Source organism: Saccharospirillum salsuginis (assembly GCF_014651855.1).
Lineage (GTDB): Bacteria > Pseudomonadota > Gammaproteobacteria > Pseudomonadales > Natronospirillaceae > Saccharospirillum > Saccharospirillum salsuginis.
Genome location: NZ_BMXR01000018.1, coordinates 1 through 57,162 on the forward strand (window position 1 = coordinate 1; position 57,162 = coordinate 57,162).

General features: G+C 58.9%; 54 protein-coding genes, 2 tRNA genes and 1 pseudogene (1 of these 57 only partly in view). 14 read left to right on the forward strand and 43 right to left on the reverse strand.

Annotated features, from left to right (window positions below):
• Window positions 1-134: 134 nt before the first annotated feature.
• The 5 genes from IE111_RS23070 to IE111_RS23090 all read right to left on the reverse strand — a co-directional run bounded on the left by IE111_RS23070 (window position 135) and on the right by IE111_RS23090 (window position 3,991).
• Window positions 135-1,067 (reverse strand): chemotaxis protein, encoded by a 933-nt coding sequence (locus tag IE111_RS23070; RefSeq protein WP_189613376.1) that lies wholly within the window; start codon window positions 1,065-1,067, stop codon window positions 135-137.
• A 41-nt stretch (window positions 1,068-1,108) separates the two neighbouring features.
• The gene (locus tag IE111_RS23075; protein ID WP_189613377.1) at window positions 1,109-1,690 is read right to left on the reverse strand and encodes a DUF6436 domain-containing protein; all 582 of its coding nucleotides are present in this window, start codon (window positions 1,688-1,690) and stop codon (window positions 1,109-1,111) included.
• Between the two features lie 13 nt (window positions 1,691-1,703).
• The gene (locus tag IE111_RS23080) at window positions 1,704-2,408 is read right to left on the reverse strand and encodes a hypothetical protein (RefSeq protein ID WP_189613380.1); all 705 of its coding nucleotides are present in this window, start codon (window positions 2,406-2,408) and stop codon (window positions 1,704-1,706) included.
• A 144-nt stretch (window positions 2,409-2,552) separates the two neighbouring features.
• A complete protein-coding gene (locus IE111_RS23085) occupies window positions 2,553-2,813 on the reverse strand; it encodes a glutaredoxin family protein (protein ID WP_229805494.1) in 261 nt (86 codons plus the stop codon).
• 131 nt (window positions 2,814-2,944) lie between these two features.
• Window positions 2,945-3,991, reverse strand: a complete 1,047-nt coding sequence (locus IE111_RS23090; protein ID WP_189613384.1) for a DUF5610 domain-containing protein — start codon at window positions 3,989-3,991, stop codon at window positions 2,945-2,947.
• Between the two features lie 426 nt (window positions 3,992-4,417).
• Between IE111_RS23090 and IE111_RS23095 the strand changes: the two genes are divergently transcribed.
• Window positions 4,418-5,326: a LysR family transcriptional regulator gene (locus IE111_RS23095; RefSeq protein ID WP_189613385.1), complete on the forward strand. Its 909-nt coding sequence runs from the start codon at window positions 4,418-4,420 to the stop codon at window positions 5,324-5,326.
• 49 nt (window positions 5,327-5,375) lie between these two features.
• Here IE111_RS23095 and IE111_RS23100 read toward each other — a convergent pair whose 3' ends face one another.
• Window positions 5,376-5,954, reverse strand: a complete 579-nt coding sequence (locus tag IE111_RS23100; RefSeq protein ID WP_189613387.1) for a YajG family lipoprotein — start codon at window positions 5,952-5,954, stop codon at window positions 5,376-5,378.
• A gap of 28 nt (window positions 5,955-5,982) precedes the next feature.
• A complete protein-coding gene (gene yaaA / locus IE111_RS23105; protein WP_229805495.1) occupies window positions 5,983-6,786 on the reverse strand; it encodes a peroxide stress protein YaaA in 804 nt (267 codons plus the stop codon).
• Between the two features lie 96 nt (window positions 6,787-6,882).
• On the opposite strand from yaaA, the gene IE111_RS23110 reads away from it, so the two are divergent.
• Complete coding sequence (locus tag IE111_RS23110) at window positions 6,883-7,656, forward strand: hydroxyacylglutathione hydrolase family protein (RefSeq protein ID WP_189613390.1); 774 nt, start codon at window positions 6,883-6,885, stop codon at window positions 7,654-7,656.
• Window positions 7,656-7,934: a PilZ domain-containing protein gene (locus tag IE111_RS23115; protein ID WP_189613393.1), complete on the forward strand. Its 279-nt coding sequence runs from the start codon at window positions 7,656-7,658 to the stop codon at window positions 7,932-7,934. The genes IE111_RS23110 and IE111_RS23115 overlap by 1 nt, the downstream gene beginning before the upstream one ends.
• A 95-nt stretch (window positions 7,935-8,029) precedes the next feature.
• On the opposite strand, the gene IE111_RS23120 is transcribed toward IE111_RS23115, so the two are convergent.
• Window positions 8,030-9,067, reverse strand: a complete 1,038-nt coding sequence (locus tag IE111_RS23120; protein ID WP_189613395.1) for an NADP(H)-dependent aldo-keto reductase — start codon at window positions 9,065-9,067, stop codon at window positions 8,030-8,032.
• A gap of 82 nt (window positions 9,068-9,149) precedes the next feature.
• On the opposite strand from IE111_RS23120, the gene IE111_RS23125 reads away from it, so the two are divergent.
• The 4 genes from IE111_RS23125 (at window position 9,150) to IE111_RS23140 (ending at window position 12,304) form a co-directional block, all read left to right on the forward strand.
• Window positions 9,150-9,485, forward strand: a complete 336-nt coding sequence (locus tag IE111_RS23125) for a hypothetical protein (protein WP_189613397.1) — start codon at window positions 9,150-9,152, stop codon at window positions 9,483-9,485.
• A 2-nt stretch (window positions 9,486-9,487) separates the two neighbouring features.
• On the forward strand, window positions 9,488-10,048 hold the full coding sequence (locus tag IE111_RS23130; RefSeq protein WP_189613398.1) for a hypothetical protein: 561 nt from the start codon (window positions 9,488-9,490) through the stop codon (window positions 10,046-10,048).
• The gene (locus IE111_RS23135; protein ID WP_189613400.1) at window positions 10,045-10,785 is read left to right on the forward strand and encodes a heparan-alpha-glucosaminide N-acetyltransferase; all 741 of its coding nucleotides are present in this window, start codon (window positions 10,045-10,047) and stop codon (window positions 10,783-10,785) included. Before IE111_RS23130 ends, IE111_RS23135 begins: the two co-directional genes overlap by 4 nt.
• Window positions 10,786-10,921: 136 nt before the next feature.
• Window positions 10,922-12,304: an MFS transporter gene (locus IE111_RS23140; RefSeq protein ID WP_189613401.1), complete on the forward strand. Its 1,383-nt coding sequence runs from the start codon at window positions 10,922-10,924 to the stop codon at window positions 12,302-12,304.
• On the opposite strand, the gene IE111_RS23145 is transcribed toward IE111_RS23140, so the two are convergent.
• Both IE111_RS23145 and IE111_RS23150 read right to left on the reverse strand, forming a co-directional pair.
• Window positions 12,301-12,582, reverse strand: coding sequence for a hypothetical protein (locus tag IE111_RS23145; RefSeq protein ID WP_189613403.1), 282 nt, complete (start codon window positions 12,580-12,582; stop codon window positions 12,301-12,303). The genes IE111_RS23140 and IE111_RS23145 overlap by 4 nt on opposite strands.
• A gap of 172 nt (window positions 12,583-12,754) precedes the next feature.
• The gene (locus IE111_RS23150) at window positions 12,755-14,404 is read right to left on the reverse strand and encodes an AMP-binding protein (RefSeq protein WP_189613405.1); all 1,650 of its coding nucleotides are present in this window, start codon (window positions 14,402-14,404) and stop codon (window positions 12,755-12,757) included.
• Between the two features lie 233 nt (window positions 14,405-14,637).
• On the opposite strand from IE111_RS23150, the gene IE111_RS23155 reads away from it, so the two are divergent.
• Window positions 14,638-15,696, forward strand: coding sequence for an OmpA family protein (locus tag IE111_RS23155; protein ID WP_189613408.1), 1,059 nt, complete (start codon window positions 14,638-14,640; stop codon window positions 15,694-15,696).
• 74 nt (window positions 15,697-15,770) lie between these two features.
• Here IE111_RS23155 and IE111_RS23160 read toward each other — a convergent pair.
• The 5 genes from IE111_RS23160 to IE111_RS23180 all read right to left on the reverse strand — a co-directional run bounded on the left by IE111_RS23160 (window position 15,771) and on the right by IE111_RS23180 (window position 21,218).
• Window positions 15,771-15,846 (reverse strand) — tRNA-Ala (locus IE111_RS23160).
• 154 nt (window positions 15,847-16,000) lie between these two features.
• Window positions 16,001-18,634 (reverse strand): aminopeptidase N, encoded by a 2,634-nt coding sequence (gene pepN / locus IE111_RS23165; protein WP_189613410.1) that lies wholly within the window; start codon window positions 18,632-18,634, stop codon window positions 16,001-16,003.
• Between the two features lie 100 nt (window positions 18,635-18,734).
• Window positions 18,735-19,589: a DUF2797 domain-containing protein gene (locus IE111_RS23170; protein WP_189613412.1), complete on the reverse strand. Its 855-nt coding sequence runs from the start codon at window positions 19,587-19,589 to the stop codon at window positions 18,735-18,737.
• Window positions 19,586-19,855, reverse strand: coding sequence for a YeaC family protein (locus IE111_RS23175; RefSeq protein WP_189613414.1), 270 nt, complete (start codon window positions 19,853-19,855; stop codon window positions 19,586-19,588). The genes IE111_RS23170 and IE111_RS23175 overlap by 4 nt, the downstream gene beginning before the upstream one ends.
• Before the next feature lie 460 nt (window positions 19,856-20,315).
• Window positions 20,316-21,218 carry an NAD(+) kinase gene (locus IE111_RS23180; RefSeq protein WP_189613416.1) on the reverse strand — a complete coding sequence of 301 codons (903 nt, stop codon included), beginning with the start codon at window positions 21,216-21,218 and terminating at the stop codon, window positions 20,316-20,318.
• A 69-nt stretch (window positions 21,219-21,287) separates the two neighbouring features.
• Between IE111_RS23180 and IE111_RS23185 the strand changes: the two genes are divergently transcribed.
• The 3 genes from IE111_RS23185 to IE111_RS23195 are packed head-to-tail and all read left to right on the forward strand — an operon-like array spanning window position 21,288 to window position 23,597.
• Entirely contained in the window at window positions 21,288-22,148 is an 861-nt protein-coding gene (locus IE111_RS23185; RefSeq protein ID WP_189613418.1) for a DUF1853 family protein, read from the forward strand.
• The gene (locus tag IE111_RS23190; protein WP_189613420.1) at window positions 22,141-23,013 is read left to right on the forward strand and encodes a D-hexose-6-phosphate mutarotase; all 873 of its coding nucleotides are present in this window, start codon (window positions 22,141-22,143) and stop codon (window positions 23,011-23,013) included. Before IE111_RS23185 ends, IE111_RS23190 begins: the two co-directional genes overlap by 8 nt.
• Window positions 23,010-23,597, forward strand: coding sequence for a DNA-J related domain-containing protein (locus IE111_RS23195; RefSeq protein WP_189613421.1), 588 nt, complete (start codon window positions 23,010-23,012; stop codon window positions 23,595-23,597). Before IE111_RS23190 ends, IE111_RS23195 begins: the two co-directional genes overlap by 4 nt.
• 46 nt (window positions 23,598-23,643) lie before the next feature.
• Here the strand turns inward: IE111_RS23195 and nfuA are convergent, their stop codons facing one another.
• A complete protein-coding gene (gene nfuA, locus IE111_RS23200) occupies window positions 23,644-24,237 on the reverse strand; it encodes a Fe-S biogenesis protein NfuA (RefSeq protein ID WP_189613423.1) in 594 nt (197 codons plus the stop codon).
• A gap of 285 nt (window positions 24,238-24,522) precedes the next feature.
• Here nfuA and metH point away from each other — a divergent pair.
• Window positions 24,523-28,249: pseudogene (metH, locus tag IE111_RS23210) on the forward strand (methionine synthase).
• Window positions 28,250-28,312: 63 nt separating this feature from the next.
• Window positions 28,313-29,635 carry a YihY/virulence factor BrkB family protein gene (locus tag IE111_RS23215; protein ID WP_189613430.1) on the forward strand — a complete coding sequence of 441 codons (1,323 nt, stop codon included), beginning with the start codon at window positions 28,313-28,315 and terminating at the stop codon, window positions 29,633-29,635.
• Here the strand turns inward: IE111_RS23215 and IE111_RS23220 are convergent.
• The 9 genes from IE111_RS23220 to IE111_RS23260 form a co-directional block, all read right to left on the reverse strand.
• Window positions 29,632-30,780 carry a trans-sulfuration enzyme family protein gene (locus tag IE111_RS23220; RefSeq protein WP_189613432.1) on the reverse strand — a complete coding sequence of 383 codons (1,149 nt, stop codon included), beginning with the start codon at window positions 30,778-30,780 and terminating at the stop codon, window positions 29,632-29,634. The genes IE111_RS23215 and IE111_RS23220 overlap by 4 nt on opposite strands.
• 63 nt (window positions 30,781-30,843) lie before the next feature.
• Window positions 30,844-31,107: a hypothetical protein gene (locus IE111_RS23225; RefSeq protein WP_189613434.1), complete on the reverse strand. Its 264-nt coding sequence runs from the start codon at window positions 31,105-31,107 to the stop codon at window positions 30,844-30,846.
• Window positions 31,104-31,451, reverse strand: coding sequence for a DUF2953 domain-containing protein (locus IE111_RS23230; protein ID WP_189613436.1), 348 nt, complete (start codon window positions 31,449-31,451; stop codon window positions 31,104-31,106). The genes IE111_RS23225 and IE111_RS23230 overlap by 4 nt, the downstream gene beginning before the upstream one ends.
• 249 nt (window positions 31,452-31,700) lie before the next feature.
• Window positions 31,701-32,063: a GerW family sporulation protein gene (locus tag IE111_RS23235; RefSeq protein WP_189613439.1), complete on the reverse strand. Its 363-nt coding sequence runs from the start codon at window positions 32,061-32,063 to the stop codon at window positions 31,701-31,703.
• 231 nt (window positions 32,064-32,294) lie between these two features.
• The gene (locus IE111_RS23240; RefSeq protein WP_189613441.1) at window positions 32,295-32,738 is read right to left on the reverse strand and encodes an FAD-binding oxidoreductase; all 444 of its coding nucleotides are present in this window, start codon (window positions 32,736-32,738) and stop codon (window positions 32,295-32,297) included.
• Window positions 32,739-32,783: 45 nt separating this feature from the next.
• Entirely contained in the window at window positions 32,784-33,806 is a 1,023-nt protein-coding gene (locus tag IE111_RS23245) for a GGDEF domain-containing protein (protein ID WP_373300970.1), read from the reverse strand.
• A 91-nt stretch (window positions 33,807-33,897) separates the two neighbouring features.
• Window positions 33,898-34,509, reverse strand: coding sequence for a hypothetical protein (locus IE111_RS23250; RefSeq protein WP_189613445.1), 612 nt, complete (start codon window positions 34,507-34,509; stop codon window positions 33,898-33,900).
• Window positions 34,510-34,797: 288 nt separating this feature from the next.
• Window positions 34,798-35,202, reverse strand: coding sequence for a hypothetical protein (locus tag IE111_RS23255; RefSeq protein WP_189613447.1), 405 nt, complete (start codon window positions 35,200-35,202; stop codon window positions 34,798-34,800).
• Window positions 35,203-35,323: 121 nt separating this feature from the next.
• Entirely contained in the window at window positions 35,324-36,352 is a 1,029-nt protein-coding gene (locus IE111_RS23260) for a GlxA family transcriptional regulator (protein ID WP_189613449.1), read from the reverse strand.
• A gap of 163 nt (window positions 36,353-36,515) precedes the next feature.
• On the opposite strand from IE111_RS23260, the gene IE111_RS23265 reads away from it, so the two are divergent.
• Window positions 36,516-37,082: an OsmC family protein gene (locus tag IE111_RS23265; protein ID WP_189613451.1), complete on the forward strand. Its 567-nt coding sequence runs from the start codon at window positions 36,516-36,518 to the stop codon at window positions 37,080-37,082.
• Window positions 37,083-37,100: 18 nt separating this feature from the next.
• On the opposite strand, the gene IE111_RS23270 is transcribed toward IE111_RS23265, so the two are convergent.
• The 18 genes from IE111_RS23270 to IE111_RS23355 all read right to left on the reverse strand — a co-directional run.
• Window positions 37,101-37,655: a GFA family protein gene (locus IE111_RS23270; protein WP_189613453.1), complete on the reverse strand. Its 555-nt coding sequence runs from the start codon at window positions 37,653-37,655 to the stop codon at window positions 37,101-37,103.
• A gap of 157 nt (window positions 37,656-37,812) precedes the next feature.
• Window positions 37,813-38,394, reverse strand: coding sequence for a class I SAM-dependent methyltransferase (locus tag IE111_RS23275; protein ID WP_189613455.1), 582 nt, complete (start codon window positions 38,392-38,394; stop codon window positions 37,813-37,815).
• A gap of 162 nt (window positions 38,395-38,556) precedes the next feature.
• Complete coding sequence (locus IE111_RS23280; protein ID WP_189613458.1) at window positions 38,557-39,006, reverse strand: protein tyrosine phosphatase family protein; 450 nt, start codon at window positions 39,004-39,006, stop codon at window positions 38,557-38,559.
• A 214-nt stretch (window positions 39,007-39,220) separates the two neighbouring features.
• A complete protein-coding gene (locus IE111_RS23285) occupies window positions 39,221-39,748 on the reverse strand; it encodes a hypothetical protein (RefSeq protein WP_189613460.1) in 528 nt (175 codons plus the stop codon).
• A 267-nt stretch (window positions 39,749-40,015) separates the two neighbouring features.
• Window positions 40,016-40,091 (reverse strand) — tRNA-Ala (locus IE111_RS23290).
• A gap of 128 nt (window positions 40,092-40,219) precedes the next feature.
• Window positions 40,220-41,713, reverse strand: coding sequence for a glutamate--tRNA ligase (gene gltX, locus IE111_RS23295; RefSeq protein WP_189613462.1), 1,494 nt, complete (start codon window positions 41,711-41,713; stop codon window positions 40,220-40,222).
• A gap of 148 nt (window positions 41,714-41,861) precedes the next feature.
• A complete protein-coding gene (locus IE111_RS23300) occupies window positions 41,862-42,620 on the reverse strand; it encodes an SDR family oxidoreductase (RefSeq protein ID WP_189613464.1) in 759 nt (252 codons plus the stop codon).
• 186 nt (window positions 42,621-42,806) lie between these two features.
• Window positions 42,807-43,535 carry an HAD family hydrolase gene (locus IE111_RS23305; RefSeq protein WP_189613465.1) on the reverse strand — a complete coding sequence of 243 codons (729 nt, stop codon included), beginning with the start codon at window positions 43,533-43,535 and terminating at the stop codon, window positions 42,807-42,809.
• A gap of 189 nt (window positions 43,536-43,724) precedes the next feature.
• A complete protein-coding gene (locus tag IE111_RS23310) occupies window positions 43,725-45,185 on the reverse strand; it encodes a glyceraldehyde-3-phosphate dehydrogenase (RefSeq protein ID WP_189613467.1) in 1,461 nt (486 codons plus the stop codon).
• A 337-nt stretch (window positions 45,186-45,522) separates the two neighbouring features.
• Window positions 45,523-46,962, reverse strand: coding sequence for a glycoside hydrolase family 13 protein (locus IE111_RS23315; protein WP_189613469.1), 1,440 nt, complete (start codon window positions 46,960-46,962; stop codon window positions 45,523-45,525).
• 77 nt (window positions 46,963-47,039) lie between these two features.
• Window positions 47,040-48,656 carry a GGDEF domain-containing response regulator gene (locus tag IE111_RS23320; RefSeq protein ID WP_189613483.1) on the reverse strand — a complete coding sequence of 539 codons (1,617 nt, stop codon included), beginning with the start codon at window positions 48,654-48,656 and terminating at the stop codon, window positions 47,040-47,042.
• A gap of 80 nt (window positions 48,657-48,736) precedes the next feature.
• The gene (locus IE111_RS23325) at window positions 48,737-50,728 is read right to left on the reverse strand and encodes a transglutaminase TgpA family protein (protein ID WP_189613485.1); all 1,992 of its coding nucleotides are present in this window, start codon (window positions 50,726-50,728) and stop codon (window positions 48,737-48,739) included.
• Window positions 50,725-51,681 (reverse strand): DUF58 domain-containing protein, encoded by a 957-nt coding sequence (locus tag IE111_RS23330; RefSeq protein ID WP_189613487.1) that lies wholly within the window; start codon window positions 51,679-51,681, stop codon window positions 50,725-50,727. Before IE111_RS23330 ends, IE111_RS23325 begins: the two co-directional genes overlap by 4 nt.
• The gene (locus IE111_RS23335; protein WP_189613489.1) at window positions 51,681-52,604 is read right to left on the reverse strand and encodes an AAA family ATPase; all 924 of its coding nucleotides are present in this window, start codon (window positions 52,602-52,604) and stop codon (window positions 51,681-51,683) included. Before IE111_RS23335 ends, IE111_RS23330 begins: the two co-directional genes overlap by 1 nt.
• Before the next feature lie 198 nt (window positions 52,605-52,802).
• Complete coding sequence (locus IE111_RS23340; RefSeq protein ID WP_189613490.1) at window positions 52,803-53,990, reverse strand: O-succinylhomoserine sulfhydrylase; 1,188 nt, start codon at window positions 53,988-53,990, stop codon at window positions 52,803-52,805.
• 165 nt (window positions 53,991-54,155) lie between these two features.
• On the reverse strand, window positions 54,156-55,676 hold the full coding sequence (purF, locus tag IE111_RS23345; RefSeq protein WP_189613492.1) for an amidophosphoribosyltransferase: 1,521 nt from the start codon (window positions 55,674-55,676) through the stop codon (window positions 54,156-54,158).
• A gap of 3 nt (window positions 55,677-55,679) precedes the next feature.
• Window positions 55,680-56,171 (reverse strand): CvpA family protein, encoded by a 492-nt coding sequence (locus IE111_RS23350; protein WP_189613494.1) that lies wholly within the window; start codon window positions 56,169-56,171, stop codon window positions 55,680-55,682.
• A 588-nt stretch (window positions 56,172-56,759) separates the two neighbouring features.
• On the reverse strand, window positions 56,760-57,162 hold the 3' portion of the coding sequence (locus IE111_RS23355) for an SPOR domain-containing protein (RefSeq protein ID WP_189613495.1). It continues 167 nt past the right edge of the window; 403 of the gene's 570 nt are visible here — the last part of the coding sequence; its start codon lies beyond the right edge, outside the window; its stop codon occupies window positions 56,760-56,762.

Sequence of the window (57,162 nt, forward strand, 5' to 3'; positions counted from 1 at the left end):
GGTTTTGTAGCGGCGGGCAGGCACTGGAAAGCTCCTTTTGAATAGCAAGCCGTGATTTTAACCTTAAAGAAGGGATACTTTCACAGCCTCGATGCCCACCCTACTAACAACCCTTTGGAGGGGGTGTCGGTGATTTAACTCGACGGCCCTTCAATCCGTTCCTTCACCAACTCGGCCAACTGCTCGGGATGAAACTTGGACAGGAACGCATCGCAACCGACTTTTTTCACCATGGCCTTGTTGAACTGACCACTCAACGATGTATGCAAGGCGATGTACAGGTTTTTCAGTCGCGGGTCGGCCCGAACCTCCGTCGTCAACCGGTACCCGTCCATGCGCGGCATTTCGGCATCGGTCACCAGCATCAACAGGCGCTCCTCCAACGGTTGGTCCGACTCATCGGCCAGTCGCCGCAACAGCGCCAGGCCCTCCACCCCGTCGGTGGCCTGATGGACAATGATTCCCATCGACTCGAACGTCGACTTCGCCTGTGACATGGCCGTATGGGAATCGTCTACCATCACGATCTCGCGCCCCTGAACTTTCTCGATGAAATCGCCCTGCAGTATCTCTTCCGACAAGGTCACGTCCGTCGGTACGATCTCGGCGAGCACTTTCTCGACGTCGATGATCTCGACGATCTGCTCTTCATGGTGGGTAATGGCGGTTAAATAATGGTAGCGCCCCGTACCGGACGGGGGTGGCAGAATGTCTTCCCAATTCAGATTGACGATTCGATCGACACCGCCGACCAGAAACGCCTGCACCGTGCTGTTGTACTCGGTGACGATGATGGTGGATTCTTCGGTGTACTGGGTCGGCCGCATGCCGATGGCCAGACTCAGGTCGACCACCGGAACCGCCCGCCCGCGCAGATACACCACGCCGATCACGGCCGGATGACGCTGGGGCATCTCTGTCACCCTGGGCAGCGTCAGCACTTCCTGAACCTTGAAGACGTTGATGGCGTAGACTTGCCGGCCATTGAGACGAAACATCAACAACTCCAGCCGGTTCTGACCGACCAGGTTGGTTCGACTATCCACACTTTGCAGCACGCCCGACATCGTTTACTCCACTTCTACGCGGTATTTACAGCTTTATCGGCTTAGTTTAGACCAGTTTGAGCACTTTCGGCAGCTTCGTCAGGATTATGCAGGCATCGACAGCTGGTCACGTCCAGATTGATCGCCTGGCCGGAACGGGACAATGGCAACCAGTCGTCCACCAGGCTGTTGGCACTGGTGCAGGTCAGGCCATCGCTGTAGGGGCCCAGATAGCGGATAGCGCCGTCGGTATTGGTCAGCAGGATCAGAGGGCCGGGCGTATTGAAATCCGGGGTGGATCGAAGGGGCCGGGCGAGATCGATGCTCAGGCTGATCTCTCCGGTCTGATAGGCGGCATACCCCAGTGACGGCGCCCGTTCACTGAGGTCAGCGGCATGCCCGGCCATGAAAAAGCGGCACAGGCAATGTTCGGGTATCCAGTGAACCATGGCGGGGTGATCGATGTCGGCCCGGTCGTCGACCCATTCCTGCCATTGGTCATGCCAGGCGGGCACGTCGGAGACCGTTTCACCGAACCATCCCAACTGGTCCGCGCGGAACCAGAAGACACCCACCGAAACCAGCGCCAGTATGGCCACGGCCAGTCCCGCCACCCGATAGGCTTGAAAAACGCCCGGTTTCATTCAGGCACGACCGTTAGCGGCGGACCTCACACCGGCCCCACTCGCACTGCACCAGAATGTAGGTGCTGTCGCTGCACACCGCATCGTACACTTCCAGCGGCCAGGCATTGCGCAACATGGAGATCTGAGGGCGATTACACCCCTGGGCCTGCACTTTCTGCTCGACCACGAACAGGGAGCGGCCGTACTTGCGGTAGCGGGCATTGATGACGCGCGCCTGGTCGACGTCGCTGTCCAACTGTTCTTTTTCGTTTTGCAGCGCGACCAGGGTTTCGAAGTATTTTTTCTCCCGGCTCAGGTCTTCCTTGCCGTCCCGATAGCGGGCCAGTTGGTCCTCGCATTCCCCGGCGGCCTTGTCGTCTTCGGTCCACTCGGCTACCTGAGTATCGGCCTGGTTCTGGACCAGCTCCAACACCTGCATGGATAGATAGGCGCGCTGGTCTTCAAGGGGTTCGCGAGCATCATCCCAGTTCAATTGCAGCAGGCCGTAATCAGCCGCGGCGACGACATTGCCGTTACGACGCCACCAATCGCGCTGAGCCTGTACCGCCAAAGATCGCAATTCCGGACCCATCCGCGCACATTCATTGGCCAGCTCGCGCAACGTGGCGTCTTTGACCAGGGCATAATGGATGGCTTCACTTCGGGGGGTGGGCAAACTGGCGCAACCAGCCAGCATAACCAGCCCCAAGAGGGCGGACAGAACTCGGAAGGGCATGAGCGACTCCTTAAACGACATGGCGGTGACCAAACGATCCGCCATGGGATCGTGGTCCGATACGGCGGAGTGAATCACTCCGCGACTTCTGCCAGGAAGTTTAGCACGTGTCGCGCGCTGTGCGGACCGGAGGCCGTCGCTTTCCTATCCGGTTACGGCTTGAAATTGTCTGAGATAGTGCCGGACTTCGTCGGCGGTGAAAGGCCAGCCCAAATCATATTCGGCGCCTTCGAGGAAGATAACGGGAATGCGGATGCCGTAGCGTTCGGACAAATCATCGTCGGAGGCGATGTCGACTACTGTCCATTCCAGATCCGGATTGTTCCGTTCCACTTTCTTTAGAACATCCTCGGCCCGCTCACACAGATGGCATCCTTCTGTACTGTAGAGTGTCAGTCGTGACAAGTTTGACTCCGATAGTGCAAGTGAGTCTTCTATTGTAGAGGTCGTCGGAGCCATTACCAGTGCAATCGGGCGAGTCGGTGAACCAGGTTCGGTTTTAACGGTACCCGAACCCGGTTACACAAGTTGACAGCCTAACTGAGAAGCTCCCGGGCGAAGCGTTCCAAACCGCCGTCGTTGCGGGGGTGGTTGGTCAGCGAGTCTGTCAGGCCGGAGCGGGAGTTCAACGACGACATCCAGTCCTGCTGGGCGGCCAACAGCTCCTGGGCGTATTGACGCAGCGGCTCCAACCCCTTGGGCATGGCCTGACCGCCGGCTTGTTCCTGTTGGTAGGCGGAAACGCCCTTGGCTTCCACTTCGCGCATGTTGAGGTTCATCGTGGACAGGCTGGTGCCGTCAATACTGAGCGCCTGTGCCTGTTCCCAGGCGACGTTCAGGTCGCCGTCGTAAAACTCGTTGGCCAGGGTGTTGACCTCCCCGAGGAGCTTGTCCAGATCCGCCCGTTCGGCGTCGTTGAGGTCGCCCTCGATCTGCAAGCTGAAGGCGTTGCTGTCGCTGCGGCCCCACTGAATCGAGGACCAGCCGTCGCCTTGCCGGCTTTCGGCTCCGGCTTCGCTCTGGTTGCTGACGCGGACGGTAATGGTGTCGCCTTCCTGGGTTTTGACGTCGAGAGAGAAGGTTTGCTCCTGATATTGATACAGGCTGATGTGTCGGTTGGCGACCGGCTGCTCCCGGCTGGTTTCCTGTGCTTTCGGTGCCTGGGCGCTGAGATCCCGGTCATCCAGAATACCGGTGAGGTTGTTGTAGGCCTGATCGATGCGTTCGCCCAGGGGTTCGGACATTTTACCCAGTGAACGCAGGACGTCCTTGGCTTCATTGAATCCTTTTTCGAGACCGCGTTCGGCGGCGCTCCACATCTTGTCCATTTCCGACTCGCTGGCACCGGAGGCTTTGGCTTCGGCGAGGCGCCCTTTCATGAATCCCCAGAGGTTATCGACGAGGCCTTCGACGTCGAAGCTCTTGGCGGCTTCGCTGCCGGGCTTGACGGTTTGGGCGTCTTTGGGCGTCTGGGTGGGTTGGGTGTCGGGTAAGGTGGTTTGGCGGGCCATTGGCTGGCCCTTGGCATGAGCCGGGAACTGTCCCGGTGACAACGGCGCCCATTGGTTCATCACGGTGTTCATTGGAAGTTTGTCTCCCCGGTCTCACGGGCCGTCTCTATGGTTCTGTGGTTTGGCACTAATCGGTGGCATGAACCCGCGGTCGCTGCCGGGGTGGTGTTCCTCCGGGGCCGTCGTGAATCCATCCATGGAGACTTGGCCGCAGCATCCCTGCTGCGGACGCCCCTGCGGAACACCACCCCGACATCAACCGCTGGCATGTGGTGCCCACGCCGAAAACATCTGCCTCAACGGTAGCGGCTGACTGACTCGGGGCTTTAGAGCGGTAGTCGTAAAGAAATGTACAGTGCGGCTGTTCGAGATGTGCGCGGATTATCAAAGATTAATCATCAATGAGGTTGGATTATTGAAGTAAAGAGATTATTATGAACCGTCTTGTGGTAATCCAATAAAAACCGGCTGTTTCTTGAACTCAAGCAGGGTAATGACATGGCGCGTCTCGATTCGCTGATTATTTTCACCACTGTCGTGAAGGCTAACAACTTTACCAATGCGGCCCATCAGTTGGGGTTGACGCCGTCGGCGGTGAGCAAGCAGATCAGCTTGCTGGAGGATAAACTGGGCGTTCGGTTGCTGAACCGGACCACTCGGTCGGTGAGCCCGACGGAGGCGGGGCAGCTGTTTTTCAATCGCTGCAGCCGCATTCTGGAAGATCTCGAAGAAGCCGAGCATATGGTGAAGGATCTGGAGACGTCGCCGCGCGGTACGCTGCGCATTACGGCGACGCCCACCTTTGGCCGGTCGATGCTGATGAAGATTTTCTCGAAGTTTCTGGAGCAGTACCCGAATGTGAATTTCGATCTGATCCTGGCCGACAAGGGGCTGGATCTGGTGCGTGAGGGCATCGATCTGGCGATCCATCTGGGGTCGTTGCAGGACAGTCGGCTGGTGGCTCGTCCGGTAGCGAAGCAGAAGGTGATCCTGACGGCGACCAAGCAGTATCTGGATGAGCACGGTTACCCGCAAAAGCTGGGCGATCTGTACGAGCACCATATATTGATGGTGTCCGGCATCGATTTCGCCGAACCGCGCTGGATCAAGCGTTTCCTGAAGGAAGCCGGCCTGCAGAACAAGGACCGGCGTTTTACGGTGAACGATCTGGATACGCTGTGCGAGGCGACGATGAACGATATGGGCATCACCGCCCTGCCGTATTATATGGTGCGCGAGGAATTGGCTTCCGGGAAACTGGTGCATCTGCTGCCGGAGATTATTTTCCCGAGCCGGACAATCCATGTGGTGTACCCGGAAAACCGGTATCTCTCGGCCAAGAGCCGCGCGTTCGTGGATTTCATGGCGGCCTACTTCGAGGAACACGACCTCGATAAAACCGGCTGACGTCCTTGTCTCCGGGGTGGGCGCCGCCCACCCTGTCTTTCGTTCCTGCCTATTCGTTCAAAAACGCCTGCAAACCCGGATCCGTCAGAGCGCGCTCGACCACGGCGTTGAAGACGTGGTTGAGAATCTCGCTGTTCTCCTCGGGGCTGGGGAAGCGCAGCGTCTCTATGGTGCGTTGCGAGCGGAACGCGTTCGAGTAGATGGTCCCGCCTTTGACGGCCTGAATGGAGATCTTGGCGGAGGCGGTTGCTTCCTTCCGGGCCGCATCCACGTCTTCAACGGCGTAGTTCAACTCGTCCAGCGACAAGGTGAACTCGATCCGCGGGTTCATCTCGACCAATTCATAACCGGCCTCACGCAATGTTTCTTCCGCCGTGGTGCGCAGCAGTTCGCGCAGGTTGCCGGCGGGCGTGATGTCGCTGCTGTCTTCATACACGCCGCCGCGCTGACCGATCACGTTGGACGGGCGATTGTCTTCGACATCGACCCACAAAGTGCTGCCATCGCCCTGAATGGACGATTCGGGCACATCGGGCTCGAAGGTAACCTGCTGGGGCGACAGCTGGGCGCACCCGGCGAGCAACAGCGTCATAGCGCCGGCCAGGGCGGCTCTTGTCAATCGGTTCATTCCAGTCTCCTTCTCGGTTGGGTCGCCGTCAGGCCGCATTGGCCTGGCGGTTCTCGTCACGGATAAACTGCCAGCGTGTCTCGGTGGAAGTGGCCGGGTCGAACCGGTAGCCGTCCTGGTCGAAGGCTTTCAGGTCCTCCACGCGACGAATGTCGTTGTCGAGCATGAAGCGGACCATCCGCCCCCTCGCCTTCTTGGCGAAGAAGGAAATCATCTTGTATCGACCGTTCTTCCAGTCCCGGAACTCCGGCACCACCACGGGCACCGCCAGCTTTTTCGGATTCACAGCCTTAAAGTATTCGTTTGAAGCGAGATTGACCAGCGTCCGAGCGCCATTTTCGCGAAGGTCGGCGTTCAACCGATCGGTCAGTCGATCGCCCCACCACTGGTAAAGGTTCTTGCCACGCTCGGTCGGCAACCGGGTCCCCATTTCCAGTCGATACGGCAGAATACGGTCGAGCGGGCGCAGCAACCCATAGAGGCCGGACAGGATGCGCAATTGACGCTGGGCGTTGTCGAGACCCATCGCGTCCAACGTCTCCGCCTCCAAACCGGTATAGACATCGCCCTTGAAGGCCAGCAGGGCTTGTTTGCTCTCGGACTCGGACATCGGCAACCGCCAGTGGCTGAAGCGCTCGACATTCAACTCCGCCAACTTGGGGCTCAGCGACATCAAGGCCTGTAAATCGGCTACGCTGTACTGTCGAAGCACGTCAACCAGATCCGCCGCCTCTTCCAGGAAACGACACTCGGTACTGACCGATGTCGTGGCGGGCGATTCGAAGTCGAGGGTCTTGGCCGGGGAGATAATGGACATCACGGATTGGGACATGGATTACACTTTTCTCCTCTTTTCGATCCCGCCGGATTGCCTGCGGCCGGATTCTTAAATAGGGTTAGGGAAAATTCGAGGGCGAGTATACCACCCATGCAGGTCATCAGAACGTACGTGCCGGATTCACTGCAAAATTACAATCATCTGGCCGTCTGCGAGCAAACCGGGGACGCGGCGGCGATCGACCCGTTCGACGCGGACCATCTACTGGAGGTGGCGCGCGAGCACGACGTCACCATCAAGGCCATCTGGATCACCCATGAACACGGCGATCACATCCGTCATCTGGAAGAACTCAAGGCGCGGACCCGGGCTCCGGTCTATGCGCCGCTGACCTGCCAGAAACGTTTCGATGCCGATATCTGGCTGGAAGACGGCAACCGGCTGACGCTCGGTGAGCAGACCGCCGAGTTCTGGACCACGCCCGGTCACACGCCGGGGCACGGTGTGTTCTACGCAACGGAGCCGGAGCCGGTTTTGCTGAGCGGTGACACCCTGTTCAACGCCGGTGTCGGCAATGCCCGCTCGGGCGACCCCCAGACGCTGTTTCACAGCATCGAACGCATTGTTGAACGCGCCAACCCCGACGCCCGCATCTACCCGGGTCACGACTATATTCTGAACAACCTGGGCTTCACCCTCAGCATCCTGCCCAATCTGGACGCCGCGGCCCGGCTGAGACAACAGGCGGAGCGGGAAACGCCGGATACGCGCACCACGACCACTCTGGCCCAGGAAGCCGGGATCAACCTGTTCCTGCGGCTGGACGATCCGGACCTGATCAGCGCGCTCGAAGAGCGGGGCTTCGACACCGGCGACCGCGAGGCCCGTTTCATCGCCCTGCGTCGCCTGCGGGACCAGTGGTAATGACCGATCAGCGCGCGCACCCGCGTACACCGCTTCAGGTTCGCATTCGCCTGACCACGAAGGACGGCCATTCCTTCGAAGCGACCACCTGGAACCTGTCCGAAGGCGGGACCTTTGTGGAACTGTCGTCTGAGCAGAAGCAGTGGTTCACCATTGGAAGCCTGGTGACGTCCCAGGTACAGGGCCTGCCGATGCCCGCGCCCAAAGTACTGATGCGGGTAGTGCGCCACAGCCCGAGCGGTATAGGCCTGCGGATTGAGCGTTCCTTGGAGGAATAACTCTTAGGGAAGGTCTTGTGTAGGAGCGCAGTCCCTGCGCGACAGGTTTTCTGCAGATGCTGTTTAATCGCGCAGGGGACTGCGCTCCTACATGACTACGGGCAGGGGTTGGGCTGGCGGTTGTGGATCTCCTCGATGCCGGCCAGCACCTCTTCGCTGAGCACCAGCTCATGGCTGTCGATGTTGCTCTTCAACTGCTCCATGTCGGTCGCACCGATGATGTTGCTGGTGACGAACGGCCGGTCGTTGACGTAGGCCAGGGCCATCTGGGCCGGGTCCAGACCGTGCTGACGGGCCAGGTCGACATAGGCTTCGGTCGCCCGGAATCCGAATTCGTTGTTGTAGCGCTGGAACCGGGTGAACAGCGTCAATCGCGCCCCTTCAGGCTTTTTCCCGCCCAGATATTTTCCGGACAACATGCCGAACGCCAGCGGCGAATACGCCAGCAGCCCGACATCCTCCCGGCAGGCGAACTCGGCCAGGCCGACTTCGAAACTGCGGTTCAGCAGGTTGTAGGGGTTCTGGATGGAGTCGATACGGGCCAGATTGTGTTCACGGGCGAGACGCAGGTATTCGGATACGCCCCAGGCGGTCTCGTTCGAGACGCCGATATGCCGCACCTTGCCTTCCTTTACCAGATCGTCGCAGGCACGCAAAGTTTCCTCGATGGCGATGTCGGATTCCTCGACCGGGCCCTGAAAACCGAGTTTGCCGAAGAAATTGGTGGTCCGGTCTGGCCAGTGCAGCTGATACAAGTCGATGTAGTCGGTGTTCAGTCGCTTCAGGCTGGACTCGACCGCCTGCTTGATGTGGTCGCGCGACAGGCGCGGGCTACCGCCGCGAATGTAGTCGAAATTGCCCTTGGAAACCGCCTTGGTGGCCAGTACCACCTTGTCACGCTGGCCGCGCCGCTGGAACCAGGTGCCGATGTATTCCTCGGTCAGGCCGTAGGTCTCGGCCCGGGGCGGAACCGGATACATTTCGGCGGCGTCGAAAAAGTTGATGCCCCGCTCCAGGGCGTAGTCCATCTGCTCGTGGGCTTGCGCTTCGGTATTTTGCTCGCCCCAGGTCATGGTGCCGAGCGCGATTTTGGAAACCTGAATGCCTGAACGGCCGAGTGTACGATATTCCATCAATCAATCTGCTCCGGTACGTTTAGAATCTTGATCAAACCCCTATAATAGGGACACAAATTTCAATTTCGATGGGCATACAATGTCACGCGCGAAAAAGACCCGCTCCCTGAAAGGCAAGCTGAAGGTCAAGACCGGTTCCAAGAAAGACTTTATCGGCAAAGGCGAAAAAGGCCGGATTCCGAGCCACAACCGCCTCGCCAAGCATAAGAAGCGCCAGAAATCGGTCTATCAGAAGCATCTGGAAGAGAACAATCTGAAAGACAGCAGCGCCGGGGCTCCCAACCCCGGCCAGACGACCGCACCCGCTGTCGAACCCGAAGAAGAGCTGGTGCGGCCGGACGCCACCGAGACCGAGGCCGGGTTCGACGAACTGAGCGGCGACGAACTGCTCAAACGTTTCGAACAGGACCAGTAAGCATGCGAGGGATCCTGTTCGCCGCCCTCGCCACCCTGGGTTCGGTCATTACCGCGAATGCGGAGGATTTCGGCGTGGCCGACTGGGGCGACTCGCGCCAGTCTGTGCGTGACACGGAAGAACGGACCAACCGGACCCCGCTCGGCGTCGGCGACTACCTCATCTACGAAGCCGAGCTGGCGTCGATCCATCGGACCCGCCTGGTGTACCAGTTCGAGCAGGATCAACTGGTCCGGGGTCGATTCCTGTTCCAGCCACCCGACAATGCGCCGGTTCAGATCTGGGTCGAACAGTTCGATCAGGTCCGGAACCTGATCAGCCAGCAGTACGGAGAACCGCGTTCAACCCAGCAATTGCGTCCCACCGGCGAGACCAACCTGGCACCCGGCGACCGCGCCTCCGCCCTCGCGGCGGACCGTCTGATCCTGAAAACCCGCTGGGTCAGCAACGGCACCGAAATCATCCAGCAGCTGGCGTGGAACCAATCCCAACCTCATCACCAGGTCATCTATCGCCCTCTGGGTAGCGACAATGCCGGCGGCATGGGAGAGTCCGCGTTTTGACGACCCTGAGCGACACCGGTAGCCAACCGACCACCATCAAGACCGGTCGTATCGATGCCGTCGACGAAATCCGCGGCATCGCACTGGTGCTGATGGCCCTCTTCCATTTCGGCTACGACCTGAGTCTTTACGGCTATGTGTCGTTCGACAACGACGCGCCCTTCTGGGCCGGCTTTCGCTTCGTTATCGTAACCCTCTTCTTCGCCACCGTAGGCATCAGCCTGGTGCTGGCCAACCGCGACGGCATTCGCTGGGGCGCCTTCTGGAAGCGCGAACTTAAGATTTTCGGCGGTGCGGCCATCCTGAGCCTGGCGACCTGGTTCGCCTACCCGAATGCCTGGATCTGGTTCGGCGTACTGCATTTCATCCTGGTCGCCAGCATCCTGGCTCTGCCCTTGGTGTTCAAGCCGCACCTGGCCCTGATCGCCGGGCTGGCCATTCTGGCGCTGTTCAATACGACGGACTGGTTCAACCTCGCCTTTCTCCACGACGCCCTGAAAGAGCCGCTCAACCTGCCGGACCGCACCGTGGACCTGACCCGACTCATTCCCTGGCTCGGCATGGTCTACATCGGTATTTTCCTGGGCCACTATAGACTGTTTGGTTTGCAGCGCCTGCCGTCCATGGGCATAAACCCGGTTCTGACCTGGCTCGGGCGACACAGCCTTGGCTTCTACCTGATCCACCAGATTCCGCTGTTCGGTCTGGCCTGGTTGATACACTGGCTGATCCAATAACCGCCTGCCCGGCATTAATCTCGCCGTAAAATCCCGACCTTGTTACAGAGCTTCATCAGTGCGGCGATTCGCCTCGATTTGGTAACGTTTTCAGACTAAGGTTTCCGCTCCATCGATGTTCAGGAGCCGAAGGACCATGAGCCGATTGAGCCGTACCAAGAAACTCGGATTCGCCCTGGGACAGGCGGGCTGGTCACTGTCCTCCTTCGGCGTGGCCAATTTACTGAATTATTTCTACCTGCCGGCGGAAACCGGAACGGCTGAAACCCTGGCCCGATCCTTCATTCCACAACACTACCTGTTCGGATTCATGACCCTGCTCGGGCTGATCGCTTTTTCCGGGCGGCTGTTCGATGCCATCACCGATCCATGGATCGCCAACCTGTCGGATCGCTACACCGGCCCGCTGGATCGGCGACGCTTCTTCATGCTGATCGCCTTGCTGCCGATGACTCTGTTCGCTGTTTTGGTGTTCATACCGCCGGTGGGGAACGAGAGCGGCTGGAACAGCCTTTGGCTCGCGGTCATGCTGTTCGGCTACTTTCTGGCCTTCACCGCCTACACAGTGCCCTACACCGCCCTGTTGAGCGAGCTGACCACGGATGCCCACGAGCGCATCAACCTCAGCACCTGGATCGCTGTGACCTGGGCGGCGGGCTTTATCCTCGGCAACAGCATCTATGCGGTCCAGAGCGGCCTGGAAAACCTCGGGTTCGACCCGGTTACCGCCTTTCAATGGGGAGTGGGTCTGTTCGCACTGGTCAGCCTGGTGTTGATGTCGGCCCCCATCTGGGCGCTGAACAAGGACGACCTGGTTCAGACCGCACCGTCGCATCAACCGGTCCTGGCCGCTCTTGAAACCCTGTTCGCCGATCGTCCTTTCCGACTGTTCCTGATCGCGGACTTTCTGTACTGGATCGCCCTCACCTTCATCCAGATCGGGTTTTCCTATTTCGTTCTGATCCTGTTGGGACTGGATAAAGCCGTCATCAGCCTGCTGTTGCAGATCATGCTGTTCACCAGCTTTCTGTTCTATTGGCCGGTCAACCGAGTGGCACGCAGCGTCGGCTATCAGCCGGTCCTGTTGGCGGGATTCATGCTGATGAGTCTGGTCTTCCTCTCCAGCGTCTTTCTCGGGCACTGGCCACTGCCGCCCCTGGTTCAAGGCGTCGTCATCGCGGTGCTCGCCGCGCTGCCGTTGGCCATTTTTTCCATCCTGCCCAATGCCCTGGTCGCGGATGCGGCGGGCGCGGCGCAGGCCCGTGCGGGCAGCGCCCGAGCCGGACTCTACTTCGGTGCCCGCAATCTGATGATGAAACTGGGCATATCGGTGGCCAACCTCCTGTTTCCCTCGATTCTGCTGTTGGGAAAAAGCGTGGAGCAGGACATCGGCATTCGCGGTACCGCTCTGGCCGCTGTGCTTTTCTGCCTGGCCGGCGGCTGGTTGATGAACCGCTACCGGCGGCTGTCTCGCGCTGATTGCGACACTCGCCCCACACCAAACCCGGCCTCAGCCTAGGCAACGACCTGGCCGCGATACATCTTGACCGGCCCGTCCGACTGACCGGCGCGTTGCGGCACGGGTCGGCCCGAGGCTCGTTCGATGCGTCCGGACAGGTCCTCAAGCATGGTCGCCAGCGTGGCATCCTTGTCGTGTCGATACTGGAACAGCGCCTCGACATCGGCCGCCGAGGTGATGCGAATATCGGTTCCGTAGATTGAACGAATGCGCTTTCGGATTTTCTGCAAGATCCGGTAATTTTCCGGTTTGATCAGCCAATCGGTATTCTCAATCATGGATCACTCCTCTGGATACACAATGAGGAATGCAAAGACCTTGCCCGTTCAGGATCACCCGATTAACGGCTTAAACAGGCAGGAAAAGGAGAGGTTTGTGCCTCAACCCGGGCACACGCTGAAAACGTGCGCCAAAGAGAGGCACGATGGCCTGTGATTCAGCGGATGTGAATCAGGCTTCGTCGATCCAGAGAACCGACCCCGGCTTCACCAGATCGAGCTTGGGTACATACTGATCTTCGATGTGGGACCGACGCAATTTAAGCGTCGGCGTCAGCATGTCGTTGTCGATGTCCCAGCTGTCCTCGGTCACCAGAATGCCATCCAGTTTCTGATGGGCTTCCAGTGACGCGTTCACCTCGTCGAGGGTCTGCTGCAGGGACGCGCGCAAGGCGCTTCGATCACCGCCACGCAAATGCTCGGCGACCACGACGACGGCGACCGGCTGGGTACGGCCGGCTCCCATGACGCAGACCTGCTCGATCTCCGGGTTCGCGGCCAGGCGACTCTCGATCGGCACCGGCGTGACGTATTTGCCCTTGGTGGTTTTAAACTCCTCCTTCAGGCGCCCGACAATGGTGAAGGATCCGTCCGGATTTTGCGTGGCCTTGTCTCCGGTCTTGAACCAGCCGTCGACAAAGGACTCGGCCGTCGCTTCCGGATTGTTGTAGTACTCCGAAAACACTGTGTCGCCGCGAACCTGCAACTCTCCGGTCTCGGAGACCCGGGCTTCCAGGCAATCGATCGGGACACCGATGGTCCCCAGTCGCTCCTTGCGGAACGGGATGTTGCAGGTCGACAGACCCGTGGTTTCCGTCATGCCCCAGGCTTCGCATATAGGCATGCCGAGTTGGTAATACCACTGCAGAATGCTCGGTGAAATGGGCGCCGAACCGGAGCCGAAGGTGTGCACGGAATTCAGCCCCAGGCCCTGACGGATTTTCTTCGCCACAATCTTGCCCAGCAATGGAATTTTGAGCAGCTTTTGCAGTTTGGCTTCCGGCATTTTTTCGTGAATACCGGCCTGGAAACGGGTCCACAGGCGCGGCACGGAAAGAAACGCCGTCGGCTGGGCGACCTTGAGGTCATCCACGAAGGTGGCCAGAGACTCGACGAAATAGACCGGGCTGCCGCTGTATATCACGGTGCCTTCGATCACTCCCCGCTCGGTGATGTGCGCCAGTGGCAGATAGGAGACCATTCGGTCCTTGTCCGGATCCAGCTTGATCAGGTGCTGGTTGGCCGTCGCCGCCGCAGCGAAGTGGCTGAAGTTGAGTACGACGCCTTTCGGCTTGCCGGTACTGCCCGAGGTGTAGACCAGGGTCATGACATCGTCGAGGCCGACATCGGCGATCGGGTCGATCGGTTTTTTCTCGGCCACCCAATCCGCCCAGCGGTGATCGTGAGGCACGGTCTCATAGGGATACCCGATGCGGGGAATCGACCCGTCGAGCACCTTGGTACCGGCCTTGGTATCATCCAGTTTACCGACGAAAACAGCCTTGGCGCCGCTGTGTTCGACGACATGGCGGATGATGTCTTCACCGGCGGTCGCGTAAATAGGGACGCTGACCATCCCCGCCATCATGATGGCCAGGTCGGAGATGAACCATTCGGCGCTGTTCTTGGCGAAGATGGCCACCCGGTCACCCGGTTCCAGCCCCAGGTCCCTTAAGCCCTGCGCCACCTTGCGGGCGTCTTCCTCGGCCTGCTTCCAGGTCCAGATTTTAAGCTCCCGATTGACCGGTTGGTGCAGGAATGCCTGGTCGCCCCGCTCTTTGACGTGGCGGCTGAGTTGTTCAAGCGGTGTCTTGTAAGCCATAACGAATCCATTGTTGTTGTTATCGGACGCTCGGCGGATTCACATCCGCCCGCGGGCCAGAAAACCAATATGCCACAGCGGTTCCCGTACTGGAAAACTTTGCCCTTGTCTTGTGAGTTTTCCCACAAACCGCGACGACTGAAGACAGTATATACGCTGGTTCGGGAAAAACAGTCGACAGATTCAGGCGGAATAAGCCATGCTAGCGAGAAAGACCCAACCGTTTAGATTTCATGACCGCGACCCGACAACCCTTCCCGCTGATTTTGAGTGCCACCCTGGCCTTCCTGCTGGCCATAGGCACCGGCCTGTTCTGGCTGGACAACGAACGGCTTACCGAGGACCTGGCGACAGCCACAGAGGAAGTCGAACGACTCAAAGCCGACAACGACCGCCTGCAAAACCGGCTGTCGCAGCTGGAAGAGCGGACCCGGTCGCTGCGGACCTCCCTCGACACCTTCAACGAGCAACAAGGCAGTCTGGCCGAGGTCGCCGAGGAATTGCGCACCGAGCTGGCGTCGGTGACAGCGGACTACCAACGTCTGGTCGAGACCCAGCAGAACACCCAGGCCCGGCTCGAAGCGGCACGGGAGCGCCTGAAGCGCATGGGTGAACTGGAGGACACGAAAGATACCCTGCGGGAAGAACGGGACCGACTGGCCACCCGGCTGGAGCGGGCGGAAAGCCAGAACGCCGCCTTGCGGCAACAATTGAATCTGTACGCCACCAATATCGAAGCGGCCCAGACCGCCTTGCGCAACCAGAAAAACCAGGTCGACACCCTGGAAAACCGCCTCAACCGTGAACAGGCTGCCCTGACCGAACTGCAGCAACAGCTGGATGCGCTGGGCGATGAGAAGCAGGCCCTGATCCAACAGCTCGACAACGGCACCACGGTGATCAAGCTGCCGGAACGGATATTGTTCGAGACCGGTTCGGCGGTGCTGAACGAACGCGCCGAGACCGCGCTCGCCGAGGTCGCCCGGGCCATCGACAGTTTCCCGGATTACACCATCGCTGTTCTCGGTCACAGCGACTCGCGACCGGTGGTGTCCGAGGTGAAGGAAACCTACCCGACCAACTGGGAGCTCAGCTCCGCACGCGCCAGCGCGGCGGTTCGCGAACTGATCGACTACGGTGTCGCGCCCGATCGCCTCAAGGCTACGGGTCTGGCCGATACCCGGCCACTGGTGCCGGAAGTGGATGCCGAAAGTCGCCGTGAAAACCGTCGAATCGAAGTCGTCCTCGAACCGCCGCTGTTCACTCGGGAACTTTCCGAACTGAACTCATAGGCAGGGTGTTCTTGTGGCGGATTCACTGCGGGTAAAACGAAAAAACCGGCCAGAAGGCCGGTTTTTTTGATGTTTGGTGGAGCTATGCGGGATCGAACCGCAGACCTCCTGCATGCCATGCAGGCGCTCTCCCAGCTGAGCTATAGCCCCTTTTTATCTATCTAACTTCTTACCTGTCTAACTTCTTACCTATCTACCTTTTTACCCTTTAGATAGGTTCCGGCGCTCGTTGAGCGTCGAAAGTGGGGCGTATTCTACCGCCCCTCCCCGACCTGTCAATACTTTTTTGTTTGATTTCAAGCAGTTAGCCTTTTAAAGCTCGCTCCGTCATTTCAAACACGTCGGGCGACAGGTTCGGCGTGGCCAGGATGGTCTTCAGTGTGGACTCCATCATGGCCCGGCGTTTGGGCTCGAAGCGCTTCCAGTCCGAGAAGATGGTGACCAGACGGGCGGCGATCTGGGGGTTGATGCCGTTCAGACGCCCGATCATGTCCGCCACCAGCTCATACCCCTGCCCCGTCTCGTCATGAAACGATTCGACGTTCATGGCGAAGCCGGCGATAACGCTGCGCACCTTGTTCGGGTTCTTGATGTCGAACGCCTGATGCTCCATCAGGTTTTCGATGTCCGCCGCGCCGATGTTGGGGGCCGAGGACTGCATCGACAGCCACTGCTCCACCATCTGGGTATCGTCCTGCCAGCGCTCGTAGAAATGCTCCAGCAGTTCGTCCTGCAGCGCGTGGTCTTCACCCGCCAGAACGGCACGCAGGGCATTGCCACGGTCGGTCTGGTTGCCGGCGTGATGGTACAGATCGGCGGCGAAGTCGAACGCGGCCTGATCGCCGGACTTCAACCAGTACCATAGCGCCAGCCCTTGCAGGCTGCGACGACCGGCCTCGGCGGCGGTGAACTCGTAGTCACCCCGTCCCGCCAATCCTTCGGTCAGGGACCGCCAGATGTCGCGGTAGCGGGTGGCGATGGCGTTGATGACGGCCTTGCGGGCCGCGACCAGGTTCTCCATGTAAATCTCATCCACCGCATCCTTCAGGATGGCGTAGCCCGGCAGGCTCAGCATGGCGGTCCGTATGGCCGGAGTCAGCTCGGTATCACCGGCGATGGAGGCGACGGTGTCCAGCAGCGCCGAGGGGACCTGGGCGTTTTTGCCCATGCGCTCGTCTTCGGACATACCCAGAATGGCCCGAAGATAGAGTTGCTGAACGGCATCCCAGCGGTTGAAGCCATTGGCGTCGTTTTTCGCCAGGAATGCCAGTTGCTCGTCGCTGTAGTCGAACTGCAAGCGCACCGGTGCCGAGAAATCCCGAAGCAGGCTGGGAATCGGTTTTTCGTTTACCCCGGAAAAAACGACCCGGGTTTCGGTGTCGGTCAGGGTCAGTACCTGAGTGTCGGGGTTGTAGTCGGCGTCGGTCCTGATCGGCAGGTCGTTACCGTCGGCATCGAGCAGTCCCATCTTGATCGGGATGACGAAGGAGTCCTTCTCGCGTTGCCCGGGCGTTGGCGGGCAGCTTTGGCGAAAGGTGAGCCGGTATTCGCCGGTGTCGCTGTCGAAATGGTCCGTTACCGTAACCCGCGGGGTACCGGCCTGGGTGTACCAGCGCTTGAATTGAGTCAGGTCGCGGCCGCTGACCTCTTCCATGCAGGCGACGAAATCGTCCGTGGTGACCGCCTGGCCGTCGAAGCGTTCGAAGTAGAGATCGGACCCTTTGCGGAACAGCTCGGGGCCGACCAGGGTATGGATCATGCGCACCACCTCGGCGCCTTTTTCATAGACGGTGGCGGTGTAGAAGTTGTTGATCTCGATGTACGAATCCGGCCGTACCGGATGCGCCATGGGTCCGTTGTCTTCCGGAAACTGGGCCGCGCGCAAGTCGACGACGTCGTGAATGCGTTTGACCGCCCGGTCGTGCATGTCGGCGGTGAATTCGCTGTCGCGGAAGACGGTGAAGCCTTCCTTCAACGACAGCTGGAACCAGTCGCGGCAAGTGACACGGTTGCCACTCCAGTTGTGGAAATACTCGTGCGCGACAATGGCTTCGATGCGCTCGAAACGCAGGTCGTTCGAGGTATCGGGAGTCGCCAGAACCGCCGCGCTGTTGAAGATATTGAGCCCCTTGTTCTCCATCGCGCCCATGTTGAAGTAATCGGAGGCGACGATCATGAACAGGTCGAGGTCGTACTCGCGGCCATAGGTGTCTTCGTCCCAGCGCATGGCTTTTTTCAGCGATTCCAGCGCGAAGTCGACCTTGTGGGCGTTCTGCGGTTCGACAAAAATGCGCAACGCAACCTCGCGACCGCTGCGGGTGGTGAAGGTGTCGTCCTTGCGCGAAAGATTGCCGGCCACCATGGCGAACAGGTAGCTGGGTTTCGGAAACGGATCGTTCCAGGTGGCGAAGTGACGCCCTTCATCCAGTTCACCGGAATCGACCGGGTTGCCATTGGCCAGCAGGACCGGGAAACGCGTCTGGTCCGCTTCGATGCGGGTGGTGAACGTGGCCATCACATCGGGCCGGTCCGGGTAAAAGGTGATCTTGCGAAAGCCTTCGGCTTCGCACTGGGTGCAATACATGCTGCCGGACTGATACAACCCCTCCAAGGAGGTATTGTCCTGTGGGCGAATGCGCGTCAATGAGGAGAAACGCGCGTCGTCGCGATCACAAGTCAGCGTCAGGGATTCCTCGTCACGACGGTAATCGCTCTGCGTCAGTGGCTGACCATCCAGCGCCAGTTCGATGATGTCCTGGTCGACGCCATTGAGGACCAGGTCGCGGCTGGCGATGTTCGGGTTCTTCTTCAATGTCAGATGGGATTCCACATCGGTGTGCGTCTCGAATATGCGCACCGTCAGATCGATGTGCTCCACCCAGAAAGCCGGTTCCTGGTAATCCTTCAGATAAATGGTTTTCGGGTCCTGAGTTCTCATTGAGGTTTCGCCTTGTTGCCCTTTTGGGGAGATGGTGTTGGGACGTAGATGGTCGCCCGGTATCGGTCGCTCACGGCAGGCGGGTAGCCCGCCGCGGCGCCTAGCTCAGAATGACTTCATAGCCGGTGTGACGGCGGATATTGATCACGCCGGTGTCGAGTATCCAGTACTGCCCCTTGATGCCGAGCAGTGTGCCTTCCACGACGGGGTGTTTATCCAGATTGAGGCTGCTGACTTTCTCGGGGTAGCGTTCGACGGGAAAGGTAAACGAATGGACATCGCCATGGCTCAGCAGTTGAACAGCCTGGATGCCGTATTTTTCGATGATGTCGTTCAGTTCCGGCTCGCACTCACGGAACAAACGGTCGCGAATCGCCGGCAGGTCCAGTTCCTCGGCCGTGCCCTTGAGCATGGTGCGCCAGTTGGTTTTGTCGGCGACGTGCTGCTTGAACACGACTTCGATCAGACCGGCCAGCAGGCGCGAGGTCACCCGGGCGATGGCCATGCCCTGGGTCGCGCCCTGATCGATCCAGCGGGTCGGAATCTGTCCGCCGCGGGTGATGCCGACCTTGATGCCACTGGCGTTGGCCAGATAGACGTAATGGGATTGCATGCAGGTGGCCTCGCCCCACTCCGGCTCGCGGCAGGTCCCCTGGTCGAAGTGGCATTTCTCGGGGCTCATCATGCAGGAGTCGCACTGGGCCAGTGACATAAAGTGCTCGTAGCAGTAGCCCTGACCGAAGCTCTTGTTGGTTTCCTTGCCGCAATATACGCAGTAAATGTGGCCGGTGTATTCCAGACGGATCGGTTGACCGATACGGGCGTTCATATCGACACGTTCGTCGCCCAGCTCCAAGCGGTAGCGCACCGGCGATTCCGGCTCGACCACCATCTTGTCCAGGGTGCCACGGGCGGTCTCGGTGGTCTCGTCCGAGGCGAAGAGTTCCAGGTTCATTGCAGCGTCTCCCCATCATCCCGAAGGTGCAGAATCTGGGTATCATCGGTCTGGTTTTCAGGTTTCTCGGGCACGGGGACATACCCGATGCGCTGATCCTCCGGAATGCCCTGGCTGACTTCGTACTTCAACAGCGCCTCCAGGCAGAGGGCTTTCTGCTCACGGGTCAGGGCCACACCGTTCGGCCACTTGCCCAATTCAACCGACTCTTTCAGCCGGCTGTACATGTCCGGCGTCAAACTGGCCGCCAGTTCATCGAAATTCATTCAAACTTCCTCGGTGCAATCATTCCGGGAGTCTACCACCCCCGGATTGTAGGGCAGAAGAGGCCAAAGGCCGTTATCTGCCTGGAGGGCAAAACCCTCGTGTAAACCAAACTTGGTAGTAACTCAAGTTTCCTTGTTCGAGCTGGCCGTGAGGCAATGGCCCGCGTCGGCTACCGGGGATACCCCTGTGGGGTCGGCGTAAATCCATCCATGGAGCCTAGACCGCAGGATATGAATCCCATCCCTGGGATTCACCCTTCGGGCTCGCTTCGCTCATGCTAAAACGCTCCTGGCGTTTTAGTCCCTGCTGCGGACTACCCCACAGGGGTATCCCCGGAATCCGCCGCTAGTCAGTTCAGCGAACTCCGAAACTTGAGGTAATTAAAGCTGGCCACGCCGCCACGGCAGAAATCACTGCGCCCGATGTGTCGGACCACTTCTGCCCTACGAATAATCAGCCTCAGGACCCTTCCAGTTTGCTTCCCCAGCCCAGTTTCGTGCGGCAAATCTCATAATAGTTGTGGTCCGCAGGGTGCAACAGGTGCAACTTGTGCGGATACTGGCACACCCACAACTCGTCATTCGCCTCGATGGGCATGTGATTCTGGGCGTCACAACTGACTTGCGGCTTGGTGGCGTTCTCGGGGCCGACGTGGATGCGCAGCTGCGCATCGGCGCCGACGACCAGGGGCCGATTGTTCAAGCTGTGAGGGAACATGGGGACCAGGATCATGGTATTCAAACCCGGGTGCACCAAGGGCCCGCCCGCGGACAACGCATAGGCGGTGGAGCCGGTCGGAGTCGAGATGATCAGGCCGTCCGAGCGCTGGCTGTAGACAAACTGGTTATTGATGTACAGCTCGAATTCGATCATCCGGATCGATTGGCCCGGATGCAGCACGACATCGTTCAGCGCCCGGCCGGTCGAGATCATTTGACCGTCGCGTTTGACCTTGGCCTCGAGCAGGAAGCGATCCTCGATGACGTAGTGACCGTTCAGCACTTCCAGTACCCGGTCTTCCATCTCAAACGGCATGATGTCGGTCAGGAACCCCAATCGCCCCCGGTTAATGCCCAGCAGCGGCTTCTCGAACGGTGCCAGGTCCCGTGCCGCGCCCAGCAGAGTGCCGTCACCGCCAACGACGATGATCAGGTCGGCCCAGTCGCCGATTTCGTCCCGGCTCTTTCGATTGCAGCGCAGCCCGGGAATGGCCTCGGCAAGGGGTTCGTCGACGCTGAAAGGCCGGTCGTGCTCGGCCAGTAATTGAGTCAGGCGCTGGACGGAATGGACCACGCTGTCGCTGTCCAGTCGGCCCAGAATGCCGATCTTCTCGAATGTTTCCGGGTGTGGCGGTTTTGTCATCTATCCGGCTTCGGTTATCGTCTCGGGACAGCAAGCATACCAGAAGGCGGGGGCGTGAACGAAAACGACGTGGAACGGATCAGACGGGATCTGGACTGGTTGATGACCGCACCGTCGCTGCTCTCGAGCCCCACCCTGCGCTGGCATCCCGGCCAGGCCTGTACGCCTGCGTTGCCGGAGCGCATTCCCGCCGAACGGCTCGACACCCTGATTGCCCTGCGACACGGCCGGTTGGGTGCCTATTTCGAAGCCCTGGCCACGGCCCTGCTCGAGCATTCGCCCGATTTCACCCTTCTGGCCCGAAACCGGGTCATCCATGGCGATGGAAGAACCCTGGGTGAACTGGACCTGCTGCTGCGTGATCACCGCGCCAACCGAATCCTGCATCTGGAACTGGCGCTCAAGTTTTACCTGAAACTGGAACCGGAAGAGACAGACCCGGAGCCGGATCATCTGTGGATTGGTCCCGGCCAGCGCGACTTCCTGGCCATCAAACACGACCGCATGCTCGACCACCAGCTGCGTCTGCCCGATCTGGCTCGTCGACACAACGCCTGGCCAGCGGATCTCCCGCGTCCCGACCGGTCCGAAGCCTGGGTGACCGGCCGTCTGTTTCATCGCGAAAGAGCGGCATTCAAAACCCCCATCGTCGCGGCCGACGCTTCGATCGGCCATTGGCTGACACTCAGCGAATTCAACGCCCGCGAATTCGATGGGCACTGGATCAGCAAGGCGGATTGGTTGAGCCCGGAACTCGACAGGACGCCCGCCCCCATTAAACACCCGTTGCCGGGCCAGTTCCTCGGCGCACCCGCCGGGGATGACCGGCCGCGCCACTGGTTCATCGTGCCCGACGACTGGCCAGTCAGCGCCCGGAACCGTATGCTGGCGCGCTTTCAACCCTCTGTGGAGATTCAGCCCGGTGACTGACCACCCGACTCTGACCGAAGCATCGAACCCAGGTGGCCTGACCCGCCTGACCGTTCGCAATCAGGCCGCAACGGCCGTGTTGTACACCCAGGGCGCCCATATCACCTCTTTCGTACCCCAGGGTGGACGAGATTTGCTGTGGGTGTCCGAAGACGAGGACTACCAGGCCGGCAAAGCCATTCGTGGCGGCGCCCCGGTCTGTTGGCCCTGGTTTGGTGCCCATCCCACCGATCCCGACGCGCCCGCCCATGGACTGGTGCGGAATCGGGAGTGGCAGTGGGAAATCCTGTCGGACCAGCCGAACCAAACCCAGCTGAGACTGGCCCTGGATACAAGCGGCGATCATCCGGCTTTCCCCTATCGCGCCCGGGTTGAAATGATCGTCGGGATCGGTGCGACCCTGACCCAACGCCTGGTGACTCACAATCTCGACAACCGGGCTTTCACTGTCAGCCAGGCGCTGCATACCTACTTGCCGGTCCACACACTCGCTTCGGCCGAGGTGACGGGTCTCGCCGGGTCACCCTGTCTCGACAAGCTGACCGGCGAGCGAACCCACTGGCCGGAAGACTTCCGGTTCGACCGGGAAATCGACCGCATCATCCTCGACAACAACCGCCCGATTCGACTGACAGACGGACCGGATCGTGCCATTCTTCTGGAACGGACCGGCAGCCACTCCCTGATCGTCTGGAATCCCTGGGTCGAAAAAAGTCGCCGGCTGTCCAACTTCAGGAACGACGACTATACCCGCATGGTGTGCCTGGAAACCGCCAACGTCGACCGCGACGCCCGCACCGTCGAACCCGGCGATCATCACGAACTGAGCCTGACACTGCGAGACGACACCCCGATCCGACCATGAAGCATCTGAACCTGCCACCCCGCCTGCTCGATGCCGTCGCCGATCTGATCGGCCGTCATCCGGGTGGGCTGTCGGAATTCGAGCTGATGCAACAGCTCGACAAGCACTACCCCGATGTTTTCCCCAAACCCGACCTGCGCGACCCGTTGCTGCTGTTCCAGCACCACTTTGTGCTGATGCATATCCTGTATCGCTTACAGGACGACTGGTGGCAAGCCGGCGAAGGCGTGCTCGACATCAATGCCCTGCGCATCGTCAAACGACCGGTGGTCGAACGAGGCGAGCAACAATTGAGCGTGGATCGCTCGCTGAAAGACTACTATCTGGATTGGGATAACCTGGGCCGGGAGAACACGGACTCGGTGCAGTCATTGCTGGACGGTTTCTGGAAGCGACTGTTGGGCGATCAGCAGGCGCCCGAGGCCCTGGCGGAACTGGGACTGGATGACAACGCCGATATGCCCGCGATAAAAGCGCGCTACCGGCAGTTGGCGAGCGAACATCACCCCGACAAGGGCGGCGACCCGGAGGAGTTCCGGAGAATCCGAGAAGCCTACGAAGCGTTGGTTAATGGGTTTAAGTAGGTTGGATTAGCCCGAAGGGCGTAATCCAACACACCAACCCGCCCCATCATGCCTGATAGTAGGCGTTCTCGGTCACGGTATGGTCAGTCACGTCCCGAATACCCTTCAACTGCGGCACTTTCTCGAGCAAGGTCGCTTCCACGCCGTTCTTCAGCGTGATGTCCACGGCCGCACAGCCCTGGCACCCGCCACCGAACCGCAACACGGCGACGTTTTCGTCGGTCAACTCCTCAAGGCTGACTTCACCACCGTGCGACGCCAGACCGGGATTGATCTCGGTGAACAGAACGTAGTTGATCTGGTCTTCGAGCGGACTGTCGGCTGTCACTTTCGGCATCTTGGCGTTCGGTGCCTTGATGGTCAGTTGACCGCCCATCTTGTCCTGAGCGAAGTCGATGACGGCTTCATCCAGGTACGGCAGGCTGTTTTTTTCCAGGTAGACCCGGAACTTCGCCAGTTCCAGAATCTCATCGTTCTCTTTTTCCTCGCCCGGACGACAGTAGGCCAGGCAGGTTTCGGCGTATTTGGTACCCGGCTGGGTGACGAACATGCGTACCGCCACCCCTTCCGCGCTTTGTTTGGACAGCAGGCCGGCCAGATAGTCCTGGGCCGACTCGGTGATGTTCATTTGAATGTCCATCCACAGACTCCGTGGTCGTCTTAATATTGAATCGGCGGCATTTTAACGGAAAACCACGCCGGACTGAATACCTGAGTATTTTAGTTGGTTATACAAATGGGTCTCTCCCCGGGGAATTCAATGCCGAAGGACCAGACGCACCGAGCCAGATAACGGTATAATCACTATATCAAAAAATTTTGATATAGATTGAAATCAGAGCCATTTTACGGTTTCATAGTCAATACGTAATGAGAGGCAGCCGTGCCTGCCCGTTGTAAACGAACCCGACCACCGGACATCATTATGACCCGCTCTGTCGCAGACCAACTCCACGACATCCTCAAACGCCGCGTTATGGTGCTCGATGGCGCCATGGGCACCTCCATCCAGAGCTACCCGCTGGAGGAGGCCGATTTCCGCAAAGGCCATTTCGAGGATCATCCGCACCCGCTGAAAGGCAACAACGATCTGTTGTCCATTACCCGGCCCGACATCATCGAGGAAATCCACGATTCGTTCTTCGAAATCGGCTGCGATTTCGCCTGCACCAACGCCTTCAGCGGCACCACCATCGCCCAGGCGGACTACGGATTGGAAGCGGCGGTCTACGACATCAACTACGCCGCCGCCCAATGCGCCCGACGCAGTGCCGACCGGTGGACCGAGAAAACACCCGACCAACCCCGTTTCGTCATCGGTTGCCTGGGCCCGACCAACCGCACCGCGTCCATCTCGCCCGATGTGAACGACCCCGGCAAACGCCTGGTCAGTTTCGACGACCTGGTCGCCGCCTACAAACAGGCCGCTGAAGCCCTGCTCGACGGTGGCGTCGACGTCATCATGGTCGAGACCGTGTTCGATACGCTGAATGCCAAGGCCGCGGTCTTCGCGGTGCTGGAAATCAAAGAGGAACGCGGGCTGGATACACCGCTGATGGTCTCCGGCACCATCACCGACGCCAGCGGCCGCACCCTGTCCGGCCAGACCCCGGAAGCGTTCTGGATCTCCCTGATGCACGGCGAACTGTTCAGCATCGGCCTGAACTGCGCGCTGGGGGCGGATGAAATGCTGCCGCACATCATCGCGCTCGATAAAAACGCCAGTTGCTATGTCTCGGCCCACCCGAACGCTGGTCTGCCGAACGAGTTCGGCGAATACGATCAGACGCCGGAACAGATGGCCGAGTACGTTCGCCCCTTCCTGTCCGAAGGGCACGTCAACATCATCGGCGGTTGCTGCGGAACCACTCCTGCACACATCAAGGCGCTGAAAGAACTGGCCGACCAGTATTCCCCCCGCAACCTGCCCCACGCTGTCACGGAGGCTGCCCATGCCGGCTAATCGCCTGCCCGATATGGTTCTGAGCGGTCTCGAACCGCTGGTTGTCAACGACACTACCGGCTTCGTGAACGTCGGCGAACGCTCCAACGTTACCGGTTCGAAGAAGTTCGCCCGCCTGATCCAGGAAGAAAATTACGAAGAAGCCGTCGATGTCGCCCGCGCCCAGGTCGAGGACGGCGCCCAGATCATTGACGTCAATATGGACGATGCCATGCTCGACGGCGTCGCCGCGATGAAACGCTACCTGAACCTGTTGGCTTCCGAGCCGGATGTGGCCCGCGTGCCGTTCATGATCGACTCCTCCAAATGGGAGATCATCGAAGCGGGTCTCAAATGCGTCCAGGGCAAGGCCATCGTCAACTCGATTTCGCTGAAGGAAGGCGAGGAAGCCTTCATCAAGCAGGCCAGACGCATCAAGATGTACGGCGCGGCCGTGGTCGTTATGGCGTTCGACGAAAAAGGTCAAGCGGACACCTATGAACGCCGCATCGAGATCTGTCAGCGTTCCTACGACATCCTGGTCAACCGGGTGCATTTCCCGGCGCAGGACATCGTGTTCGACCCGAACATCTTTCCGGTCGCCACCGGCATTCCCGAACACGACAATTATTGCCTGGATTTCTTCAGGGCCACGAAATGGATCAAGGACAACCTGCCGGGTGCCAAGGTATCCGGCGGCCTGTCCAATGTGTCGTTCTCCTTCCGGGGCAACAACACCGTGCGCGAGGCGATGCATTCGGTATTCCTGTACCACGCCATTCAACACGGCATGGACATGGCTATTGTCAACGCCGGCATGCTGACCATCTACGACGACATCCCCAAAGACCTGCTCGAACACATCGAGGATGTCATCCTGAATCGTCGCTCGGATGCCGCCGAACGGCTGGTCGAATTCGCCGAATCGGTGAAGGGCCTGACCGCCACGGAAAAGGACACCGACAAGCTCAAATGGCGCGAACTGGATCTTCAGTCGCGCATTACCCATGCGCTGGTCAAAGGCATTACCGAATACATCGAGGAAGACACCGAAGAGGCGCGGCAAAAAGCCGACAAGCCCATCGAGGTGATCGAAGGCCCCCTGATGGAAGGCATGAACGTGGTCGGCGACCTGTTCGGCGCCGGCAAGATGTTCCTGCCCCAGGTGGTGAAAAGCGCGCGGGTCATGAAAAAGGCCGTGGCCTATCTGTTGCCGTATATTGAAGAGGAAAAGCGACTGTCGGGTACCGAGTCCGAGAACAACGGCGTGGTGATCATGGCGACGGTCAAGGGCGACGTGCACGACATCGGCAAGAACATCGTCGGTGTGGTGTTGTCGTGCAACAACTACGAAGTCATCGACCTCGGTGTCATGGTGCCGTCCGAAGACATTCTGGATGCAGCGGAAAAACACAACGCCGATATCATCGGCCTGTCCGGGCTGATTACGCCGTCCCTGGACGAGATGGTCACCGTGGCCCAGATGATGCAAAAACGCGGCATGACGCAACCGTTGCTGATCGGGGGTGCGACCACCTCCAAGGTGCACACGGCGGTGAAAATCGAACCGCAATACGAGTCCCCGGTCGTGCACGTGCTGGATGCCTCCAAGTCCGTCCCGGTGGTCAGTAGCCTGCTCTCCGGCGGACGCGATCATTTCGTCAACGCCCTGCTCAACGAGTATCAGGACGTGCGCGAGGCCAATGCCCGCAAACGCGGCAAGAAAGCCTTTAGTTCGCTGGAATTGGCCCGGGAAAACGCCTTCGTACCGGATTGGGACAATTACAAGCCGGTGAAGCCGACCTTCCTCGGCAAAAAGGTCTTCCGCGACTATCCGCTGGAAGAGATTCGCGAACGGTTCGACTGGACGCCCTTCTTCAAAACCTGGGAACTGCACGGCAAATACCCGCGCATTCTCAGCGACGACACCGTCGGAGAGGAAGCGACCAAGCTGTACAACGATGCCCTCGCCATGCTGGATGAGATCATCGCCAACAAGTCGCTGCGTTGCGACGGCGTCATCGGGTTCTACCCCGCCGCCGGTATCGAACGCGACGTTACCGAACTCTACGCGGACGACGATCGCACCGAGGTCATCGCCCATTTGAATCACCTGCGCCAGCAGGCCGAACGTCCGGCCGGCCGTGCCTACCGTTCCCTGGCCGACTTCGTCGCGCCGAAGACGTCAACCGCGCAGGATTATATGGGAGCGTTCGTGGTCAGTTGCCTGGGCGCCGAGGAACTGGCCAAGTCGTACGAGGCCAATCACGACGACTACAACGCCATTCTGGTCAAGGCCCTGGCCGACCGTTTCGCCGAAGCCTTCGCCGAAGTACTGCACGAGCGGGTGCGCAAGGAGTTCTGGGGCTACGCCCGAGACGAACACCTCGACAACGACGCCCTGATCGCCGAGAAATACCAGGGCATCCGTCCCGCTCCCGGGTACCCGGCCTGTCCCGAGCACAGCGAAAAAGCCACGCTGTTCGAGCTGCTGGACGCCGAAAACGAAACCGGCGCCCGTCTGACCGACAGCTTCGCCATGATGCCGGCGTCATCGGTCAGCGGCTGGTATTTCGCTCACCCCGAAGCGCGCTACTTCGGCCTGGGCAAGATCGATAAAGACCAGGTCGAGGACTACGCCGAACGCAAGGGCTGGGACCTCGAAACCGCCGAGCGCTGGTTGCGCCCGACACTCGGGTACGACGAGTAGCCTTAACACCGGGCCGGTTTCTTGTGATACTGCCGTCAGGCTTTCTCCAAGGACCGGTCCACGGTGAACTTCCTCAACGACCAACCCCTGATTCAACACGCCAAATACTGGCTCTGGCAAACCGACCCCAAGACAAAGCCCTGGTATGAGCGGGTCGCCCTGCGGCTGTGTCGGGTGCTCTACGCCGTGATTGGAGAGCTGGGAAAGGGCCAGACCAATTTGCACGCCATGAGCCTGGTGTACACCACCCTGCTCTCCATCGTGCCGTTTCTGGCGTTGAGTTTTTCGGTTCTGAAAGGCTTCGGAGTCCATAACCAGTTGGAACCGGTGCTGCGCAACCTGCTGCTGGCGCCGCTTGGCGAGCGCAGTGAGGAAATCACGGCCAACGTGATGACCTTTGTCGACAATGTCCGGGTGGGTGTCTTGGGTGCCGTGGGTCTCGGCCTTTTGGTCTATACCGTGATTTCACTGGTGCAGAAAGTCGAGCGGGCGTTCAACGAAGCCTGGCGCGTCAGTCAGGCGCGTCCATTGGCGCAACGCTTCAGCAATTACCTCTCGGTCATACTGGTCGGTCCTTTGCTGGCCTTCTCAGCTTTGGGTGCCACCGCCACGTTGATCGGTTCCGAACCGGTGACCCAGTTCATCGAGTCGGCCCCGCTCGGCTGGCTGGTCTCGGCCATCACCAGCCTGGCGCCTTACGGTTTTATCATCCTGCTGTTTACCTTCCTGTATGTATTCATACCGAACACCCGGGTGCGGGTCCGCCATGCGCTGATCGGGGGCTTCGTGGCCGGTACGATCTGGCAGTCGGTCGGTTACGTGTTCACGGTTTTCGTGGTTGGATCGGCCCGCTTTACGGCCATCTATTCGGGTTTCGCCGTGGGCGTCCTGGTACTGGTGTGGATCTATCTGGCCTGGCTGATCCTCCTGATCGGCGCCAATGTGGCCTACCACAGCCAAAACGCGGGACAGATCGTGAATCGTCGCCGCACCTCGCCCGGCGCCGAAACCGACGAGACCGTAGGCCTGATGCTGGTGTACCGGGTGTGCCAGGATTTCGATCGGGGCGAACCGTCGGACAGCCCGCAGACCCTCTCCAGCGAGCTTGGCCTGGACCCGGACATCATGGATCGCCTGATCCAAAGGCTCATCCACTACCGCATACTGGAACGGACCGAAGACAATGGATTGCGTCCGACCCGTCCCCTCGCCAAGATCACGATGTACGAGGTCCTCAAGGCGATCCGCGCCACCAAGACCTTCCCCGATTCCATGCTCCTGCCGCCGGTTCAGGACAGCATCGAGGCTCTGGACCGGGCGCTGGAAAGCACCTTTATCGGGACAACCGTGGAAACCTGGGTTCGCCCCGAGAGCGACGCAACCTAGCCGACCCGACCGAGTGCCTGATCCAGGTCTTCCCAGAGATCCTCGAACGCTTCGAGACCGACCGACAGGCGTAACAAATTGTCCGGCACGGGCGTCCCCTCCCCTTCGATGCTGGCGCGATGCTCCACCAGACTCTCGACGCCACCGAGCGATGTGGCCCGTTTCCAGACACTGAGTCGGGCGGCGGCGTCAATGGCCGCCCGAGCGCCCCCTTTGACCCGAATCGACAGCATGCCACCGAACCCGCCTTGCATCTGTTTTCGGGCCAGTTCGTGGTCGGGGAATGAGGCCAGGCCGGGATACAACACCGCTTCGACAGCCGGATGCCGTTCCAGTGCTTCAGCCAACAACAAGGCGGTCGCACTGCTGGCACACACCCGCACGTGCAGCGTTCGCATACCGCGCAGCAACATCGCCGCTTCGAACGGCCCCAGTACCGCCCCACCCTGGGCACGCTGTTTGACCAGGGCCTGCCAATGGTCGTCGGTTTTCGCCGTGACCAAAGCTCCGGCGATCAGGTCGGAATGACCGTTCAGGTATTTGGTCGCCGAATGCATCACCAGGTCCGCTCCGAGCGCCAGGGGCTGGGTCAGTACGGGTGTCGCGACGGTGGAGTCGACCGCAACCCGCGCGCCGGCTTCATGCGCCAGTCGGCTTATGGCCTGGATATCCGAGATCGACCACATCGGATTGGCCGGTGTTTCCAGCCAGACCAGTTTCGTTGTACCCGGTTGAATGGCTGCGGCCACGGCATCCGGTTCGCTCATATCGACCAGATCCAGACCGATCCGAAATTGCGCGGCGAAGCTTTTCAGCCAGTTTCGCAACGACCAGTACATCACCGTCGGCGCCACGATGTGATCACCGGGCTTCAGGGTTTGGAAAACAGCCACGGCCGCCGCCATGCCGGAAGCAAACAGGAGCGCGTCTTCGCCGCCTTCAAGTTTGGCCAATAATTGCTCGACGGGTTTATAGGTCGGGTTGTCCGGTCGGGAATAGACGTTTCCGGTCGGGTAGCTGTTGTCCGCCGCGCGTTGATAGGTCGAAGACGGATAGACCGGCGGCACCAGCGCCTGGGTGCTCTCGTCGATAGTGCCCAGGGCCTGGGCCGCCAGAGTGGCCGGGTGCAGATCGTCTTTCGCCATACCTTGAATGCTCCGAACGTGGAATTGGGGATGGCAGAATAGCACGCTCCGCGCGGTGGTCCATCAATCCCGATTCGGGTCCGGCTCAAGCCGGCTGGCCAGTTCCGGAAGCCGTTCGATCAGGGATTGCAGGCACAGCTCCCGCCCTTCGACATCCCGAGCGATCACGCCCTCCGGCCCCTGAATCACGAGGGCAACCGGGTCCAGGCTGCCATGGAACCAAAAGGCTCCCGTGTGTTCCGAGTGTTCGATCTGAAGATGCCCGATCGGAATCAGCGTCATTCCCATCGTTCGAATGGGTTGGCCGAGTTGAAGTTGACCGGTCACGATCCGCTCCTCATGGCCATGAAGGCACGAACCGTTGTGGGCGACAACAGAAAACCGAGCACCAGGCCGATCAATCGCAGCGGAACCAGGCGAATACGTCCATTGCCTTGAAGGTCCAGAACCGGATCGGAGAAATCCGGCTCAAAGTGAATTCGGGTAACCCGTGGCGAAGCCAGAATGGCTGTGACGGGGCCGACCACGGACCAGAGCCGCCCCGTGTCCGCCGGATCGCCCAGCCCCATTCGGCCCTGTATGTCCAGTTGCTGAATGTGAATAGCGCCCAACACGCGACGGGCCAGGGTCAACACCCGCCCGATGAACCCGTCGACCGACACCACCGCCATTGGAGAACCGCGACGTCGTTTCGGTTTGGGAGTCCGAGGTCTCCTGGGCGGCTTGGGCTTGTTCCGCCCCCCGGTTCCGTTATTCAAACGGAACCGGACCAGCCCGAACAGCCAGACTATCCGACTTTCGGCCGATCGGTGATTTTCCCCCAATCGCACCTGAAAACCCCACTCGAGCGGTACGGCCAACAACAGAACCATCAGCAGAAGGAGCGACAGGAGCGTCCAGACCAGAAACACGGGAAGGCCTCAGTCGGAGCTGTCGTTACCGCCCTTGCGTGCCGTCTTGCCGATAACCTCCGCCACTTTCTCAAGCACCGAAGTGGCCGCTCCCTTGATCGGCTCCATGCGCACACCGTCCTTGTCGATGATGACCAGTGCAATCGGCTTGACGCCGCCACCGCCTCCGGTACCCATGCCGGAGCCTTCACCGGCATCGCCGGATTTCATGGTGCCGGATCCACCACCGGCGCCGAATCCGAACCCTACACTGACCAGGGGAATCAGCGTGCTGCCTTCAATCGTGATCGGCTCGCCCACCACCGTTTTGGTGTTGAGCATGCGCTCGATCTCGCCCATGGATGTTTTCAGAAGATCTTCTACGTTTTGCATGACAGGCTCCGTGTATGCTTTTGCGTTCCGTTTGCATTCGACGACCAACCCCCGCCACGAGAGATAAACCCAGGGCGGGCATCGTCCATTGTAGGTCCCGTCACTGCGGCGCCATTGATGTGGGTCAAGCCGACGGATGGATGATCGACATCCAAACCCTGTCACTGAGCATACCCGGGTGGCTATCGGGAATCGCCATGCTGGAAGTCACGAAAGGATAGAGCCGAATCCTCAACGTGCGAGGTGTTCTTCCAGACGATCAATCACGCGGCGCATATCCCGCAGGCGCTGACGAACCTGATCGAGCTCCGAATCCGTCAAGGGTTCATATCCTCGCAGATACGACCAGCCATAGCCCCAGCGATAGAAGGTCGGGAAATAAGGCGAACCACCGACCCGGACTCCCGCCAGCATCAGTTCGGCGATTTCAGGTTCGCCGATATCGGCAACGCAGGCCCGCAGTTCACGGTCCGCCGACAGGCGTTCGTCATAGGTACCGCCCATCCAGTAGGCCAGATCGTGCTGGATGCAGCAGTCGAGCCACAGGGATTGCTGCCGCGGCGTACCGTCCGGAAAGGCACTGCAGCCGTCCGTGGTGAAGGGTTTCAGGGTGTCCGCCTCAACGGAACCGATCAACAGGGTCACCCAGACAGCGCTCCAGAACCCGAGCTTCATACCAGTGCCATCCTCATAATGTGTTGCGGCCCTACGGCGCCAGTGTTATCCATGATCCTCCACCCGGTTGCGGCCGCTGTTCTTGGCGATATAGAGACGGCGATCGGCGACCATGATCAGGGTTTCCAGGTCGACCCCGTCCACATTGTATTCCGAGATGCCCGCACTGAATGTCAGAGTGACTGTGTTGTTTCCGACCGGCATAGGAGTATCCAGAAACGTTTGACGGAGCCGATCGACGATCTCCTTGCCTTCGCCGGCCGACGCATTCGGCATGACCAGAGTGAATTCCTCTCCGCCCAGGCGGGCGTTCAAATCCACCTCGCGCGTGCCGTTTCGAATAATCTCCGCCGCATGCACCAGCGCCCGGTCACCAACGCCATGGCCGTAACGGTCGTTAATGCCTTTGAAATGGTCGAGGTCGATCATCGCTACCGCCACCGGTGAATCCCGGCGGTCCGCCTGGGCCCGGACGTAATCGAAATCGTCAGTCAATTTCATGCGGTTGGGCAGCCCCGTCAATGGGTCGGTTCCGGCCAATTCAATAAGCCGGGCTTCGGTTTTCTCCCGATTGCGTTCGTAGAGATGGGCGAAGACGGTAATGGTGATGCTGCTGATCAGGACATTGTAGATTCCGGCATTGTGCAGCGAAGTATAATCACCCGTGAAAAACCGCAGCTGGTAAACGATAATGTTGATCGTCACAAATGCAATCGAGAACCACTTCCCCACCCGACTGCCCAACAACAAATACAGGATAACGGGCGTGATCAGAATCCAGGAGAACATCGTATCCGACGTATTCGGTAGATACAGTGCATAGGTGATCAACAACAGCAACGGCACCAGATAGGCCAATATCCAGCGTTGCACCCTGGGTGTGGAATCGATGATTCTGTAAATTACGAACGAAAAAGCCGCATAAGCGAATTCAAGCGACCCCAACACCCAAACCCCCCGGGTAAAATTGATAACGCCATAGACGGTGGCCGCGATCATCGTGATCCAGAGCAACACCTTCATGATGTCCCTGCGGTGTCGGTGGCTATGATTGAGGGGGTGATTCATTCGGCGGTTGAAACGGCTGTTGAAGGTATGTCGAAAGAATATCAGAGATTGGGAAAGGCCAATACTGTTCGTCCTGAACCGTGGATGAACCTCAAAAGCCCATTAATCGCCTCGCGCGGGCCTGAGGCGATTCGACTTCATCCAGCTCGATATACGACTCCAACGCCTTTATCCATTTTTTATAGAGACGGGATTTGAACGTATAACCTGATCGAAACGGTATACGCTCACGATTATTGAGCACCAGAACAAGACGATAGGTGTTTCTCGTACCCTCGCTGCCTGAATCGGAGTGATTCTGATCGATATGGAAGGAGCGTATATCGTCGAAGGGAAACTCTTTTATTGTATGTTTCCAGACCGAACGAGTTTCCAATATCAAAACACGGGTCTGCTTATTGGCGGTACAGGTGATGATTCCGGGATACACCATCAGGGCCAACCCCGGAATGCCGGCCGTAAGCCACAAGGCCACGGGTGCGTCGGTATAAAAGCTGTACCCGGAGAATACCACCAGAACGAGCCCCAAAGGCCATTCGAGCAAGGGGTACTCTTTCAGAACCAGGCGATCTCCATACAGGCGCCGCCAGGGAAGAATCACCCGAACCAGAATGACGACGGCGAGTGCTGCGACCACGAACCCTGCCACGGTCCCCGCCCAGGGCGGCATGGATTGCAGCCATGCATTGAAATCCGCTGTCATAAAACTCCCTCTTCAGTAAGTGGCCGAATACGGTCCGTCTTCCCCGATACCGATGTCGCCGCGTTTTATCGACTCCTTGTGAGCCGTCTCGAGGGTGATGATAACCTAAGCGATTGGTCCTACGCCACCAGCCGCCCGGTCGACGGGCTGGTTTGTCCATCAGTACGTCCAGGGCATCCTGCAGCCAATTGTCGTAACCGATGCCGGCGTTCCGAAAGTGATCCAGCGCGCGCAATATGTCAAAGCGCCACTGACCGGGATAGGACAGGATGAGCATTTTCTGGTCAATCAGAACCTGTAGAGGTACCCCCAGTACCCGCACGGAATAACGGTTTCTCTCTCCAGATTACCCAACTCGTCTCGCCATGGATGGGCCAAGCCCAATTCGACAAAAAAACCTTTGTAATTGATGCTGTAGGCTACGCCGGTGGACGCATATCGATAGTCCGCTCCCGGGTCACTGCCCGCCACCCAGCTCGTCAACAGGTTAATGCCATGCTGTATGTTGTTGGCGTCCCAGAGTGCATAGCCAAGATTCACATGGTACTCGTAATGACCCTCGTTCCAGTGCATCCCGGATACGCGAAGCCCTGTTCGTCCCCACCAGTAACCGATGCTGGGTTTGACGAGACTGGACACCAGAATTCCGACTTCCGCACGCGAACGGTAGACTGAATCATCGGCAGTGGCCATCGTCAGCGATTCTCCTGCTACAACCAGGCCGACTAGCAGTAGAGATCGGGCAACCGTTTTGGCTGCGACTGGAGCGTTCATTATTTACTCTCCTTAGTAACCCGGCCTGAGTTGCCAGAATTTAGCCCGGAAGGGACGATCCTTCCAGCAAAGGGCGAAACAATCGCCTGTATTCGCCAGGAGTCAGCCCTGTCAGACGTTTGAACAACCGCCGGAAAAACGATACATCTTCGTAGCCCGCCGCCAAACTGACTTCCTCCACCGACAAACTGCCATGCTCCAGGGCTCGCTTGGCTTCCTCGATTCGAACATTCTGAAGGTATTCGATCAAAGAAGAACCAGTGGCAGCCTTGAATCGCCGTTTGAGCGTTCTTTCCGTCAGTGACGACGCATCGACCAACCGCGCAATGGCGGATGGATCCCGGTAGTTTTCCTTCAACCACTCCTCACACTTACGTATCGCTGAGTCCGCATGATGCGTGCGCTTGACCAACCCGGCGAACGGAAGCTGCCCCTCACCATGCCATTTCAGCAAGTACACTTTGGCAATGCGTAGTGCCTCGCCTATGCCGACATAGCGGGCAATGATATGAAGCGCCAGATCGTGCCAGGATGTGGTTCCGCCCGCCGTGACCACCCGACCGGAGGGATGGGCATAAACAAGATTGGTTTCAGGCCGAAAACGCACCTTGGGGTATCGGGTACGGAACAATTCCTCATAACCCCAGTGAGATGTGGCCTCACAGTTATCCAGTATTCCGGTTTCGGCCAACAATACCGACCCCGAACAGGCTGAATACAGGGCCATTCCCGACTGATGACACCGTTTGATCCAGTCCATCAGCGCGTCATACCGCCCCCCGATGTCTTCGACCGGACCCAGCCAGATCTCCGGCAGGATCAACAGATCCGCTTCGGGGTTTTCCTCAATGGTACAGGCGGGTTCGACCGGTATACCGTGCCCGCAATGAAAGGGCCCGGGTCGAATGGACACTATGCGGACATCGAAAGGGCGGTCCGGCACGGCGTCCCCCATCAGCGACTGCCAGAGATTACCGGTCGCCATCAAAACATCCACCATACCGTATAGAGCCGAACCGGCCGTTTCTGGCAAGGCCAGGATCAGCACTTTGATGCGTTTTGGCCCCATGGGAAGCCCTCACTCAAATTAGTGGCACGAATGCCCTTATTTTGTCAAAAACCCATCTAACCGCAAGCATCCGGGACACTTATTGTATGCACCCGGCGCCAGACAGGCCGCCGACCCGACCTACGGGAAGACTCACTAAACGACACTGAAAGGTAAAAAACGCATGAACACACAAGCACACCTCCCAACCCGCAATGGCCTCGACCTGGTGATGATGACCAAGACGGTGGAAGCCCTGCAAAACGACCCCGCACTCGCCCAGTTTGAATTCCGGGCCAGCAACCAATGGGTCAATGGCGGTGAAAACCGGTCGACTATCCGCGGTTTCTTCGGTGCCGGCACCGAAGACGACTCGCGGACGGAGGATTTCACCTTCACCAACGGAGAACCTCCGGTCCTTCTGGGCAATAACGAAGGGGCTAATCCGGTCGAATTTCTACTGCATGCCCTGGCCGGCTGTGTAACCACCACGACCGTACTGCATGCAGCCGCCCGCGGTATTAACATCCGGAAGCTGTCGACCAGATTGTCCGGGAACATCAATCTGGAAGGGTTGTTGGCTTTGAACGACGAGGCCCAAGTCGGCTACGAGAGCATCCGCATTGTGATGGACATTGACGCCGATTGCAGCGACGAGGAACTGGATGACCTGCTGAATTTCGCCAAGGATCATTCGCCCGTCTGCAACACCGTGTGCCGACCGGTACCGGTCATGCTCGAACGAGCGTGATGGCCGACCTCGGGGCGATCATCGCCCCGATTCCTTCCTGTTCAGAGCCCCCTGTACGTAGTCAATCTTCGGAGCCCGAAACCCTATGGCTGCCCATGCGAACAGAAGCCTGGCCATAAAAGACAGGTTGTGGGTCTGTGGGTTCGGCACATCATCCGGAAGATCAACGCCTTCAGGCCGATCGCGGGTCATGGTTCGAAGATCCAGCGCCGGCAAACTTCCGGCTGGCCACAGGTTGCCATAGAGGCTCAACCAATGACCCTTTGCGAATTCCAGGAATATGGGCGTATTGCAGCAAACCGCCACCACCCGGCGTGTCGGGGATTGGGGAGTCAGCCGGTGTTCGCGCAGTCTATCCCGCCCCTGGGTACATTGGACGCGATCTTTGCGATACAGCACAAAGCGCGTGGCGCGATGGCGATCCAATAGAGGTTTCGCACCGGGCAACGCCTGCAACTGGGCTCCGGCCTCCTGGCAATCGGCACACAGGCACTCTGTGCTGACAATGGGGTTGTTTTGAATATCCAAAGTTACCTGGCCACAGTCGCAGGTCAGGGTTTTAGATTGAGTCATAGTCGATTCCTTCAATTCGTGGATGGCTCATCAGGCAATACAGCACGTAATACCTCTCCAATCAAAGGACTGATCTGAAGAAGGTACACCACAATTGTCGAATTCGGCGGACCGTTTTCGACAGGTCCAATCATAGATTTTGAGTACCAACCGAAATTCATCCACCCCAGTTCCGGTCAATCGCGCTGGAACACAGCACAGCCCCAACCTCCCAAACGAGTTTCTCCTTGTCGTAGCGATCAATAGATTGTTCCTTAAGATCCATTATTTGCCAATTATCAGAAAACAATCTTGTGATGTCAGATAAATCAAAGAACCTTTTTGGAACACCATTTACGTTGTAAAAATGGGTGTCGATCTCCGGATAGCCATAAGCTCCATAGTTCACGTCATTGGTGGAGTTCAAGCGACAAATAAGCAATCCCGACCTCTTCAGTACTCTTGATATTTCATTCACTGCACCTTCGGTGACCTGCCAATTAAAATAGTGAAGACACAAACTCGCCACAACCACATCAAACTGAGCCGTTTTAAATGGCAGGGGTTTGCTATGATCCACAACAACAGTATTTGGATGTACAATCCCTTTGAATCTGGGGTTTAAATCACAGGCGATTAGAATTGCTGAATAATCGGCTAGAATAGCCGTATCCATACCTTCGCCACAACCGAGCTCCAGAACGATCTTATTTTCTAGTTCAGGAAGCCACCGATTCAGCCAATCGCCATCTGATTTCATAGATTCAATAAATTCTCCGTGCCATACATCCCTTTTTCTCCTACGACGAGCAACTCCAATTCGCCAAGAGAAGATCGTAGAATCGCATAGAAACACCTTACTTTATCAGATCAAAACCCTAGACAACCCGCAATGACAGTTTAGTTTAGCATCAACATGTAATCATGATAGACCTAATTCACGAGAAGACCATGACATGAGATTTTTCCATGCAGGCTCCAAATCCCAATGGTCAAACATAATTGACCGTGACTTGACCTCGCTCTTCCTCTCTATCTTGGATAAATAATGATACATAAAAGCCGATACGCGAAAATTCATGATGCAATGAATAAATACTCTCTGATCTTTCAAAGCCGACAGCACTTTACAAAATGTACGTACCTGCTCTTTCGTCGGCGAGTCGAACTTTACCGGTATGTGTATATAACCAAGCCCTAGTTCAGAAATCAGCTTGTCTTCTTCCTGGACCGCATCGGGATGGTTTGGCATTCCAAGGTTTATTATGTACTGGTATCCCGCATCAGCAATTACCTCAAACTGGTCTGCCCTTGGCTGTCCGGCCGTCGCAATATTTTCAGTTAATTGAACATAGTTTCTTATCGCTTCCATGTTCTAACCATACTCCCATATATTTAGTTGAATGAATTCCCAACAAAGCTCACGTAAAATCGGCCAACAATATCTGCTATACAACGTTAAGTACCACAATGTTCTGCGAAACTAATTTTCCACCTCGTTACAGTTCGTCTGTCTCGTCGAAATCACTTTATTTAATAGCATCCATAAACTGAACATCATGTTCGCCGGTCTCATTTGAAGCGTGTCAGACGTCTGACTTCCTGAACATTCCGATTACAGAACGCCTCCAATAAAAACCCAAGATGATCGATAACACAGTAAACGAAATCGCACTCATCGCACAAGCAGCACGCACACGATGGGCCAGACTCAACAACTCCCTTCCCTCCTTCATTTCCAACGCACCGGCTTGAACTTTTCTCTCTCCAGCGTCAACCGCCCTTTCCCCTTCGGCAACTGTCTTGTCACCTTCGGCAATCTCCTCTCTGCCCTCCTCAAACCCTTTCCCACTTTGCAAAAGCTCATCCATAAACACCAAAAAGACATTGCTTCTGGCTTGTTCATACTCTTTCTTTCCATCAGACAGGTCTTTCTTGCCGGCATCCAATTTAGTCTGGCCTTCCTCCAGTGCGGACTGCCCCTTTTCAAGATCCTTCTGACCAGCCGACAATTGCTCTTTCCCAATGGCGATTTTCTCGGAAATAAAGAGATACCGCGCCCCCGAAACAAGAGCCAGGCTAATGGTCAGTAGCAATACGAGCACCTTGATCATGATGCGTCCACCCGCGACAAATCGGCCGTTAATTCGACATTGAACGTCACGCCTTATTCGGCCCTGGCGTGTAATCAACCAGGATCTTCTCTTAGCGGTGTAATGGATCCTGGGTTTATGTGCAAGTTTCGGAGTCGGCGGTGGGCCAGATCATTGCTCGTGTTGGGGATTGCGCTTCTTAAGGGTAATCCCACGGCAAGCAGGAAAAAGGAGAAAAATGAAGGAGTTAGAACGAAAAAACCGGCCAATAGGCCGGTTTTTGGAATTTGGTGGAGCTATGCGGGATCGAACCGCAGACCTCCTGCATGCCATGCAGGCGCTCTCCCAGCTGAGCTATAGCCCCATATCGGGTCTGTCTTTTGGGCTTACCCCGAAAGACGAAGCGCATAGTACGGGGCAATGGCCGGGGTGTCAAGCGGTTTTTCTCTTTTAATTCAACGACTTGGCACCCGGGTGAGCTATCCCCTGCCCTCAGTCCATGAAGGCGGCGATCTGCTGGAATTCTTTCTCCAGGCTCTTGAGCTTTTTCTTGCCCAGACCGCCCAGCACCTCGATGGCGTGACGGATGCGTCCGCGGGTCATGTCCGGGCCGAGGATAGCCATGGCGTCCAGTACGGAGACGGAAGCCGGCTGGCCGGTAATGGCAATGAACAGCGGGGCCATGATGTCGCGCATCTTGTGGCCCAGGTGGTCGCCGACCGCTTTAACATCGGCCATGACGTTATCCTTGTTCCAGTGGCGCTGGGTTTCCAGCTTCCAGAGGATCAACTGCAGCGTCTTTTTCAGCTCATCCTCATCCAGCTTGACGGGTTCGAAGCTGGCGGCGTTGATGCTGGGCAGCCCCTGGAAAAACATCATGGCCAGCGGCGCGGCGTCGCTCAAGCGTTCGATACGCTGTTGCACCATGGGCAGGAACCGGTCGACGTACTCGCGGTTGTATTTCCAGGCCATCATCCGGTCCATCAGTTGTTCCGGGGTGTGGTCTTCGCGAATGTAGCGCCCGTTCAGCCAATCGAGTTTCTCCGGGTCGAAGACGGGGCCGCCCAGGGAGACGCGTTTGACGTCGAAATTGTCGATCATTTCCCGCTGGGTGAACTTTTCTTCGCCGCTGGGCATCGTCCAGCCCATCATGCCGAGGAAGTTCAGCAGCGCCTCGGGCAGGATGCCGAGCGCGTGGTAATAATCGATGGAGGTCGGGTTCTTGCGCTTGCTCAGTTTGGATTTGTCGGCGTTGCGCAGCAGCGGCAAGTGACAGAACACCGGCGGCTCCCAGCCGAAGTATTGGTACAGCAACAATTGTTTGGGGGTGGAGGATATCCACTCCTCCCCGCGCAGAATGTGGCTGATCTCCATCAGGTGGTCGTCCACCACACACGCCAAGTGATAGGTGGGCATGCCGTCGCTCTTGAGCAGCACCTGCATGTCGATCTGTTTCCAGTCGATCTCGATGGTGCCACGCAGCTCGTCTTCGAGCTCACAGATGCCCTCTTCCGGCACCTTCATGCGGATGACGGAGGCTTCTCCGTCCGCCAGGCGACGGTTCACTTCGTCCTCGGAAAGGTGCATGCAGTGGCCGTCGTAGCCGGCCAGGCCTTGCGCCTGACGCTCTTTGCGCATTTCGTCCAGGCGTTCGGCCGTGCAGAAGCAGTGGAAGGCGTGGCCGTCCTGAATCAGCCTGTGTGCATGCTCCTGATAGATGGACTGGCGCTCGCTCTGGCGGTAAGGGCCGTGCGGGCCGCCGCAGTCGGGGCCTTCGTCCCAGTCGAGGCCGAGCCATTTCAGGGACTTGAGAATGGCGGCTTCGGACTCGGGGGTGGACCGGGTGCGGTCGGTGTCTTCAATTCGCAGGATGAACTCGCCGCCCTGGCTCTTGGCAAAAGCCCGGTTGAACAAGGCGATATAGGCGGTGCCGACGTGCGGATCCCCGGTCGGTGACGGGGCGATACGGGTGCGAATCTTGGTCATGGCCGATGCGTCTTCCATCTACTCTGGGAAAAAGGCCGGCAGTATAGCCGGTTGAGCGGCTGTGCAAAAGCCGCCCAAGGCTCGATCGGCCATGAGCCACCCCTCTATCGGGTACTCGCCGTCACGGATCGGTTTAGGACAGCGCCCGCTATCGACCGCCGGCTACATCGAGAAAGGCTCCGCTGACATAACCGGCGTCATCCGAGAGCAGCCAGGCGATACTGGCGGTAACTTCCTCGGGACGGCCGCCGCGTTTCATCGGCACGCCTTTTTCAACGCGTCTGATCCTGTCCGGCTCGCCGCCGTCGGCGTGGATTTCGGTATCGATGATACCGGGACGAACGGTGTTGACGCGAATCCCTTCTTCCGCCACTTCGATGGCAAGTCCACGAGTCAGAGCGTCCATGGCCGCCTTGGAAGCCGCGTAATCGACGTATTCGTTGGGCGACCCCAGTCGAGCCGCGGCCGAAGAAACATTGACGATTGCCCCACCCGGCCCGCCGTGCCGGGTCGACATTCGTCTGACCGCTTCACGGCAGCACAGGAAGGCACTGGTCACGTTTGTCGTGAACATCCGATTCAGACGTTCGGCGGACATGTCTTCGACGCGCATTTGAGTCTGAACAATGCCGACATTGTTGACCAGAGCGGTCAAACCGCCAAAACGGTCATCAACTTCGCGAAACAGTCTCTCCACATCAGCCTCCAGGGAGACATCGGCCTGAACCAGCAGGACCTCCGATCCCAGTTCGGTCAGCTCCCGACAGAGCGCCTCGGCCGGCTCACTCCGTTGGCGGAAATTCAAGCACAAACGGTAGCCCTGCCCGGCCAGATGACGGGCTGTGGCCGCACCGATGCCCCGGCCGGCGCCGGTGATCAGGGCGGTGGGTGAAACGCGCGTGGTCATGTAATCAATCCTTCATGGACGTAAAGTCGCGCCCATTTAACCCGCTTCGTAGCACCATGCCAAGCTCAACGGTTCATCATCGCCAGGCCTCTGGCAGGGAATCAATGCGCTATCCAGGCCTTGCCTATACCGAATTCACGAGGCTTCCCACCCAGTCCTTCCAATTAAACTGGGTTAACCAATTCGCTATTTCATGGCGGCGGGCACAGTTTCATTCACCAACAGTGCCGGCACTTCATCCAATCGACGGATCATCCGCTCCGGTGTGTCCAGTTCATCCGGCCAGGTGTGAAACCCGTGAAGCCAAATAGCGGTTAGCCCGGCATCGCGTGCGCCGAGGTAGTCATTGCGAGGATGATCGCCAACGTAAACACACTCTTCCGGCCGCCATCCCGCTTCTTCAAGCGCCAGGTGAAACAACCGGGCATCGGGTTTCTTGATGCCGACCCCACCCGAGGCGACCAACTGTTCGATGTCGCCCTTGAACGGCATGGCTTCCAACGTGGATTCCCGACTTTCCTGACGACCGTTGGATATGATGCCGACGAAATAGCCGTTGGCTTTCAAATGTTTGATCACATCTTCGGCACCCGGCATGGGTACGGACTGTTTGGGCAGATGTTCACACCAATGGTCCACGATGGCGCCGGGATCAACCGTCACTTTCCAGGTCAGTTCTTCTGACAACGCATGAGCAACCATTTCCATCACCGTAGGGTAAGGGGCATCGTCAGGCCTGTAGCCACCGTTGTCTGCCGCAGTCACGGTCGCCAATACCTTATCCGACGACACCGGTTCGAGTGCCGAGTCGAACTCGGTCATAAAACGCCGACAGTATTGCTGAATGCTTTGCTGTCGGTGGACCAGGGTATTGTCCAGATCAAAGTAGATGGCTTTGATGGAAGATGGATCCATTGTTGGAGTATTCCTTTTCATGACGTTGGAAGCTGAAACGTTGGTGTGTATTAATCTTCGAATACGTTTGACGGCCAGATTATCAGAGGCAAATGGACAACGTAATTGTATTGGTCAACAAAAAAACCCCGACCAAAGGCCGGGGCATCGAGTGGGGATGGAGCTTAAGTTTTTGCTTACGACAGCGTTTTACACTGTTTTGGGGTAGATCTGGTAGTGAATGCCGGCCATGTCGTGGATGGTGCGCACGACCTGGGCGCTGTAGCCGGCTTCGTTGTCGTACCAGACGTACACGATGGCGCGGTTGCCGGTAACGATGGTGGCGCCGCTATCGACGATGCCGGTCTTGCGGTTACCAACGAAGTCGGAGGAGACGGCTTCGGGCGAGTTGGTGTAGTCGATCTGCTTGTGCAGGTCGGAGTACAGGGCCGTGTGGCGCAGGTAGTCGTTCAACTCGTCGCGGCTGGTTTCGGTTTTGAGGTTCAGGTTCAAAATCGCCATCGATACGTTCGGCGTCGGCACACGAATGGCGTTGCCGGTCAGCTTGCCGGACAGTTCCGGCAGGGCTTTGGCGACGGCCTTGGCGGCGCCGGTTTCGGTCAGCACCATGTTCAGCGGAGCACTGCGGCCGCGACGCTCGCCCTTGTGGTAGTTGTCGATCAGGTTTTGGTCGTTGGTGTAGCTGTGCACCGTCTCGACGTGACCGTTCTCGATGCCGTACTGGTCGTTCAGGGCTTTCAGTACCGGCGTGATCGCGTTGGTGGTACAGGACGCCGCCGAGACAATGGTGTCTTCATCGGTAATGTTGTCGTCGTTGATGCCGTGGACGATGTTCTTGATGTCGCCTTTGCCCGGTGCGGTCAACAGGACGCGGCTGGCACCCGGGCTGTCCAGGTGCTGGCTCAATCCGTCGCGGTCGCGCCATTTACCGGTGTTGTCAACGACGATGGCGTCGCGAATGCCGTAGCGTGTGTAGTCCACTTCGGCCGGGGAATTGGCGTAGATCACCTGAACGGCGGTGCCGTTGATGACCAGGGTGTCGTTCTCGTTGTCGACGGTGATGGTGCCTTCGAAGCTGCCATGCACGGAATCACGACGCAGCAGACTGGCGCGTTTGACCAGGTCGTCTTCGGCACCGCCGGGGCGAACCACAATGGCGCGCAGGCGCAGCGGGGAACCGCCGGCTTTTTCGATCAGGATGCGGGCCAGCAATCGGCCGATGCGACCGAAACCGTACAGAACCACGTCCTTCGCCGGCGTGCTGTAGCGGGCGTTGGCGTCGTAGCCACCTTTCAGGTCGGCCAGTTCATCGTCGAGGAAGTGACGCAGGGGCGTACCCATCGCCTGGCTCTTGTGCTTGAGCGCGAGTTTGCCGACGTCAATGTGAGCGGGAGCCAGGTTCATCTCGTCCAGCAGTTCCAGCACGCCCAGGGTTTCGTTGACGGAAAGCTCGTGACCTTCCACCTGACGAACGAAACGATGGGTTTTCAGCAACTGGATGACCGACTGGTTGATGATCTGCCGGCCGTAGATGGAGGTGATGACGTTGTTCTTCCGGTAAAGGCGACCGATGATGGGAATCATGGTTTCCGCCAGGGCTTCCTTTTCCTGCCAGCGCAGCAGGGTTTGGTCGATGGCTGCTTGGTTCACAGGCTGTCCTCTTAATGTCCTAGTCGATAGGTAGTCGTGGCTTCCCGGTTATGTGTCCGGATTGCCGCGCATTCTAGGGCAGCCGATTTTCGATTTCGAGCTCAATTGTCAGTCATTTTCTGCAAACGTGTTGCTATCTTCATCGATCTTTCATCCTGCTGAAAGTTTATTACAACAAAGTGTCAAACACAGGGCAGTTCCTGTCCCGGTAGTCAGGTTTGCCGTTCATTAAAACACGTGAAGAAACCCGGTGTTTGTCCGGGAATTCTCACGTATTGCACTGAAACGGAGCCTTCTTGCACGGTCGAAGAGGTGTTTTAAGCTATTGTGACTGAAACTAACTTACGAAAGTTTCACACCCTTTGGCGTTGATCCGACATTGGTCGGAGAGGGTGTCATTTGCCCGTTCGGCCATGTCATTCAGACGATTCAAACCCAAACAGGTCTCCGGCGGTGTGACGGTCACGGCTTTTTTCGACCGATTGAAAAAGACAACGGCGCGGTCGTCGTCCAACCACCGCTCGACCGCCAGAGTTTCCTTGCCCAGGATGTGGATGTAGTGATCCCCCTGCCCCAGGGCCGGAAAATACTGCCGCGCCAGCGCCTGCTTGCGAATGGCGCTGGCAATGGTCAGATCCCAGTCTTCGGGTTTGTGCCAGGGGAAGGCCTCGCGGCAATCCGGGTCCGGTCCGCCGGTCATGCCGATCTCGGTGCCGTAGTAGATGCAGGGCGCGCCTGGCAGGGCCAGCAGGAAGGCCAGGGATTGGCGGAGCGCCGGAACATCGTCGCTCAGAATCCACTTGGCTCGGGCCATGTCGTGGCTGTCGAGCAGATTCAATTGAACCTGGTTGATCTCGGGGTCGTACCAACCGTAGATCTCGTCCACCCGTTTTTTCAACGAATGGCTGGTTCTGGGTTTCAACTCCAGATGTTCCGGTTGATCGTCGGGCTTGAGCGACTGAGCGCCGAAGAATCCCAGGACGGCTCCGCCCAGCGGATAGTTCATCACGGCGTCGAACTGGTCGCCCTGCAGCCAATGATCCGCCTTCTTCCAGATCTCGCCACAAATGTAAGCCTCCGGATTAATGGCTTTTACGCGGCTGCGAAACTCCTGCCAGAAAGCGTCGTCGTCGATTTCCTCGGGAACGTCCAACCGCCAGCCGTCGATGCCGAAGCGTATCCAGTGCTCGGCCACCGAGAACAGGTAGTCGCGCACACCGGGATTGTCGGTGTTGAATTTGGGCAAGGCCGGCAGATCCCACCAGCTTTGGTAGTTGGTGGCTTCCTTGTTGCGCTTGGGGTATGGATTCAGCGGCCAATCGTCGATGTGAAACCAATCGATATAGGGCGAATTGCGGCCTTCCTCCAGGATGTGATGGAACGCCCAGAAACCCCGGCTCGCATGATTGAACACCCCGTCCAGTACGACCCTGATGTCGCGCTTGTGGGCTTCGTCGAGCAACAGTCGCAAAGCGTGCTCACCACCGAGCAAGGGGTCCACGGTGAAATAATCGTAGGTGTGATAGCGATGGTTGGAGGCGGATGCGAACACCGGGTTCAGGTATAAGGCGGTTACGCCCAGCTCTTCGATATAGCTCAGCTTCTCGACGATGCCGTACAGGTCACCTCCCTGAAAACCCTGTTCACTGGCGGGCGTTCCCCAGGGTTTCAATGTCAGGCCCGGCGGCAAATGTTGAACCGGTCCCTGGCGAAACCGGTCCGGAAAAATCTGGTAGAAAACCGCACCTCGAACCCAATCCGGCACCTTGATGGTCATTGGCCACGTCTCCCGTTCAACTGGACAGTGTCACTATCGGAATGAACTACGCCATAACAACCATAGTGGGTGCGGGATCAGTCGTCACGCCCGTAAACACAGACGCGGGCTCGTCCATTCCGTTTGGCGACGTAAAGCGCCTCATCGGCTGCCCGGCTGAGGGTGGAAGCATCTTCCTGATCGGAATACATGCTGGCCACGCCGGCACTGAAAGAGACGTGAATCATCTCGCCACCGGCTTCGTGCTGAATCTGGGAGAAGCCGTGACAGACCTCGTTCAACAACTGCTCGGCGATATCAATGGTGGTATCGGGCAACACCAGCGCGAACTCTTCGCCGCCATAGCGGCCGATGCTGTCCGACATGCGAAACCGTTGGCGGAGGTAAAGTGCCAGGCTGCGGATAACGCGATCACCGACGGCGTGGCCGTAGGTGTCGTTGACGTCCTTGAAATGGTCGATGTCGATCATCGCGAAACACAGCGGTTGATGCTGCTCCCGTGCGGCCTGAATGGCTTCATTGAGGGCGCCCAGGGTATTAATGTGATCCAGCAGACCGGTCAGACTGTCGCGAATCATCTGGTCTTTCAGACCCCGGTTGCGCAAACAACGATTACGAACCGTGGTGATCAGCACTTCCTTGGCCGCCGGCTTGGTCAGGAAGTCGTCCCCGCCCTGCCCCATGGCGTCCATCTGCTTGTCCAGATCCTGTTCAGCGGACAGATACACAATCGGCACCGTGTCGTAACGCTGTTGCTGGCGGATGACCTGGGCGAGCTCGATGCCGGTGCAACCGGGCATGTACATGTCCATCAACACGGCATCGGGCTGAAACGTCTGCATCACACTGAGCACGGTCATCGGCTCCGTCACCGCCTGGGTCACCATGCCGGCGCCGTTCAGAGTTCGCTCGACGGACATGGCCTGGGCTTTGGAGTCGTCCACCACCAGTACCCGGAACGGTTTCTCCGAGCGAAAGTTGTAGATGTTGCTGAGGTGTTTGACCAACAGACCGATATCGAGCTGGCCTTCCTGAAAATAGACGCCGTTGGCTCGGGTAGCGGCGAGCCGCAAATGAATATCCGGTTCTTCGAGAGACTGGAAGAACACCGGGGCGGGCTTGGTCAGGTTGGCCTGAACGGTTTTGACCGCGGCTACGCCGTCGCCATCGAATTCGACACCGACGATCAGGGCCGCCGGCAGGCGGTGATGCATGGCCCGGTCGAGGTCTTTCTGATCGGAAATCACCTGGGCCGGAATACCGAAGAAATTCAGTTGTTCGGCGAGACTGGTGGCTTGCGCAGTATCCTCGAAACAGATGTACACCGGTTTGCGGCCGGCGATGGTCAGCGAACCGTCGTGATCGTCGTTGCGGCGTGAACAGCCGTCGGCCAGCAGCCGGATATTGTCGCTAATCTGCTCGATGACGTTACTGGACGGTGGCTTGCGACCCTCGGTCTGCTCCAACAACCCGACCAGCCGGCCGATGGGTCCCTGCACACGTTCGGACTCATAGCGACCGGCCAGCTTGTGCAGCTTGGCGCAATGCTGCACGAACTCCGCATGCCAGGCCGGGTTCCACAGCACATCGTCCAGCGACTGCCAGGCGTTGATGACCAGACGGGCCTGGTCCATGACGCGCCGACCGAAATGCCGCTTGAGTTCGGCCAGTTGTTGTTCTTTTGAATGTGTCATTCAGTCACGACGTTGAAGAGCGAAGAGGAGCGCCGGTGGGATCGGTTCGATCGACGCCCATATGTGAACTACTTCACAGTTTATGTTTTTTTGATCGGTTGTACGAGATGCCTGAGCCGAGTTTCGGTGCTTTTTTTGCTGTGTTGATCCTGATTATAGGCCATGTTTTCGATCAGCGTTGTGACGGACATCAAGGCCTCCGCCTGGTCGGGATACTCCTGCGCCTTACGTCGGGTGTAGTGTCGCACGGTTTCGCCCGGCTCTCGCTCACCGAGCCGTTTTTCCAACCGGCGCAGACTGGCCCAGGGTTCCGGAAGGCGTCTGGGCAGGCGCAACAGACCGGTCAGCCAGGCCATGATCACACCCAGTACGACCAGGAACGCGGCCATGAAACCGGCCGCCTGCCAGGGATTGATGCGCCCCAGGTGGGATTCGACCAGGCCCATGGCGCTGTCGTCCTGATAATTCAAAACCAGCACCTGCCACTGGTATTGCATCGAATCCCACCAGAGACCGGCTTGATTGAACATGGACAAGCCCCGACGGACGCGCGAGCCCATCGGCAGCTCCGACGGGTTCTCTTCCCCCAGCCAATCGTCCAGGTTCAGCTCCACCCGATTCGGCGCCACCGCCGCCGTCGGGTCCACCCGTACCCATCGATCGTTCAGCCACAGCTCGACCCAGACGTGCGCCTCCATTTGCCGGACCTGAACAAAGTCGCCATTGGGGTTGTAGACGCCCCCCAGGTAGCCGCCCACAAGCCGCGACGGGATACCCACCGCCCGGGCCATAAACCCCAGGGCGCTGGCGTAGTGGCTGCAGAACCCGCGACGGTCGCCGAACCAGAAATCCGAAATGCTGTTGTTGCCCTGGTACAACGGGGGCTGCAGCGTATAGAAGAAGGGTTCGCTGCGAATGGTGTCCAATACCGCGTCCACAAAAGCGGTTTCATCGCCTCCGACGGCGTCATACCGTTGCCGCGCCCAAGCCCGCAGACGGTCATTGCCTGAATTCGGCAGGGCCCGGTACCAGTCCAATGCGTTCTCACCGGACCAGTCGACCCGGGTACTGGAGGACGCCCGGTAGCGATAGGCTTGATTCAGGCTTTCCTGACGAGCGGCCCGACCATCAGGCAGTATCCGGGCATTGTCGGCCTGGACCGAGGTTGGCCAGTCCAGAAAATACAGCCAGTGCTGCTGGCTGGCTTCGATGATAACGGTATAATCATACCGATCGCCGACTCCGGTCGGCTCCGGCAGGCGGCCTCGCGGCCATTGCCGCCGGTTTTGCTCATTGTAGAACGCCCGCCAGCTTTGGCCATCGAAGGCGCCCAGGGTCGAACCACGCCAGTACCACTGACTGCGCGGTGGCCGTTCGCCGTCGAAACGGACGCGGAAAGCCGGGCTGTTGTCCCGTGCCAGGTTGGCCACGTTGCCGGGCGTCAGTTCGTCGGTCATACCGGTTTTGGCGCCGCGCTGGTCGTTCGGAATCGTCCACAACGGGGGCAGACGCGGAAAGAACAGGAATCCGATCACCATGATGGGGATGGCGCTGCCCAGCAGACCGAGACTGTATTTCAACCCGCGCCGCCATTCGAAGCTGCGGTCGGCGGTCACCGCGTGGAGCGCCAGGGTATTGGCCAGCAACATGGCGATGGCGGTCAGCGCCCCGAGTGGTGAGTAGTGATACAGCAGATAGACACCGGTCAGGAAGAAGCCGAGATAGATCTGGAAGATGGCATCCCGCCGGCGCAGTACCTCCAGGGATTTGAGCAGGTAACCGAGCAGACACAGCGCGACGGCGCTGTCGAGGGTATAGGAGGTCAGGCCGCTGGCGAACAGTCCCGCCACGCCAACCGATACCGAGACCACCTTGAGCCAGAGCGGCGCCGGTCGCATATCGCCATGCATCACCCGCCAGCGCCAGACCATGACCAGAGCCAGGACTCCGCCCAACCAGACCGGCAGGTAGCGCAGAAACGGTAACACCACCACCCACTGAACCAGCATCAGCACTTTCAAGGTCGGCAGCATGAGTGCGCGTTGCATGGGTGGCACGTAATGATTCATCATCGCTCTCCGAATTCCGCCAGAGCACGCCGGCATTGCTCGGTATGCGCCGGGCCCTTGCCGGGAGGAATTTCTCGGTCCGGCAGCCGCAAACCGAAGGGTCGGTCATCCGCCAGGCACTGATTGATCTGCCAGGACAGCGCCGCCAGCCTCTGTTCGCCCATCAAAGACGGGTAATTCGCCCAATCCAACCATTCGTCGGCCGCCTGGTAGTCCACAAACGCCTTCACCATCAATTGGTCGCGGGCGAACGATGGCCAGTGGATGCGGTGCATGGCATCGCCGGCCTGATATTCGCGCAGGGCGTGGAAATCCTCGGAACCCGAATGGATGAAATGGTCGTCGGTCGCGTCACCGGCATCGGATCCCGCCTGATGGTGGGCATCCTGGTCGATCGGCTCCGGATACGCCCAGGCGGACAGATCGAGCTCGACATGGGACCAGGCGACCACCAGGCCGAAGGGATAGCGGCTTTCCAGGCGAAACCGGGGCAAGGGATGCCGACCACGACGATCGGTTTCCCGGCTCAGGCTGACGTCGGTCTCTTCGCCGTCCATGACGGCGGTGACCAGCCCCCAATCATCATGGATCAACTCCAGGGGCCCCCGGTAGCGATCGACATCGGAGTCGAGTTTCAGATGGTATTCGGCGGCCTCACCGGCCTGAACCAGTGAGGCCCGGTCGGCCTTCAGCGTCAACCCGGAGAGATTGCGATAGGTAAAATGCACGGCGGCCCAGATCATGGCCACCAGCCAGAAGCCGAGCGCGTAATTGAGGGAGCTTTCGAAATTGATGGCCAGCAGCAGAACGACGAACGCCACCAACAGCAGCACCATGCCCTGACGGCTGGGCAGGATGAAGATGCGGGATTGATTGAGTGTCACCGAGTCGCTCACCGGCAGACGCCTGGCGATCCAGGCCTCGACGCGACGATGGAAGGTCCGGCGCAACCCCATCAGGCGGCGATGACATCCACGTCATCGAGCACTTGTCGGACCAGTACTTCGCTGTCCAGCGACCGCTGCCCCTGAATGCGGTGCCCGGCCACGGCCGGGAACACGGCCTGGACGTCGTCCGGCATCACGTAGTTCCGCCCCTCGGTCAACGCCATCGCCCGCGAGGCCGTCATCAGTGCCAACGCCCCCCGTGGCGATAACCCCAGCCGACACACCTGCGGATCCCGGGTTTTGTGCACCAGCCTCATCACGTAGTCCAGTACGGCTTCGGAGGCTTTCACATCGGCGATCTGTTGCTTGTAGAACGCCAACTGTTCAGCCGACAGCATCGGTTTCAGGTCCAGTAAGTGGGTTCGACCCAACTCTCCTTTTAACAGCGACTTTTCCGAATTCACATCCGGATAGCCCAGGCTGATGCGCAGAAAAAACCGGTCCAATTGCGATTCCGGCAAGGGATAGGTGCCCGACTGGCTTTGCGGATTCTGGGTGGCGATGACATAAAACGGCGCCGGCAAGGTCCTGGCTTCACCGTCGATCGTGACTTGCCGCTCCTCCATTGCCTCCAGCAAGGCGCTCTGCGCCTTGGGTGTCGCCCGATTCAGCTCATCCGCCAACAGCAACTGGGTGAAAATCGGCCCCGGATGGAAGTCGAACCGACCCTTGTCCCGACTGTAGATCTGGGCACCCAGGATATCCGCCGGCAACAGGTCCGATGTGAACTGGATGCGCTGGTACTCCATCGACAGGAGCCGGCCCAGCGTCTGGGCCAGAGACGTCTTCCCCACCCCCGGCAGGTCTTCCAACAGAAGGTGGCCGTCGCACAACAGGGCAATCCAGGCGAGACGGACCGCCTCGTCCTTACCCGAAATAACCTGGCGGACGCGTTTTTGCAGGTGGTGGGTGACGGTGGCAAGATCGTGCATGAATCCTCTCGTTCAGGGGTGCAAGGGTAACAGCTTAGTAGGGACGCACGCCGTGCGCGACCGAAGCCGGAGTACCGGACCGGCTCCCAGGGTGGGCACCGCCCACCATGTCGGGTTGTTCCGTACCCCGCGGTCATGGCGCAATGAGGCGCTGGCCAGTCGACAGATTCGGCCGACGCTTGGTGGGCGGTGCCCACCCTACAGGCCTCGGGCCAGATCTTCCTGAATATCGAGCACGTCTTCCAGACCCACGGCCACGCGAATCAACCCGGGCACGATTCCGGCCGTCATTTTGGCCTCATCCGAGACCCGGCCATGGGTCGTGGTATAGGGATGGGTAATCGTCGTCTTGGTGTCACCCAGGTTTGCGGTGACGGACAGGATCCGCGTCGAATCGATCACCTTCCAGGCCGCTTCCTGCCCTCCCCGGACGACAAAACTGACCACACCGCCGAATCCGCTCTGTTGGCGCTTCGCCAATTCATGCTGGGGGTGATCGGGCAGACCCAGGTAATGCACCTTCTCCACCGTCGGTTGCGCTTGCAGCCATTCCGCCAACGCCTGGGCGTTGGCGCTGTGCTGTTTCATACGCAGGTCGAGCGTTTCCAGACCTTTCAGGAACACCCAGGCATTGAACGGACTCATGCTCGGGCCGGCACTGCGCAGGAAGCCGACGATTTCCTCGATGTGTTCATGATCGCCGACCACGGCGCCACCGAGGGCACGACCCTGGCCGTCGATGTACTTGGTGGCCGAATGCATGACCAGATCGGCGCCGAGCGCCAACGGTCTTTGTAGGGCCGGGGTACAGAAACAGTTGTCGACCACCAGCAAGGCGCCCTGCTCCTTCGCAAGCTGAGACAGGGCTTGCAGGTCGGCGACTTCGGACAGGGGATTGGAGGGCGTTTCCAGAAACAGCAGCCTGGTTTCGGGGCGAATGGCCTCGCGCCAGGCGTTCAGATCCTTGGGGTCGACGTAGGTTGTCCCGACGCCGAAACGATCCAGGTATTTATTGAACACCACATTGGTGGAGCCGAAGATGCTGCGCGAGGAAACCAGGTGATCGCCACTGCGCAGGAACGACATGCAGATCGCAAAAATCGCCGCCATGCCGGAGCTGGTGGCGGCGCAGGCTTCACCGCCCTCCAACAGCGCCAGGCGTTCCTCGAAGGTACGCACCGTGGGGTTGGTGTAGCGGCTGTAGACGTTGCCATCGCGGTCGCCGGCGAAGGTATCTGCGGCTTGTTGGGCATCGTCGAAGACATAGGATGAAGTCATGAAGATGGCTTCGGCGTGCTCCATTTCGTTGGTACGCCGATGACCGCCGCGTACGGCCTGAGTAGCCGGACGGGCGTTTTTCAATGCCGCTTCACGTTCATCCTTCATGATGGTCCTCGGTGGTTGTTGGTATCGCGATTGGGATTGGGAGAACAGTAGGGTGGGCACTGCCCACCATCACACCGAGCGGCCCCTGAAATGGTAACGCCCAGGGTTCACCCGACACGAAATGGTGGGCGATGCCCACCCTACAGTGCTAATCCGACCTACTCTTTACGCATCATTATGCAGGTCAACGAGTGGGGTTTCATCGTCTTTTTCCCGACGTTGACGCTGGGAGTCGTCGTTGCGTTCGGCTTCGAGCGCGGCGAGATAGGCGTCGTTGATGTCACCGGTGACGTACTGGCCGTCGAAAACGGAGCAGTCGAATTCGGTCACCTGCGCTTTGTGCGATTGAACGGCTTTCTTGAGGTCGGCAAGGTCCTGATAGATCAGCTTGTCGGCGCCGATCAACTCTTCGATCTCTTCATTGGTGCGGCCGTGGGCAATCAGCTCCTTCGCCGCAGGCATGTCGATGCCGTAGACGTTGGGATAGCGTACTTCCGGTGCGGCCGAGGCGAAGTAGACCTTGGCGGCGCCGGCGTCGCGGGCCATCTCAATGATTTCGTTGCAGGTGGTGCCGCGCACGATGGAGTCGTCGACCAGAAGAACGTTCTTGCCCTGGAATTCGAGGCCGATGGCGTTGAGCTTCTGCCGAACAGATTTCCGTCGCTGTTTCTGACCGGGCATGATGAAGGTCCGGCCGATGTAGCGGTTCTTCATAAACCCTTCGCGGAAATTGACACCGAGTCGGTTGGCCAACTGCAGGGCCGAGGTACGGCTGGTATCCGGAATGGGAATGACCACATCGATGTCGTGATCGGGCCATTCGCGCATGATCTTGTCGGCCAGGGCGTCGCCCATACGCAGCCGGGCTTTGTAGACGGATATGCCGTCGATGATGGAATCCGGCCGGGCGAAATAGACGAACTCGAACATACAGGGCACAAGCCGGGCCTTGTCGAAACACTGGCGCATGTGCAGCTCGCCCTCGGCGTCGACGTAGACGGCTTCGCCCGGAGCGACATCACGAATCAGGGTGAAGCCGAGCACGTCGAGCGCGACGCTTTCGGAGGCGACCATGTATTCGGTCTTGCCGGATTCGTTCGGGCGCTCGCCGACGACCAGCGGTCGGATGCCGTGAGGGTCGCGGAAGGCAACCAAACCGTACCCCGAAATCAGGGCGACGGCGGCGTAGGCACCCCGGCAGCGACGGTGCACGGCGGCGACGGCGGCGAAGATGTCGTCCGCTTCCGGTTTGAGCTTGCCCAGCAGCTGCAGTTCATGCGCGAACACATTGAGCAGGACTTCCGAATCCGAGGTGGTGTTGACGTGGCGCAGGTCGGACCGGTACAGGGCGCTGTTTAACTCGGCGGAGTTAGTCAGGTTGCCGTTGTGCGCCAGCACAATGCCGTAGGGCGAATTCACATAGAACGGCTGGCTCTCGGCCATACTGGAGGAGCCCGCCGTGGGATACCGGACATGGCCGATGCCGACCGTTCCGGTCAGGCGCTGCATGTGGCTGGTGCGGAACACATCCCGCACCAGGCCGTTGCTTTTACGCAGCAGGAAACGCCCTTCGTCCTCGGTCACTATGCCGGCCGCGTCCTGGCCGCGGTGTTGCAACACCGTTAAGGCATCGTAGAGTTGTTGGTTGACGGGTGTGTCACCACTGATGCCGACTATACCGCACATGCTTTATTCACCTCCGACCGAGAGTATGGCGTTGGATGCTTTGTTGATGTATTCGCCGGTCCATTTGATGACCGGTTCGAAATAGGGGACGAACAGGGAGTCCTGCCAGAACTGATCGAGCGCGAACAGGCGCCCGAGCGCGAGTACGGCGACGACAATGACCAGGCCGCGCAGTAAGCCGAACACCATGCCGAGGGCCCGGTCGGTGCCGGTGAGGCCGGTCATGCGGACGAATTCGCCGAGCAGATGGTTGATCAGGGCGCCGACGATGAGCGTGGCGACGAACAGTATGGCGAAGGCGGCGGTGTAGCGCCAGGCCGGTGACTCGATCAGGTCGGCCATGACGACGGCGAGTTTGTCACTGAACAGCCGGGCGATGACAAGTGCGATGATCCACGAGGCGAGCGAAAGAGCCTCTTTGGTGAATCCCCGTTTGATGCTGATGAGTGAGGAAACGAGCAGTATCAGCAGAATTATCCAATCGATGGCGATCATAGTGTACCCAACCAGAAAACGCGCGCATTCTAACAGACCCCTCCTGTTTTTGAACCAACTTGGGGTGGTGGTATTGGTCCGCGGACTGGAGGCGGGCTACATATTGCCCCGCATCCGCAGTGGCTGCCCGGTATACTCATTCGGGGTCGCCGTATACCCGTCCATGGGGGCTTGACCTCGGCATCCATGCCTCGCACATCCCCGAATGAGTACACCGGGCATCCACCGCTCGTTCACGTGCTCACCGAAAAACCCTTGGAACCGCGTAGGTTGAATCGGTACGTCTCCCGGCTTCGGGAGGTCGAAGGCCGTAAAAATCCAAAAAATTTGCGGCCATTCTGGAGATGTTGGATTACGCCCTTCGGGCTAATCCAACCTACTTAACTGGTAATTGGCGTGATGGCCAGCCCCTGGGGCGGGGGCAGCCCTCCCAGGGGATGTGGGCAGCATGGATGCTGCCGTCAAGCCCCCAGGGATGGGTTGAGTGGGCGGCACCCCGCGCGGCCCCAGGGAGGGTTACCCCCGCCTCAGGGGCGAACCCGGCCACGGAACCGGCAACAGAACCAGCCACAAATCCGTGGTACGCAGCTACGGCTGATACCGAACCACCAACCCCTGCAACCCGGTCGACGCCTTGATCTCTTCCTTCAACGCCCGAACGGCGTCCAGTTCGGTGTCCGGACCGACCAGAACCTGGGTAAACAGGGTACCGTCCGACAAAATCACTTCATTCACGTAGGTCTTGTACCCCTTCCCTCTCAATTCATCCCGCAATTCGGCTGCTTTACCGCTGTCCTTGAAGCTGGCGACCTGCACGCTCCAGGCCTTGCCGACAATGGCGGGTTGCTCGGCTTCCACGTTTGAGGAGGCGTTGTTTTCAGGAGCCGGAGGCTCTTCCTCGGCGGATTCGGCCACCCGGGTCTCTTCCGCGGGCACCTCCACCGGTGCGGGGGGCTCGTCCGGCAGACCGGGCAAGACATCCTGGGCCGGC

Excerpts from the sequence above, each read along its gene's own strand:
- IE111_RS23070 (WP_189613376.1), bottom strand. The coding sequence starts at position 1,067 with ATGTCGGGCGTGCTGCAAAGTGTGGATAGTCGAACCAACCTGGTCGGT.
- IE111_RS23075 (WP_189613377.1), bottom strand. The coding sequence starts at position 1,690 with ATGAAACCGGGCGTTTTTCAAGCCTATCGGGTGGCGGGACTGGCCGTG.
- IE111_RS23080 (WP_189613380.1), bottom strand. The coding sequence starts at position 2,408 with ATGCCCTTCCGAGTTCTGTCCGCCCTCTTGGGGCTGGTTATGCTGGCT.
- IE111_RS23090 (WP_189613384.1), bottom strand. The coding sequence starts at position 3,991 with ATGAACACCGTGATGAACCAATGGGCGCCGTTGTCACCGGGACAGTTC.
- IE111_RS23095 (WP_189613385.1), top strand. The coding sequence starts at position 4,418 with ATGGCGCGTCTCGATTCGCTGATTATTTTCACCACTGTCGTGAAGGCT.
- IE111_RS23100 (WP_189613387.1), bottom strand. The coding sequence starts at position 5,954 with ATGAACCGATTGACAAGAGCCGCCCTGGCCGGCGCTATGACGCTGTTG.
- yaaA (WP_229805495.1), bottom strand. The coding sequence starts at position 6,786 with ATGTCCCAATCCGTGATGTCCATTATCTCCCCGGCCAAGACCCTCGAC.
- IE111_RS23110 (WP_189613390.1), top strand. The coding sequence starts at position 6,883 with ATGCAGGTCATCAGAACGTACGTGCCGGATTCACTGCAAAATTACAAT.
- IE111_RS23115 (WP_189613393.1), top strand. The coding sequence starts at position 7,656 with ATGACCGATCAGCGCGCGCACCCGCGTACACCGCTTCAGGTTCGCATT.
- IE111_RS23120 (WP_189613395.1), bottom strand. The coding sequence starts at position 9,067 with ATGGAATATCGTACACTCGGCCGTTCAGGCATTCAGGTTTCCAAAATC.
- IE111_RS23125 (WP_189613397.1), top strand. The coding sequence starts at position 9,150 with ATGTCACGCGCGAAAAAGACCCGCTCCCTGAAAGGCAAGCTGAAGGTC.
- IE111_RS23130 (WP_189613398.1), top strand. The coding sequence starts at position 9,488 with ATGCGAGGGATCCTGTTCGCCGCCCTCGCCACCCTGGGTTCGGTCATT.
- IE111_RS23140 (WP_189613401.1), top strand. The coding sequence starts at position 10,922 with ATGAGCCGATTGAGCCGTACCAAGAAACTCGGATTCGCCCTGGGACAG.
- IE111_RS23145 (WP_189613403.1), bottom strand. The coding sequence starts at position 12,582 with ATGATTGAGAATACCGATTGGCTGATCAAACCGGAAAATTACCGGATC.
- IE111_RS23150 (WP_189613405.1), bottom strand. The coding sequence starts at position 14,404 with ATGGCTTACAAGACACCGCTTGAACAACTCAGCCGCCACGTCAAAGAG.
- IE111_RS23155 (WP_189613408.1), top strand. The coding sequence starts at position 14,638 with ATGACCGCGACCCGACAACCCTTCCCGCTGATTTTGAGTGCCACCCTG.
- pepN (WP_189613410.1), bottom strand. The coding sequence starts at position 18,634 with ATGAGAACTCAGGACCCGAAAACCATTTATCTGAAGGATTACCAGGAA.
- IE111_RS23170 (WP_189613412.1), bottom strand. The coding sequence starts at position 19,589 with ATGAACCTGGAACTCTTCGCCTCGGACGAGACCACCGAGACCGCCCGT.
- IE111_RS23175 (WP_189613414.1), bottom strand. The coding sequence starts at position 19,855 with ATGAATTTCGATGAACTGGCGGCCAGTTTGACGCCGGACATGTACAGC.
- IE111_RS23180 (WP_189613416.1), bottom strand. The coding sequence starts at position 21,218 with ATGACAAAACCGCCACACCCGGAAACATTCGAGAAGATCGGCATTCTG.
- IE111_RS23195 (WP_189613421.1), top strand. The coding sequence starts at position 23,010 with ATGAAGCATCTGAACCTGCCACCCCGCCTGCTCGATGCCGTCGCCGAT.
- nfuA (WP_189613423.1), bottom strand. The coding sequence starts at position 24,237 with ATGGACATTCAAATGAACATCACCGAGTCGGCCCAGGACTATCTGGCC.
- IE111_RS23220 (WP_189613432.1), bottom strand. The coding sequence starts at position 30,780 with ATGGCGAAAGACGATCTGCACCCGGCCACTCTGGCGGCCCAGGCCCTG.
- IE111_RS23230 (WP_189613436.1), bottom strand. The coding sequence starts at position 31,451 with ATGGCGGTGGTGTCGGTCGACGGGTTCATCGGGCGGGTGTTGACCCTG.
- IE111_RS23235 (WP_189613439.1), bottom strand. The coding sequence starts at position 32,063 with ATGCAAAACGTAGAAGATCTTCTGAAAACATCCATGGGCGAGATCGAG.
- IE111_RS23240 (WP_189613441.1), bottom strand. The coding sequence starts at position 32,738 with ATGAAGCTCGGGTTCTGGAGCGCTGTCTGGGTGACCCTGTTGATCGGT.
- IE111_RS23245 (WP_373300970.1), bottom strand. The coding sequence starts at position 33,806 with ATGAATCACCCCCTCAATCATAGCCACCGACACCGCAGGGACATCATG.
- IE111_RS23250 (WP_189613445.1), bottom strand. The coding sequence starts at position 34,509 with ATGACAGCGGATTTCAATGCATGGCTGCAATCCATGCCGCCCTGGGCG.
- IE111_RS23255 (WP_189613447.1), bottom strand. The coding sequence starts at position 35,202 with ATGGCCACTGCCGATGATTCAGTCTACCGTTCGCGTGCGGAAGTCGGA.
- IE111_RS23260 (WP_189613449.1), bottom strand. The coding sequence starts at position 36,352 with ATGGGGCCAAAACGCATCAAAGTGCTGATCCTGGCCTTGCCAGAAACG.
- IE111_RS23265 (WP_189613451.1), top strand. The coding sequence starts at position 36,516 with ATGAACACACAAGCACACCTCCCAACCCGCAATGGCCTCGACCTGGTG.
- IE111_RS23270 (WP_189613453.1), bottom strand. The coding sequence starts at position 37,655 with ATGACTCAATCTAAAACCCTGACCTGCGACTGTGGCCAGGTAACTTTG.
- IE111_RS23275 (WP_189613455.1), bottom strand. The coding sequence starts at position 38,394 with ATGAAATCAGATGGCGATTGGCTGAATCGGTGGCTTCCTGAACTAGAA.
- IE111_RS23280 (WP_189613458.1), bottom strand. The coding sequence starts at position 39,006 with ATGGAAGCGATAAGAAACTATGTTCAATTAACTGAAAATATTGCGACG.
- IE111_RS23285 (WP_189613460.1), bottom strand. The coding sequence starts at position 39,748 with ATGATCAAGGTGCTCGTATTGCTACTGACCATTAGCCTGGCTCTTGTT.
- gltX (WP_189613462.1), bottom strand. The coding sequence starts at position 41,713 with ATGACCAAGATTCGCACCCGTATCGCCCCGTCACCGACCGGGGATCCG.
- IE111_RS23300 (WP_189613464.1), bottom strand. The coding sequence starts at position 42,620 with ATGACCACGCGCGTTTCACCCACCGCCCTGATCACCGGCGCCGGCCGG.
- IE111_RS23305 (WP_189613465.1), bottom strand. The coding sequence starts at position 43,535 with ATGGATCCATCTTCCATCAAAGCCATCTACTTTGATCTGGACAATACC.
- IE111_RS23315 (WP_189613469.1), bottom strand. The coding sequence starts at position 46,962 with ATGACCATCAAGGTGCCGGATTGGGTTCGAGGTGCGGTTTTCTACCAG.
- IE111_RS23320 (WP_189613483.1), bottom strand. The coding sequence starts at position 48,656 with ATGACACATTCAAAAGAACAACAACTGGCCGAACTCAAGCGGCATTTC.
- IE111_RS23325 (WP_189613485.1), bottom strand. The coding sequence starts at position 50,728 with ATGATGAATCATTACGTGCCACCCATGCAACGCGCACTCATGCTGCCG.
- IE111_RS23330 (WP_189613487.1), bottom strand. The coding sequence starts at position 51,681 with ATGGGGTTGCGCCGGACCTTCCATCGTCGCGTCGAGGCCTGGATCGCC.
- IE111_RS23335 (WP_189613489.1), bottom strand. The coding sequence starts at position 52,604 with ATGCACGATCTTGCCACCGTCACCCACCACCTGCAAAAACGCGTCCGC.
- IE111_RS23340 (WP_189613490.1), bottom strand. The coding sequence starts at position 53,990 with ATGAAGGATGAACGTGAAGCGGCATTGAAAAACGCCCGTCCGGCTACT.
- purF (WP_189613492.1), bottom strand. The coding sequence starts at position 55,676 with ATGTGCGGTATAGTCGGCATCAGTGGTGACACACCCGTCAACCAACAA.
- IE111_RS23350 (WP_189613494.1), bottom strand. The coding sequence starts at position 56,171 with ATGATCGCCATCGATTGGATAATTCTGCTGATACTGCTCGTTTCCTCA.